Origin of the sequence: Microbacterium sp. NPDC055988 (assembly GCF_042269505.1) — a bacterium.
Classification (GTDB): domain Bacteria; phylum Actinomycetota; class Actinomycetes; order Actinomycetales; family Microbacteriaceae; genus Microbacterium.
Map to the genome: position 1 here is coordinate 2663280 of NZ_JBHJXY010000001.1, position 57304 is coordinate 2720583.

Genomic DNA, 57304 nt, shown 5'->3' on the forward strand with positions numbered 1-57304 from the left:
GTCGAGAGGGCCGAGCAGACGCGCCGCGGAGAGCAGCCCGATCGTCGTGCTCGACAGTGCCAGAGCGAGCGTGCGCGGATCGACATCAGCGACGATCAGGCCGCGCTCCTGCAGCTCGCGGAACCACTCGACGACCCGCAGATGGCGCTCGCGGTAGCGTCCGTCGGTCTCCTCCACCACGTGGGAGCCGAGGATGCCCCGATCGTCGAGGAAGGCAGCGGTCATCAGGGGGTCGTCGAGCAGCGCGCGTGCCGTCGCGCGACAGGCGTCGCTGAGACGAGGATGCTCACCGAGTTCGGCTCGGACCCGGTCGGCCATGCGCAGGTTGCCCTGCAGCAGCAGGGCGTCGAGGATGTCGCGTTTGCCGGCGAACTCCAGGTACACGGCACCCTTGGCGATGCCGGCGCTCTCGGCGATCGCGGCGACGTTCATGGCGTCGAACCCGTGCGCGAGCACGAGCGTTCGGGCCGCATCGAGGATGCGCTTGCGTCGGTCAGGTATTCGTGGTCGGGGCACCGGCACTCCTCAGCTGCTCGAGCATCGCGGGGATGACGAGGTCGGGGCGGTCGCGTTGCACCCAGTGTCCGGCGCCGGGGACGAGCCGGAGTGAGCCGGACGGCAGCAGTGCGGCCGCCGTCTCGATGCGAGCGAGAGGAACTCCGGCGTCGCGATCGCCGTGCACCAGCAGCGTGGGGGTGCGTATGCTCGCGAGCTGTCCCGTGTAGACCGTTCGCAGCCGGTTCCAGAGAACCTGATCGCGCTGCCACTGTCCGAACGACTCGAGACTCGTTCCTCCGACGGCTTCGGCGATGACAGCATCGACGAGCTCGGGGGTGCGCGCCTCGGGATTGCGCACGAGGTCGCGGAGACCGCGCTCCATCGCGGGGCGGTTCCGTGCGTAGGAGCGGGTCATCGCGGCCAACAGCCCGGAGCGCAGCAGGAGGAATGAGGTCAGATGAGTGATCCGTCCGCGGAATTCGTCGGCGAGACGGGGCATCAGGCCGTAACAACCCAGCAGGATGGCGGTCCGAGCCCGGCCGGGTTGATCGAGCAAGTGCCCGACGCTCATCCCGCCGCCGAGGGAGAGTCCCGCGATCGCATACTCGCCCAGATCGAGCGCGTCGACCAGTTCGCCGACGTGTCGGACGAGTCTCTCCTGGCTGAGGGGCCAGTCGGCCCGGGGGCTGTGCCCGAATCCGGGATGATCCGGCGCGATGACTCGGTGCCCCGCGTCCGCGAGTGCGGGCCCGACCTCGCCCCACGAGAGCTCGGCGCTGTCGGCGCCGCCGCCGTGCAGGAGCAGGACGGGAAGCCCGGTCTCAGCAGTCGGCCGCCACTCCAGGGCGGAGACCGTGGCATGCGGAAGGTCGATGACCGTGCGTCGGGCGTCCATGGCGTCCTCTCGTTGTGACCAGCATAGCCGATGTGGTCACAACGAGGCGTGATGCGGCTACGCGGACTTCTCGGCGGACGCCGCCTCCTGTGCGGCGCGCAGCTCCGCGGTGGCGACCTTGACGTCGACCTCGGCCCGCTGCAGACGCCGCTGGACGAACGTCGTCGCCGCGAAGCGGGCGTGCACCCGATCGGACTTCTCCTCCTCGGCCGTCACGATGTAGGCGCACGCGAACAGCATCACCTGCGCCGAGAAGTTCAACCAGATCAGCAGCGCGAGCAGCGAGGCGAAGGAGGCGAGAAGCGGGTTGCTCGTCGCTCCGCCCACGAACAGTCCGGACAGCTCCTGCAGGATCAGCAGACCCAGTGCACCCAGCAGTGCTCCCGGCCAGAGCGAACGTGCCGACGGCCGAACCCCGGAGAGCAGGAGGAACACGCCGATGATGATCGCCGTGTCCAGAGCGAAGACGACGACGAGGGAGAGCAGGCGCACGGTCCAGGCCACGACCGGTGCGTCGGCGGGCAGGCCCAGCAGATCCGCGATCCACGAGACGCCCAGCTGCCCGGCGAAGGTGACGGCGGCGGAGAGCACGAACGCCAGGCCGATGCCGATGGCCAGCGCGAGGTTGCGGAGGATCACCCAGATCCACAGGATGTCGGCCTGCACCGTGCCCGCGAGCACTCGCACGGCCGTGCGGAGCGATCCGATGGCGCCGAGTGCGGCGCCGACGAGAGCGACGAGCGAGATGATCCCTGCGAGCGACAGGGACGCCGGCGCCTGGAGGTCCGTCGTCTTGATCACGCCGTCCTCGCCGATGAGCCCGGGCACGGCAGACTGCACGGCGTCGATGATCGCCTGCCACGCCACCGGGTTTCCGGCGAGCCACAGAGCCGCGATCGAGAAGCCCAGCAGCACCCCCGCGAACACGCTGAAGAGGGCACGGTAGGTGACGCTGTCGGCGAGCATCGGCCCGCGGCGCTCGGTGTACAGCAGTGCCGCGCGCACCGGCCGGCGCGCGAGAGCCCACGCGATGATCGGTCCTGTGATGCGCGGGATCAGCCCAGGACGCGTGGGGGAGTCGTTCGTCGTTTCAGAGTTCGCCACGCCCCCACCCTAGGAGGCTGAGACAGGCTGCTGCAGGGGCTTGACGCGGCGCGTCACCATGACCAGCGACACGCGTCCGGTGCCCTAGAATCGGGTCAACCTCGATGTGCGCGACCCCGCCCGAGATCCTTCCCACGATTGGTGATCAGTGCTTCTCCCTGCCGATTCGCTCGCTCCGGAATGGCTCGCTGTGCCCGATGACGCGAATGACCTCGCCGACGGCGTCTGGCCGGCATCCGCGACACGTGATGGAGACGGTGTGCTCGACATCGCCGGTGTCAGCGTCACCACCCTGGCCCGCACCTACGGCACGCCGTTGCTCGTGCTCGATGAAGAAGAGGTGCGTGGGCGAGCGCGGCGGTTCCGTCTCGCCTTCGACCTGGCCGCTGCGGAGAACGGCACCACGGCCCAGGTGTACTACGCGGGCAAGGCGTTCCTGTGCACGACGGTCGCGCGCTGGGTGGTCGACGAAGGTCTGCGCGTCGATGTCTGCACGGGGGGAGAGCTGGCCGTGGCCCTCGCGGCCGGTGTCGCACCCGGATCGCTGGGCTTCCACGGCAACAACAAGTCCGTCGCCGAGCTCGAGCGTGCCGTCGAGGTGGGCGTCGGGACGATCATCGTCGACAGTGCCATCGAGATCGAACGGCTCGCGGCGATCACGGCTCGCACCGGCGCGACGCAGCGGGTGCTGGTCCGCGTCATCAGCGGCGTGCACGCCGAGACCCACGACTTTCTCGCCACAGCTCATGAGGACCAGAAGTTCGGCTTCCCGCTCCCGGAGGCCGAGACCGCCGTCGCCCGCATCCGCGAGATCCCCGGCCTGGTCTTCGCCGGACTGCACTGCCACATCGGTTCGCAGATCTTCGGCGTCGCCGGCTTCCGCGAGTCCGCATCCCGCGTGCTCGACCTGCACGCCACCCTCCTCGAAGGCGGTCCGGTGCCGCAGCTCAACCTCGGCGGCGGATTCGGCATCGCCTACACGCGCGTCGACGACCCGACTCCGATCGAAGGACTCGCCGACGCGATCGTCACCTCGGTCGCGGAGGGCTGCGCCGCACGCGGCATTCCCGTTCCCGCCCTGTCGTTCGAGCCGGGTCGTGCCATCGTCGGCACCGCGGGCGTCACCCTCTACGAGGTCGGCACCACCAAGGACGTGACTGTGGCGACCGGTGCCGTGCGCCGATACGTGAGCGTCGATGGCGGCATGAGCGACAACGCGCGTCCCGCGCTGTACGGCGCTCAGTACTCGGCGCGCCTCGCCTCTCGCATCGGGACCGGAGAGCCTCGACTCAGCCGGGTCGTCGGCAAGCACTGCGAATCCGGCGACATCGTGGTCGACCACGAGTACCTGCCCGACGACCTGGTACCCGGCGACCTGCTCGCCGTGCCGACCACCGGCGCGTACTGCGTCCCGTTGGCGAGCAACTACAACCATGTACCGCGTCCGCCCGTGGTCGCCGTGCGCGATGGACGCTCGACCGTCATCGTCCGGGGCGAGACCGTCGACGACGTGCTGGCTCGTGACGCGGGCATCGACGGGGCGAAGGCCCCCGAGGGAGAACAATGACCCACCTCCGAAGGAGCAACCATGACTGAATACCGACGACTTCGTGTGGCACTTCTGGGTGCCGGAGCGGTCGGCTCGCAGGTCGCGGCGCTCCTGCTGCGCCACGGCGACGAGCTGGCCGACCGTGCCGGTGCGGAGCTGGAGCTCGCCGGCATCGCGGTGCGCGACGTGGATGCGCCGCGTGACGTCGACCTCCCCAAGGAGCTCTTCACCACCGACGCGGAGTCGCTGATCCTGGGCGCCGACATCGTGATCGAGCTGATCGGCGGCATCGAGCCGGCCCGCACCAGCATCTTGCAGGCGATCGGCTCCGGCGCCGATGTCGTCACGGCCAACAAGGCCCTGCTCGCCACGCACGGCCCCGAGCTGTTCGAGGCCGCCGACCGCGTGGGCGCATCCGTCTACTACGAGGCTGCGGCCGCCGGCGCGATCCCGATCATCCGCCCGCTGCGCGACTCGCTCGCAGGCGACCGGGTCGTTCGCATCATGGGCATCGTGAACGGCACGACGAACTACATCCTGGACCGGATGGACTCCGAGGGCGCCGACTTCGCCGACGTGCTCGCCGATGCGCAGCGTCTGGGATACGCCGAGGCCGACCCGACAGCCGACGTGGAGGGCTACGACGCCGCGCAGAAGGCCGCCATCCTCGCGAGCCTCGCTTTCCACACCGCCGTGCCGCTCGAAGCCGTGTACCGCGAGGGCATCACCTCGATCACGCCGTCCATGATCGAGGAGGCTCGCGCTGCGGGCTTCGTCATCAAGCTGCTCGCGGTGTGCGAACGCATCGAGGCCAACGGTGCAGAGTCGATCTCGGTGCGCGTCTACCCGGCCCTCGTGCCGAATTCGCACCCCCTCGCATCCGTGCACGGCGCCAACAACGCCGTCTTCGTCGAGGCGGAGGCCGCCGGATCCCTGATGTTCTACGGCGCGGGGGCGGGTGGCGTCCAGACCGCCTCCGCCGTGCTGGGTGACGTCGTCTCCGCTGCCCGCCGTCACATCGCCGGGGGCGTCGGAGTGGGCGAGTCGACCAGGGCCAACCTTCCGGTCGTTCCGATCGGACACGTCACCACCCGCTACCAGATCACCCTCGAGGTCGCGGATGCGCCGGGCGTGCTCGCCACGGTCGCCGGAATCCTCAGCGACGGCGGAGTCTCCGTCGCGACGGTCGTGCAGACCGTCGAGGGCGAAGACGAGCCGACCGCCCGTCTGATCATCGGTACGCACCGCGCGACCGAGCAGGCGCTCAGTGCCACCGTCGATGCTCTCGCCGACAGCACCGTCGTCGCCCGGGTCGTCTCGGTGCTCCGGGTGGAAGGCGAGTGACGATGGCGTCAGCCCTCGCCCCCGTCGAGGGCAACCCGGTGGAAGGTCGCACCGTCGAGGTGCGGGTGCCGGCCACGAGCGCGAACCTCGGCCCCGGCTTCGACACGCTCGGCTTGGCGCTCAGCATCTACGACACCCTCCAGGTCACGGCGCTGCCCCCCGGCGAGCTCGAGATCGAGGTGACCGGTTCCGGTGCGGCCGAGATTCCGCGCGATGCGTCGAACCTCATCGTCCGCACGATCGCGTATGTGTTCGCCGACGCGGGCCGTTCGGCGCCCGGCCTGCGGATCGTCGCAGAGAACGGCGTGCCGCACGGCCGCGGACTGGGGTCGTCGGGCGCCGCCGTCGCTGCCGGAGTGCTCGCCGCCAAGGGGCTGCTCGACGGTGACGTCGAGATCGGCGACGCCGACCTCCTTCGTCTCGCCACCGAGCTGGAGGGCCACCCCGACAACGTGGCTCCGGCGCTTTTCGGCGGGCTGACGATCGCCTGGATGGGGGAGCGCGGGCCCCAGCACAAGAAGCTGCTCGTGCACCGCGGCGTCTCGCCCCTCGTGCTCGTCCCCGCGTACACGATGTCGACCTCGCAGGCGCGTTCGCTGCAGCCGCCGCACGTCTCGACTGCGGATGCGGTGTTCAACGTCTCGCGCTCCGCGCTGCTGATCGCGGCCCTGATGCAGAGTCCGGAACTGCTCCTCGACGCGACCGCCGACCGCCTCCATCAGGACTATCGCGCCGAGGCGATGCCCGAGACACAGCGGCTCGTGCAGGCGTTGCGCAAGGCGGGTTTCGCAGCTGTCGTCTCCGGTGCCGGGCCCAGTGTGCTCGTGCTGGCCGACGGGCCGGGCAGCCGTCAGGACGCGGTGGAACTGGCCGAACGTGTCACCGACACCCCGTGGGAGGCGCTTCTGCTCGCAGTCGACGTGCGTGGTGGTACAGTGGGGACTCGAGCGGAGGGCTCCACGTAACTACGTGAATCTGGCCCCATTGCAACTCTTGCAAGACCCGCACGCAAATCCCTGTGGCACAAGTGCCGAGGCTGGCTGGCGCCGAGCGTCAGCCCGTGCGATCGCGCGCAGCACCCGTTGTGTGCGTTCAACGCTCATTCCCCATGACATATAAGGGAGTACTCGTGGAGAACCTCTCCGAGACCCAGAACGACCAGTCCGCTTCGGTTTCCGAAGCACCTGCGACCGAGGCCCCACCGGCGCGCAAGCGCGCACCGCGTCGTGCCAGCACCGCCACGGCGGCGGCGAAGGCCGAGAAGGCCGAGGCGGCGAAGGCCGAGAAGGCGGAAGCCGCGCCGAAGGCAGAGTCCGAGCCGAAGACCGCATCGGCGCCCGCTGAGGCATCGGCGGAGCCCGCGGAGGCCGCGCCCAAGGCGAAGGCACCGCGTCGCAGCCGTGCGAAGAAGGCGGATGCCGAGGCCCCGACCGCGGAAGCCGCTCCGGCAGAGGCACCCGCCGCAGATGCCGCTCCGGCAGAAGCTCCGGCGGAGTCGGCGCCCAAGTCGACCGGCCGCGGACGCCGTGGCGCCCAGAAGACGGCAGCCCCCGAGGCCGACGCTGCAGAGGCGGCGCCCGCGGCGGATGCCGCTTCCGAGACGGCTCCCGCCGAGCCGGCCCAGAACGGCAACGCTCGGGGCCGCAACGCGCAGAACAACAACGCGCAGAACAACGACAACGACGACGACTCCGAGGGCGGCGAGGAGCAGGGCGGCCGAGGTCGCAACCGCAACCGCAGCCGCAACCGTGGCCGTGGCCAGAACGGTGCCGCGCAGGAGCAGCAGGCTCAGCCCACCGACGATGACCAGTCCGGTGGCAACAACCGCAACCGTCAGCGCAACAAGCGTCGCAGCGGTGTCCCGACCGACGAGTTCGACACCGAGATCGGCGAGGATGACGTCCTCATCCCGATCGCCGGCATCCTCGACGTCCTCGACAACTACGCATTCGTGCGCACCACCGGCTACCTCGCCGGTCCCAGCGACGTGTACGTCTCGCTCGGCCAGGTCAAGAAGTACAACCTTCGCAAGGGCGACGCGGTCGTCGGCTCGATCAAGCAGCCTCGCGAGGGCGAGCAGCAGGGCCGCCAGAAGTACAACGCGCTCGTCAAGGTCGACTCGATCAACGGCCTGTCGGTGGACGACGCGGCCACCCGCGTGGAGTTCGGCAAGCTCACCCCGCTGTACCCGCAGGAGCGTCTGCGCCTGGAGACGGCCCCCGAGAAGCTGACCCAGCGCATCATCGACCTGGTCGCCCCGGTCGGCAAGGGCCAGCGCGGCCTCATCGTCGCGCCGCCCAAGGCCGGCAAGACGATCGTCCTGCAGCAGATCGCGAACGCGATCGCGCAGAACAACCCCGAGGTCCACCTCATGGTCGTTCTCGTCGACGAGCGCCCCGAAGAGGTCACCGACATGGAGCGCTCGGTCAAGGGCGAGGTCATCGCCTCGACGTTCGACCGTCCCGCCGAAGACCACACCACGGTCGCCGAGCTCGCCATCGAGCGTGCGAAGCGCCTGGTCGAGCTCGGACGCGACGTCGTCGTGCTGCTCGACTCGATCACCCGCCTCGGCCGCGCGTACAACCTGGCTGCTCCGGCGTCCGGTCGCGTGCTCACCGGTGGCGTCGACGCGTCGGCGCTGTACCCGCCCAAGCGGTTCTTCGGTGCGGCGCGCAACATCGAGAACGGCGGATCCCTCACGATCCTCGCCACGGCGCTGGTGGAGACCGGCTCCAAGATGGACGAGGTCATCTTCGAGGAGTTCAAGGGCACCGGCAACAGCGAGCTGCGCCTGTCCCGCGCCCTCGCCGACAAGCGCATCTTCCCGGCGGTCGACGTGAACGCGTCGAGCACCCGTCGCGAAGAGATGCTGCTCTCGGCCGACGAGGTCAAGATCACGTGGAAGCTGCGTCGCGCTCTCGCGGGCCTCGACCAGCAGCAGGCTCTCGAGGTCGTCCTCGGCAAGCTCAAGGAGACCAACTCGAACGTCGAGTTCCTCGTGCAGATGCAGAAGTCGATCCCGACGCTTCCCTCGGGCGCGCACGGGCACGACAACAACATCCGCTGAGCGGCTGAGCCGTGTTCGAGTCCGTCCAGACTCTGATCGACGAGCATCGCCGGGTGCAGGAGGAGCTCTCCGACCCGGCGGTGCACGCCGACGCCGCCCGCGCGAAGCGTGTCAACCGCCGCTACGCCGAGCTGTCCCGCATCGTCGCCGCGTACGAGGCTTGGATCGCCGCGACCGATGACCTGGAGACCGCGCGCGAGTTCGCTCGCGAGGACGAGTCGATCGCGGCCGAGATCCCGGCGATGGAAGAGGAGCTGCAGGCCGCACAGGAACGGCTGCGGCGTCTGCTCATCCCGCGCGATCCGGACGACGCTCGCGACGTGATCATGGAGATCAAGGCGGGGGAGGGTGGTGCGGAATCTGCGCTGTTCGCCGCCGACCTGCTGCGCATGTACATCCAGTACGCGGCGTCCAAGGGATGGAAGACCGAGCTTCTCGAGCGGAACGAGTCCGACCTCGGCGGCTACAAAGACGTCCAGGTGGCGATCAAGGGATCCTCCTCCGACCCCGCCCAGGGCGTGTGGGCCCACCTGAAGTACGAGGGCGGCGTGCACCGCGTGCAGCGCGTTCCGGCGACCGAGTCGCAGGGGCGCATCCACACGTCGACCACCGGGGTGCTGGTCTTCCCCGAGGTCGACGAGCCCGAAGAGATCCACATCGACCAGAACGACCTCAAGATCGACGTGTTCCGCTCATCCGGTCCCGGTGGTCAGTCCGTGAACACGACGGACTCCGCGGTGCGCATCACCCATGTGCCGACCGGCATCGTCGTGTCGATGCAGAACGAGAAGTCCCAGCTGCAGAACCGTGAGGCCGGCATGCGCGTGCTGCGCGCCCGTCTGCTCGCGCGACAGCAGGAGGAGCTGGATGCCGCGGCTTCCGATGCCCGTCGGTCGCAGATCCGCGGCATGGACCGCTCGGAGCGCATCCGCACCTACAACTTCCCCGAGAACCGCATCGCGGATCACCGCACCGGCTTCAAGGCGTACAACCTCGATCAGGTCATGGATGGAGCACTCGACCCGTTGATCGAGAGCGCGATCACGGCGGACGAGGAAGCGCGGCTCGCCGCGGTCGGCTCCGACTCCTGACGCGCCACGCGAACGCTATGATCGGGCCGTGATCACACTTCTGTTCCGCGGTCTGATGTACGTCGTGTCGGCCGGTCTCGGCCTGATCGCCGCCGACCTCGCCCTCGACGGTTTCCAGATCGAGTGGGACAAGTGGTGGGGCTTCGTCGTCTGCATCCTGATCTTCGCGATTCTGCAGAGCGTGCTCGCGCCGTGGGTGGGCAAGATGGCCACGCGATATGCCCCCGTGCTCATGGGTGGCATCGGCATCTTCTCGACGCTGATCTCGCTCATCATCGTGGTGCTGCTGCCCATCGGCGGACTGCGCATCACCGACCTCACCGGCTGGCTTCTCGGCTCGGTGATCGTCTGGCTCATCACCGCACTCGGCAGCGTGCTGCTTCCTCTGATCTTCCTCCGTAAGAAGGTCGAGGCGGTCAAGACCAAGCGGCGCTAGGCGCGTCGGTCTGGCCGACGCTCAGATCGCGTAGTCCGGTGCGGTGAGCAGCGCTCTGGTGTCTTCGTCGGTGCTGCGCTGGCGCGGCTTCGCGGGAACCCCGACGAGGATGCTGCCGGCCGGCGCGTCGCGGGTGACCACCGCGTTCGCGCCGACGACGGAGCGAGCACCGATTGTCACGGGGCCGAGGATCTTCGCACCGGCACCGACCGCGACCCCGTCGCCGAGCGTCGGGTGGCGTTTGCCGGAGGTGCGCGTCCGTCCGCCGAGAGTCACACCGTGGTAGAGCATCACGTCGTCGCCGATCACGCTGGTCTCGCCGATCACCACTCCCATCCCGTGATCGATGAAGAAGCGGCGACCGATCCGCGCGCCGGGATGGATCTCGATCCCGGTCAGCCAGCGCGACAGCTGCGAGCCGGCGCGTGCGAGCAGCCGCAGACGGCGTCGCCAGAGCGCGTGCGACACGCGGTGCGCCCAGATGGCGTGGAGCCCCGGATACAGCAGAGCGACCTCGGCGGTGCTGCGTGCGGCGGGGTCGCGAAGGCGAGCCGCCGCGACGTCCTCGCGCATCCGCCCGATCATGCCCATCGAGAGACCCTCAGTCTTCGCGCAGGTCCTCGAACAGCGCGGTGGAGAGGTAGCGCTCACCGGTGTCCGGGATCACGACGACGATCGTCTTTCCGTCGTTCTCCGGGCGCGCGGCCACCTTGAGCGCCGCAGCGACAGCCGCGCCGGATGACATGCCGACGAGCAGACCCTCCTTGGCGGCGAGGTCGCGGGCGACCCGCAGCGACTCCTCGAACTCGGCGGTCATGATCTCGTCGAGCACATCGCGGTCGAGCACGTCGGGGACGAAGTTCGGACCGATGCCCTGGATCTTGTGCGGGCCGGGGTGGCCCTCGGTGAGCACGGGCGAGTCCTTGGGTTCGACGGCGATGACCTGCACCCCGGGCTTCGCGGCCTTGAGGGCCTGTCCGGTCCCCGTCACCGTTCCGCCGGTGCCGACGCCCGCGATGAAGATGTCGACCGCGCCATCGGTGTCGCGGAGGATCTCCTGCGCCGTGGTCTCGCGGTGGATCTGGGGGTTGGCCGCGTTCTCGAACTGCCGGATCCAGATCGCGCCGGGCGTCTCCGAGACGATGCGCTTGGTCTCCTCGATCGCCCCGCTCATGCCCTTGGTGGGATCGGTGAGCACGATCTCCGCGCCGAACGCCTTGAGCAGCACTCGACGCTCCTTCGACATGGAGGCCGGCATCGTCAGGATGACCCGGTAGCCGCGGGCGGCGCCGACCATGGCGAGAGCGATGCCGGTGTTGCCGCTCGTCGACTCCACGATCGTGCCGCCGGGCTTCAGCTCGCCCGACGCCTCCGCGGCGTTGATCATGGCGATGCCGATGCGGTCCTTCACGCTCGATGCCGGGTTGTAGTACTCGAGCTTGGCGAGCACGGTGGCCCCGAGGCCCTCGGTCACGCGGTTCAGACGCACGAGCGGCGTGTTGCCGAACGCGGTCGTGATGTCGGAGTGGATGCCGGCCATGAGGAGCCTTCCTGTGCGGGGACGCTGCCGGTCCAGCCTAGGGGAGGGGCCTTGTCGCAGCGGCATTGTGACAGCCCAGCGCGCTCTACGCTGGAAGCCATGTCCGACACCTCTCTTGCGGCGCTCGTCCGCGCCGCCGCTCAGCGCCTCGCCGACGTCGGCGTCCCGGATCCTCTGGTCGACGCGGAGCTGCTCGCCGGGCATGTGCTGGGTCGGCGACGCGGCGAGGTGCAGGCCGCGATCATCCGCGGAGACGAAGTCGATGACGAGTCGGCGGGTGCCCTGGAAGCCCTGGTGACGCGCCGTGCCGCGCGCGAACCCTTGCAGCACATCACCGGCACAGCCCCGTTCCGTCATCTCGAGCTGGCCGTCGGACCTGGTGTCTTCGTGCCCCGGCCGGAGACCGAGACGGTGGTGCAGTATGCGATCGATGCACTGCTGAACTCCGCGGACCCCGCACCGATCGGGGTCGACCTCGGCACCGGCAGCGGTGCGATCGCCCTCGCGATGGCGACGGAGGTTCCGCACGCCCGCGTCTTCGCCGCCGAGCTCTCCGAGGACGCGCACGCATGGGCGAGCCGGAACGTCGCCGGCGTCGACAATCTGACGCTCGCGCTGTCCGACCTGGGCGAGGCCTTCCCCGAGCTCGACGGCACGGCATCGGTCGTCATCTCGAATCCGCCGTACGTGCCAGACGCCGCGATTCCGCGCGACCCGGAGGTGCGGCTCTTCGACCCCGCGATGGCGCTGTACGGGGGAGAGGACGGCCTCGACATCGTGCGGGTGCTCAGCTCCCGGGCGCTCGCGCTCCTGCATCCCGGCGGCCTGCTCGTGATCGAGCACGGCGAACTGCAGGGCGAATCGATCAGGGACATCCTCGCCGCGGACGGATGGCGCGCGCCGGCGACGCATCGCGATCTCACCCTGCGGGATCGCACCACCACCGCACTCCGGCCCTGATCAGCCGGCTCGGAGCATCTGCAGCACTCGCGCAACGTAGAATCGAACCGTCATGTCAACCATCTTCGACTGCCGCGATGACTCGCAGCTGCTCGCCGGCATGCGCCATGCGCGCCAGGCGATCGGCCGTGGCGAACTCATCGTGATGCCCACAGACACCGTGTACGGCGTCGCCGCCGACGCCTTCTCCCCGGCCGCCGTCCAGCGGCTGCTCGATGCGAAAGGACGAGGTCGCGATCAGCCGCCGCCCGTCCTGATCGGGACGAAGGAGACGCTCGCGGCCCTCGCCGAGTCCGTCCCGGAGCCGGTCGGACGCCTCGTCGATGCGTTCTGGCCCGGCGGTCTCACGATCGTGCTCCCCGCCCAGCCCTCGCTGGTGTGGGACCTCGGTGAGACACTCGGCACCGTCGCCGTGCGGATGCCGGAGGGACGCGTGGCCCTCGAGCTGCTGGCCGAGACCGGTCCGCTCGCCGTTTCCAGCGCCAATCTCACGGGCCAGCCCGCGGCGATCTCGGCGTCGGACGCGGAGGAGATGCTGGGCGACAGCGTCGCCGTGTACCTCGCCGACGGTCTGAGCAAGGACGGCATCGCCTCGACCATCGTCGACGCCACATCTCTGATCCGTCGCGGAACGGACGCCGAGCCCGGCACCGTCCGCATCCTCCGAGACGGAGCGGTCACGCGGGAGCAGCTGCAGGAGGTGCTCGGCGACCTGCTCGAACCCGAGGAGCCCCAGGGCGCGGAGCATGTGCATGCGGAGGAGCCGCAGGACGCGGATTCGTGAAGCAGTATCTCGCCACGGTCATCCTCACGGCAGCGATCACCTTCGCGCTGACCTGGGCGGTCTGGCGACTCAGCCTCCGATTCAAGCTGTACCCCGGCATCCGCGAGCGCGACGTCCACACGACGCCGACACCGCGTCTCGGCGGTGTCGCGATCTTCCTCGGGATCGCCGCCGCCTTCGGGTTCTCGGCCGTCAACCCGTTCTTCCAGAGCATCTGGATCCCGCCGCAGACGATGTGGTCGATCCTGGGAGCCTCTCTGCTGATCGCGATCATCGGTGTGGTGGACGATCTGTGGGACATCGACTGGATGATCAAGCTGGGCGCCCAGTTCCTGGCCGCCGGGCTCATCACCGTCGGCGGCGGACTTCAGATCCTCTCGCTGCCGTTCGGCGACCTCATCGTGGTGTCCAGCTGGCTGAGCATCACCATCACCATGTTCGCGATCGTCATCGTGATGAACGCGGTGAACTTCATCGACGGGCTCGACGGACTGGTCGCCGGGGTCTGTCTCATCTCGAACGGCGTCTTCTTCGCCTACTCGTACATCTTCACGCGCGACTCCGGCGCCTCGAGCTACTTCAACCTCTCCACGTTCCTCGCCGCGGTCCTGATCGGCGCCTGCCTCGGCTTCCTGCCGCTGAACTGGAGCCCGGCGAAGCTGTTCATGGGGGATTCGGGCGCTCTGGTGATCGGTCTGCTGATGGCGACGTCGGCGATCTCCATCACCGGGCAGATGGATCCGTCCGCTCTGGATCCTGAGCGACTCGGTCGCTCGCAGTTGATCGGCGCCTTCCTGCCGATCCTCCTGCCGCTGCTGGTCGTGCTGCTGCCGCTGCTCGACTTCGGTCTGGCCGTGCTGCGACGCATGAGCGCCGGTCGCTCGCCGTTCTCGCCCGATCGCAAGCACCTCCATCACCGCATGCTGGACCTCGGCCACCGCGACCGCGACGCGGTCCTCATCTTCTATGCATGGACGGCCGTCATCTCACTCGCCGTCCTGCTGATGTACGTCGGTGCGCGGGAGGACTGGCCCGGCCAGTACCTTCCCGGCGTCGGCTTCGGCGTCGTGGGCATAGCCGCGTGCCTCGTCGTCACCCTGAGCCCCACCCGCCGCAGGAAAAGCGCAGCGGCCGCCGAAACCGACCCGACACCCGTGGAGTCATGATGAGCCCGAGCCCCGTTTCCAGCACGCCGATCCTGCGTCGCACCCTCATCTGGTCGGCTGTCGCGACCGCCGTGCTGGCCGTCGTCGCCGGCGGTGTCGGCTACGCCGTCGCCGGGGGAGAAGGGCTCATCAGTGGGCTGTTGGGCGTGCTGCTCGCAGCCGTGTTCCTGGCGATCACCGGCATCAGCATCCTCATCGCGAACCGCTGGTACGGCGACCCGATCTACGTGCAGCTGTTCTTCGCGATCGTCCTCGGGGGCTGGCTGCTCAAGCTCGGACTGTTCGTCGTCGCGATGATCCTGCTCGCCGGCCAGCCGTGGCTGGAGCCGATGGTGTTCTTCCTCTCGATCGTGGCCGGCGTCCTGATGTCGCTCGCCATCGATGTGATCGTGCTCACCCGCATGCGCCTGCCCAACGTGAGCGACACCACGCTGCCGACCGAGGTGCCCGAGGACCGTGCGCCCGGAAACGCGAATCGCGTCGACGAGGGACCTGTCGCCGAGGGACCCGTCGACGGGGGCCCGCGGTCTTAGGGGACCCTCAGATTCTGATACTGTTGAAACGTGCCCGCCGCTCGCCCGCGAGCGCTTGCGCTGATTGCACACCGACCATCGTCGCCCCGGTTTAGACCGGTGCCCCGAAGCTGGAGCCCGCGCTGTTTAATCTTGCTGCGACCCTGACCCCCCGACTTGCCTCCGACGGCGAGTTCCACGGCCCTTCGATCGACGATTTCTTCCCGGAGATCCTCTTCTACGTAGGCCCGATCCCCGTCAACCGGATCCACCTGGTCCAGTTGCTCGCGGTGATCGCCGTGGTGCTGATCCTCTGGCTCGGCACCCGACGCATGAAGGTCGTACCCGGACGCTTCCAGAGCCTGGTGGAGATGGGGCTCGGCTTCGTCCGCACCAACGTCGCCCACGACATGCTCGGGCGCAAGGACGGCGATCGCTTCCTGCCGATCCTCACCACGATCTTCTTCATGGTGCTGTTCATGAACATCACGGGAATCATCCCGTTCCTGAACATGCCGGGAACCGCGATCGTCGCGGTGCCGCTGACGCTCGCCGTGGTCAGCTACGTGACCTTCATCTACGCGGGTATCAAGCGCCACGGACTCAAGTTCTTCAAGAACTCCCTGTTCCCGCAGGGTGTGCCGGTCGCCGCGATGCCGATCGTCGCGATCATCGAGCTCATCTCGACGTTCATCCTGCGCCCCGTCACGTTGACGCTGCGTCTTCTCATGAACCTCGTCGTGGGGCACATGATCCTGGTGCTCGCGTTCTCCGCGACCCAGTTCTTCTTCTTCACCGCAGGCGGCGGCTGGGCCGCGCTCGGTGTCGGAACCCTCGCCTTCGGCGGCGCCTTCACGATCTTCGAGATCCTGGTCGCCGTCCTCCAGGCATACGTCTTCACCGTCCTCACCGCGGTCTACATCCAGCTCGCGGTCGCAGAAGAGCACTGAGCGGGCAGGCATCAGCCTTCCCACCCAACGAAAGGAAAAACCCGTGGACGCTACTACGGTTCTCGCTGAAATCAACGGTCACCTCGGAGCGGTCGGCTACGGCCTCGCTGCCATCGGCCCGGCCATCGGCGTCGGCATCGTCGTCGGCAAGACCATCGAGGGTGTCGCCCGTCAGCCCGAGCTGGCCGGCCGTCTCCAGGTCCTCATGTGGATCGGTATCGCCTTCACCGAGGCGCTTGCGTTCGTCGGCATCGCCGTCGCATTCATCCCCTTCCCGTAATCCTCACCGACTTCTGAAGGAGACAGGATGCTGAACGCTCTTGTCACGAACCTCGCAGCAGAGGGTGAGCCGAACAACCCGCTCATCCCTGCGTGGTACGACATCATCTGGTCGGGCCTCTGGTTCATCGTCATCCTCGTCGTGGTCTGGAAGGTCGCCCTTCCTCGACTGACGAAGATGCTCGACGAGCGGTCCGCCGCCATCGAGGGCAACATCGCCAAGGCTGACGAAGCGCAGAAGCAGGCGGAGGCGGCGCTCGAGGAGTACACGCGTCAGCTCGCTGAGGCGCGTACCGAGGCCGGCGAGATCCGTGAGGCCGCCCGCGAGGACGGCAAGAAGATCGTCGCCGAGGCGAAGGACGCCGCGACCACTGAGGCCGCACGCATCACCGCCACCGCGCACACGCAGATCGAGGCCGAGCGTCAGACCGCTCTCGTCTCGCTGCGCAGCGAGGTCGGAACGCTCGCGATCGACCTCGCCGGTGGCGTCGTCGGCGAGACGCTCTCCGACGACGCACGTGCGACGGCTGTCGTCGACCGCTTCCTCGCCGACCTCGAGGCATCCGAGAAGGCGGCTCAGTAATGGGCAGCGCGACCACTCAGGCACTCGCGGCATCCATCCAGACGCTTGCCGCAGCGAAGGGCGTCACTCTCGACACCGCACGGGAGCTTCTCGCTGCCGCACGTGCCGTGAGCGAATCGTCTCAGCTGAGCGGCGCGCTTGCTGACCCCTCCGCTCCCGCAGCAGCACGACAGAACGTCGTCGCCGCGGTGTTCGGCGGGTTCTCCGCAGACGCTCAGAGCGTTCTGAAGACGGTCGTGGCGGAGCGCTGGTCCAACGCGGGTGAGCTCGTCGACGGTGTCGAGGAGCTCGCGATCCGCGCTGCGGCGATCGCCGAGCCGGATGCGGACATCGAGGGGGAGCTGTTCAGCTTCTCCCGCGTGGTCGCCGCCAACCCGGAACTCGAACTCGCCCTGGGCGGACGTCTCGGCGGAGAAGACGCCAAGGGAGCGCTCGTCGAGCGCCTCCTGGCCGACGGCTCGACGAGCGCTGCTTCGACGCTGATCATCACGTCGCTCGTGCGTCAGCCGCGCGAACGACGCGTTCGTCGACTGCTCAACCGCGCGATGAGCATCGTCTCGAGCCAGCGCGGTCGTGTGGTCGCCACGGTGCACACCGCGTCCCCGCTGACCGACGCGCAGCGCGCCCGCCTCAGCGACTCGCTGTCGCGACGCTATGACGGTCAGGTGTCCCTCAACGTCGTCATCGACCCTGCCGTGGTCGGAGGTCTGCGCGTGCAGATCGCCGACGACGTCATCGACGGCAGCATCTCCGCACGACTCGCAGACCTTCGCCAGAAGCTCGCGGGCTAACACGACTTCGCGCGGGGAACCGCGCACCCAGATACAAAGGGAAGACAATGGCAGAACTATCGATCAGCCCCGACGTCATCCGTGACGCGCTGAAGGACTTCGCCGCAGCATACGAGCCCTCCGGGGCCGGGGCGACCGAGGTCGGCACCGTCATCGACGCCGCAGACGGCATCGCGCACGTCGAGGGACTTCCCGGCGTCATGGCGAACGAGCTCGTCATCTTCGCCGACGGCACGAAGGGCCTCGCACAGAGCCTGAACGAGCACGAGATCGGTGTCGTCGTCCTCGGCGAGTTCACCGGCGTCGAGGCCGGTCAGGAAGTCACCCGCACGGGTGAGGTCCTCTCCGTTCCGGTCGGCGACGGCTACCTCGGCCGCGTGGTCGACCCGCTCGGCAACCCGATCGACGGCCTCGGTGCCATCGAGACCGAGAGCGTCCGCGCCCTCGAGCTGCAGGCGCCCGGCGTCATGCAGCGCAAGTCGGTCCACGAGCCGATGCAGACCGGCATCAAGGCCATCGACGCGATGATCCCCGTCGGCCGCGGCCAGCGTCAGCTGATCATCGGTGACCGCCAGACCGGTAAGACGGCCATCGCGATCGACACGATCATCAACCAGAAGGCCAACTGGGAGTCGGGCGACGTCAACAAGCAGGTCCGCTGCATCTACGTCGCCATCGGCCAGAAGGGCTCGACCATCGCTTCGGTGAAGGGCGCGCTCGAAGAGGCCGGCGCTCTGGAATACACCACGATCGTGGCTGCTCCCGCTTCCGACCCCGCCGGTTTCAAGTACCTGGCTCCCTACACGGGCTCCGCCATCGGGCAGCACTGGATGTACGGCGGCAAGCACGTCCTCATCATCTTCGATGACCTGTCCAAGCAGGCCGAGGCCTACCGTGCCGTGTCCCTTCTCCTCCGCCGCCCGCCGGGCCGCGAGGCTTACCCGGGTGACGTCTTCTACCTGCACTCTCGTCTGCTCGAGCGTTGCGCGAAGCTGTCCGACGAGCTCGGCGCCGGTTCCATGACGGGTCTCCCGATCATCGAGACCAAGGCGAACGACGTCTCGGCGTACATCCCGACCAACGTGATCTCGATCACCGACGGCCAGATCTTCCTGCAGTCCGACCTCTTCAACGCCAACCAGCGTCCGGCGGTCGACGTGGGTATCTCGGTCTCGCGCGTCGGTGGTGACGCGCAGGTCAAGTCGATCAAGAAGGTCTCCGGAACGTTGAAGCTGGAGCTCGCGCAGTACCGCTCGCTCGAGGCGTTCGCCATGTTCGCGTCCGACCTCGATGCGGCTTCGCGTCGCCAGCTCTCCCGTGGTGCGCGTCTGACCGAGCTGCTCAAGCAGCCGCAGTACTCGCCGTACCCCGTCGAGGAGCAGGTCGTCTCCATCTGGGCCGGCACCAACGGCAAGCTCGACACGATCGAGGTCGAGGATGTGCTCCGCTTCGAGCGCGAGCTCCTGGACTACCTGCGTCGCAACACTCAGGTTCTCGAGACTCTCCGCGACACCAACGTCCTTGATGACGCCACGGTCGAAGAGCTCGGGAAGCAGACGGATGCCTTCATCCTGGAGTTCCAGGGCGGCAAGGGTCACGCCATCGGCGCCCCGGGCCACGAGGAGCACGCTGCAGCCGAGGCGGAGGACGTCAACCAGGAGAAGATCGTCAAGGGTCGTCGCGCGTAACCGCGTGAGGTACTGACATATGGGCGCTCAACTCCGGGTCTACAAGCAGAAGATCTCTTCTGCTCAGACGACCAAGAAGATCACGAAGGCGATGGAACTCATCGCGGCTTCGCGCATCCAGAAGGCGATGGCACGCGTCAAGGCGTCCACCCCCTTCGCGCGTGCCGTGACGAGGGCCGTGTCGGCCGTCGCGACGCACTCGAACGTGGATCACCCGCTGACCCGCGAGTCCGAGAACATCACCCGCTCCGCGGTCGTGATCTTCTCGTCGGACCGCGGTCTCGCCGGAGCCTTCAACTCGCAGATCCTCCGTGAGGGTCTCGAGGTGGCGGAGCTCCTGCGCGAGCAGGGCAAGGAGCCCGTCTTCTACCTCATCGGTCGCAAGGCCGTCGGATACTTCCAGTTCCGACGTCTTCCGGCCGCTGCGGAGTGGACGGGCGACACGGACACGCCGTCGTTCCACACCGCGGAGGAGATCTCCGCGACGCTGCTCGAAGCTTTCTCCCGTGGGGGAGAGGGCGGCGGCGTCGATGAGATCCACCTCGTGTACAACCGTTTCGTCAGCATGATGACGCAGTCGCCGGAGAACGTGCGGCTGCTTCCGCTGGAGATCACGGAAGCCGATGAGTCGGAAGCCGGGAGCACCGTCTACCCGCTGTACGAGTTCGAGCCGGACGCCGAGACCGTTCTCGATGCGATCCTGCCGGTGTACATCCAGAGCCGCGTCTTCAACGCTCTTCTGCAGTCTTCCGCCGCGAAGCAGGCGGCGACGCAGAAGGCGATGAAGTCGGCCAGCGACAACGCCGACAAGCTCATCACCGACTACACCCGTCTGCGCAACAACGCGCGCCAGGCGGAGATCACGCAGCAGATCGCCGAGATCGTCGGCGGCGCCGACGCCCTCTCGAGCAAATAGACCATCAGGAAAGAGACGAAAATGACCCTCACCGCTCCGGCTGACCAGCCGGCGACCGCGGTCGTCGGGCGCGTCGCACGCGTCAACGGTCCGGTTGTCGACATCGAGTTCCCTCACGACTCGATCCCCGACATCTACAACGCGCTGAAGACCACGATCGCGATGGACGAAGAGTCCACCGAGATCACGCTCGAGGTCGCACAGCACCTCGGCGACGACCTCGTCCGCGCCATCGCCCTGAACCCGACCGACGGCATCGTCCGCGGTCAGGAGGTCCGCGACACCGGTGAGGCCATCTCGGTCCCCGTCGGCGACGTGACCAAGGGCAAGGTGTTCAACGTCATCGGCGAGGTGCTCAACCTCGAGCCCGGCGAGACCATCGAGGTCACCGAGCGCTGGCCGATCCACCGCAAGGCGCCGAACTTCGACCAGCTCGAGTCCAAGACTCAGATGTTCGAGACCGGCATCAAGTCGATCGACCTCCTCACCCCGTACGTGCTGGGTGGAAAGATCGGTCTGTTCGGTGGTGCCGGTGTCGGCAAGACCGTCCTCATCCAGGAGATGATCCAGCGCGTCGCGCAGGACCACGGTGGTGTGTCGGTGTTCGCCGGTGTCGGTGAGCGCACCCGTGAGGGCAACGACCTCATCCACGAGATGGAAGAGGCGGGTGTCTTCGACAAGACGGCCCTCGTGTTCGGCCAGATGGACGAGCCGCCGGGAACGCGTCTGCGCGTCGCCCTGTCGGCGCTGACGATGGCGGAGTACTTCCGTGACGTGCAGAAGCAGGACGTGCTGCTCTTCATCGACAACATCTTCCGCTTCACGCAGGCGGGTTCCGAGGTCTCCACGCTGCTGGGCCGTATGCCCTCCGCCGTGGGCTACCAGCCGAACCTCGCCGACGAGATGGGCGTTCTCCAGGAGCGCATCACCTCGACGCGTGGTCACTCGATCACCTCGCTGCAGGCGATCTACGTGCCGGCCGATGACTACACCGACCCGGCTCCGGCGACCACGTTCGCCCACCTCGACGCGACGACCGAGCTCTCTCGTGAGATCGCCTCGAAGGGTCTGTACCCGGCCATCGACCCGCTGACCTCCACGTCGCGCATCATGGACCCCCGCTACTTGGGCGAGGACCACTACCGAGTCGCCACGACGGTCAAGCAGATCCTCCAGAAGAACAAGGAACTGCAGGAGATCATCGCGATCCTCGGTGTCGACGAGCTCTCCGAGGAAGACAAGATCGTCGTGTCGCGTGCACGTCGCATCCAGCAGTTCCTCTCGCAGAACACCTACATGGCGAAGAAGTTCACCGGTGTCGAGGGTTCGACGGTTCCGCTCAAGGAGACCATCGAGTCGTTCGACGCGATCACCCGCGGTGACTTCGACCACGTGGCCGAGCAGGCCTTCTTCAACGTCGGTGGCATCTCCGACGTCGAAGAGCAGTGGGCGAAGATCCAGAAGGAGAACGGCTGACCATGGCGTTGAATGTCAGCCTCGTCTCCGCGGATGCGGAGGTCTGGACGGGAGAGGCGAGCCTCGTGGTCGCCAAGACCGTCGAGGGTGAGATCGGCTTCATGACCGGCCACGAGCCGGTGCTGGCGATCCTCGCTGAGGGCCAGGTCCGCATCACGCAGTCGGATGGCACCAAAGTGCTGGCCAACGCCCAGGACGGGTTCCTCTCCATGGAGGGGAACACCCTGACGATCGTTGCCGGCAACGCGGCTCTCATCGCCTAGCAGTACTCGTTTCGACACGTCCGCCTCGGTACCCGTTCGGGTCCCGGGGCGGACGCGTCTGCTTCCACCGAGGTTCCATGAAGATCCTGCTTCCGCCGTCGGAGACGAAACGTGAGGGCGGTCACGACGCCCCGCTCGACATCACCTCTCTCACGCTGCCATCGCTGAGCGCGCATCGATCCGCGGTGCTGGACGCTCTCGTCGACCTCGCGGCCGACGAGGAGGCGTCGCGCCGCGTGCTCAAGCTGAGTGAACGCCAGATGGGCGAGATCGCGCACAACCGCGACCTGCGGACGGCGCCCACGATGCCGGCGGTCGATCGCTACACGGGCGTGCTCTTCGATGCCCTGGATGCGGCCAGCCTCTCCGCGGCATCGCGCCGATGGCTGGGGGAGCACGTCTGGATCCACAGCGCTCCTCTCGGGCCCATCGGTGCTCTGGACGCGGTGCCGACCTATCGGCTTGCCGCGGGGACCTCCCTCCCGGGTGTCCCGGCGTTGCGCAAGCACTGGGCGGACCCCACTTCAGCAGCGATCGCGGAGGCGTCAACCTCGTTCGTGCTCGATCTGCGCAGCGAGGCGTACGTGGCGCTGGGTCCTGTTCCGGACACTGTGCCGTCCGCGTATGTGAGGGTCGTCACAGAGCATGGGCGGGCGCTGAACCACTTCAACAAGAGGTCCAAGGGGCTGCTCGTGCGTGCTCTCGCGGAGGAACGGCCGCGCGTCGGATCGCTGCGTTCCCTTCGCCGCTGGGCCGACGGCCGCGGCATTGTGCTGCGCGACGCTCAGCAAGCAGGAGTCCTGGAGATGGTCGTCCACGAGTGACGGCACAAGTCCGCGTATGAACGGACCCGCGTGGGTCTTTGCTCGCCTATGGTGTCCCCGCTATGGTTGTCACGCGGCGCGACCTGCGCCGAATACTGGATCCGGAGGGGACCATGTACGACTATTACGACACAGGCTCGTTGGCCGTTTTCGGCATCCTGATCGTCTTCGGCTTCATCTTCGCGATCGCGGGATACGTACTCTCGTCGCTGTTCCTGATGAAGATCTTCGAGAAGGCCGGCGTCGAAGGCAAGTGGCGGGCGTGGGTTCCCGTGTACAACGCCATGATCCTTGCGAAGCTCGGCGACGTGTCGCCGTGGGTGATGCTCGGCGCCATCGTGATCAACGTCATCCCGATCCTCAACTACATCTCCTGGATCGCCTACGTCGCTGTCATCGTGATCGTCGCCTGGCGCGTGGGTCTCAAGCTGCAGAAGGATGCCGTCTGGATCCTCCTCGGGCTGATCCCCGGCATCGGTGCGCTGATCTGGCTCGGCATCAACGCTTTCGACAAGTCGCGCTGGAACCCGAACATCGTCCCCGCACCGTGGGCGAACAACGGATTCCTCGGCGACAACACGGTCTGGCAGGGCATCCCGGTCCAGCCCCGGCCTGCCGCCGCCGCTCCTGGTTACGGTGCGCCGCAGGGCTACGCGCCTCCGGCGCCGCAGGGCTACGCACCGCCCGCCCAGCCCGGCTACGCACCGCCTGCGGGGCCCGCCGCCCCGGCCACGGGTGCGCCGGTCCCGCCCGTTCCGCCGACCACTCCGCCGGCACCGCCGGCACCGCCGGCAGCTCCGCCGACCGCTCCGCCTGCACCGCCCACGGCACCGCCCGCTGCCCCGCCGGCACCGCCCGCCGCTCCGCCGGCACCGCCGAGCGATCCCACTCAGCCCCCGGCGTGATCTTCTGACACAGAGCCCTCGATTTCGATCGGGGGCTCTGTGCTGTTCTGGCTGGTCGTCACTCCGACGTGCCCGCTAACGTGGAGGACATGGTCTTGTCTCAGCGCCGAGTGGGCGCGTCCGGTCTTCTCGTGTCCTCCACCGGCCTCGGCTGCAACAACTTCGGGCGCGCGGGGACGGTGACAGAGACTCTCTCCGGAACCCGCGAGGTGATCGATGCGGCACTCGCCAACGGGATCACGTTCCTCGATACCGCTGACATGTACGGTGCAGTCGCGGGGGCCAGCGAGACCCTGATGGGCGAGGCTCTCGAGGGGCGACGAGACCGCGTGGTCCTCGCCACGAAGTTCGGGCAGGAACGGGACATGGGCTACGAGTTCCCTGCGGCTCGTGGTTCTCGCCGCTACGTGCGGCGGGCGGTCGAGGAGTCGCTTCGGCGGCTCCGCACCGACTGGATCGACCTCTACCAGCTGCATCTGCCAGACCCGGAGACGCCGATCGCCGAGACGACGGATGCGCTCGATGAGCTCGTGCGTGAAGGCAAGATCCGCTACTACGGGCACTCGAACTTCACCGGATGGCAGATCGCCGAGGCGGAGTTCACATCCCGCGCGCGATCTTCCGGCAGGTTCGTCTCCGCGCAGAACCACTATTCGCTGCTCGCGCGCGCAGCCGAACGCGAGGTGCTGCCGGCCGTGGAGAGGTATGAACTGGGCTTTTTTCCGTACTTCCCGCTGCACAACGGACTCCTCACAGGCAAGTTCACCCGCGAGGGCGGGCCGGCGTCCAGCCCGATCATGTCCGCGCGTCGCCATGTGTGGGAGAACGCGCCATGGGCGGCCATCGACGCGTTCCGCGCCTTCTGCGACGAGCGTGGCATCACGATGTTGGAAGCGTCGTTCGGCTGGCTTCTCGCCCGGCCGGCGGTCTCCAGCGTGATCGCCGGCGCGACGACGCCGGAGCAGGTCGAGGCGAACGCGGCGGCGGGAGATTCGTGGCGTCCGAGCGCCGCGGACGAGAAGATCATCGACGAACTGTTCCCTCTGCCGGCCGACCCGGGTGCCCGAGTGTGATCGCAGTGCGGGGGAGTTCTACTACGATGTGTGAGTATCCTGCGGACGCCCGACCCGTCGCAGATCCATCGGAGGCAGCACGTGGCTGAGACGAAGACGCATCGCGTCACGGTTGCGCAGCGCCCGCTGCTGCTCTCCTGGGCGGGGGTCACCGATCTCGGTCGTCGCCGGGAGACCAACCAGGATGCGTTCCTGGCCGAGTTCCCGCTGTTCGTCGTCGCAGACGGCATGGGCGGTCACGCCGGTGGAGAGATCGCGAGTCGCAGCACGGTGGAGCGACTCCAGGCCGTGGTCTCCGCGGGGGACGTCAACGCTCCGGCCATCGAGCAGGCGCTCGAACGTGCGGTGAGTGACATCGCCGATCACCCCGACACGACCGACGAGGGCACCGGAACCACGCTCACCGGTGTCTTCTTCGTCGTCGACGGTGACGAAGCCCGGTGGGTGGCTCTGAACATCGGAGACTCCCGCGTCTACCTTCTTCGCGATGACCGACTCGTCCAGGTCACGACGGATCATTCCGTGGTGCAGGAGCTGATCACCGCGGGCAAGCTCAGCCCGGAAGAGGCGGAGGGGCACCCGTACAGCAACGTGATCACGAGGGCCGTGGGAGCGAGCGAGCTCACGGCGCCGGACTACGTCACGATCGATGTGCGTGCGGGCGACCGGTTCGTCATCTGCTCCGACGGGCTCACCAAAGAGCTCACAGACTATGGGATCCAGCACTTCCTCCGGGAGCACCACGATCCGAGCCGCAGCGTGGAGGCGATGCTCGCCGCCGCGCTCGAGAACGGCGGGCGTGACAACGTGACGCTCATCATCGTGCAGGTCGAAGACGAGGACGACTCGTCCTCCCCAATCGAGGACACCGCAGAGTAGCCGCTCGGCGCTGTGGACAGCGCCGTCACGTCGAGGGGAATGCGATCCACTGGACGCATGGAACCCCATTCGATCGTGCTCCCGACGGCTTCCGCACCCTCTCGTCGTGCCCCCGTACCGTTCATGGCGGCGATCGTCCCGGTGGCCGGAGGTGTGGTGCTGTCGCTGATCACCGGTTCGGTGTTCGCGCTGTGCTTCGCGGCCCTGGGGCCCTTGATGATCGTGGCATCGCTCGTCGACGCTGCTCGAAACCGGCGACGCGAACGTCGGCGTGACGCCGCACGGTCCGAGCAGGACTGGGCGACCGCCGAGGCCGAGCTCGAGCTCCGTCACCAGGAAGAGCGCGAGGACAGGTGGCTGCGGCACCCTGACACGGCTGCGAGCCTCGCGCAGCCTCCTCTGCGTGGTGCACAGCCGCCGGACTCCCTGACATCGCTCGTGGTCGGCACCGGGAGCTCGCCGAGCGGAATACGATGCAGCGGAGGCGAAGACGGTCGCGGTCGGGACTTCCGCGAGCGATGCGGAGTCCTCGAGGGCGCCCCGATCGTGGTGCCGTTGGGCGGAGGGGTGTGTCTTCGAGGTGCGCGGCCGATGATCATGGCCGCGGCACGCGCGCTCGTGCTGCAGCTGAGCCTTCGGTTCAGCGCAGCGCAGCTCTCCCTCGTCGGCACAGAGGTCCGAGATTGCGGGCTCGACGCCCTCCCGCACGCGCGGCGCGCACGCAGGGGCGGTTTCAGGGTCGGCATCGGCTCGGGCGCAGCGATCCGGATCGACGCAGATGCCCTGATCTGGCTGGCTCCAGCCGACGCCGAAGTTCCGGAGGGGATCACCACGGTGATCGACGTGGTGGAACCGGGACGGTCCCGCCTGCGCACTCCGCAGGGCACCGCTGTCATCGCGGTGGAGTGCGTCTCGCTCGAGCAGGCGTCCCTCATCGCCCGTGAGCACGCAGCGGCGGGCGTCGAGCTCGACGTGCTTCCGGACTTCGTCGCTCTGCACGAACTCGAGCAACCGACGCCCGACCCGCAGCGCATCGATGGTCTGGCCGCGGCGATCGGCCGGACCGAGCGGGGGCAGATGGTGGTCGACATCGTCGAGGACGGGCCGCATGCCATCGTCACCGGAACGACAGGCACGGGCAAGAGCGAGCTTCTGGTCAGTTGGGTCACGGCCATCGCCGCTGCCAACGGGCCGGACCGAGTGACATTCGTGCTCGCCGACTTCAAAGGGGGGACCGCGTTCGAGCCGTTGCGCGAACTGCGGCAGGTCGCAGCAGTCATCACGGATCTCGATGAGGACGGTGCCCGACGCGGAGTCTCGAGCCTCACCGCCGAGCTGCGGCGAAGGGAGGGTGTTCTCGCCGACGCAGGCGCGCGGGATGTACGAGAGGTCGGGATGCCGCGGTTGGTCATCGTCGTGGACGAGTTCGCGGCACTGCTGGCGGAGCATCCCGACCTGGGGGCCGTCTTCACCGACGTCGCCGCCCGGGGCCGCGCGCTGGGCATGCACCTGATCCTCGGCACGCAGCGCGCGGCCGGGGTCGTACGGGATGCGCTGGCGGCCAACTGTCCGCTCCGCGTCAGCCTGCGCGTCGGTGACGCCGCAGACAGCAGGCTCATGATCGGGACGGACGCCGCGGCCGAGCTTCCCGGCGGCGCGCATTCGCGGGGCCTCGCACTCGTCCGTCGTCCGGCCGATTCCGAGCCGTCGGCGATGCGCATCGCTCTGACGGGGCCGGCCGATCTGCGAGCGGTCGGGCAACGCTGGGCGGCAGCGGACGGGCCCCGCAGCCCCTGGCTCCCCGCGCTTCCCCGACGGATCGCCCTCGCCGACCTCGTCACGTCCACCAGCCTGGCTCCGGATGTGATCGTGCTCGGTCGTGCCGACGATCCGGAGCGCCAAGCCCAACCGCTCGAACTCTTGCACTGCGGGCAGGATCGAGGAATCGTGCTGCTGGGCGCGCCGGGGTCGGGCCGCTCCACCGCATTACGAGCACTGGCTGCGCAACGCCCGGATGCGGTGTGGATGCCACACGACGCAGAGGCGGCGTGGGACCTCCTCGAGGGGTGGGCGATCGAGACAGGACGGATGCCTTCCCTCGTCCTCGGCGACGACATCGACGGGCTGCTCTCTACTCTGCCGCCCGAGTACGGTCAGCAGTGGGCGCAATGGTGGGAGATGCTCGTCCGCGCCCGCGCTGACACGACCTTCGTGCTCACGGCGACCAGGGCAGCGGGACCCCTGGGACGGATGCTCGACGCCCTGCCGCGACGAGCACTGCTCCGCCTGTCGAGCAGAGTGGAGCATCTCGCGGCAGGGGGAGAGGCATCGTCGTTCATCCGCGACCGATCTCCCGGACGCGCCCGCATCGGCGATCGCGAGGTGCAGTTGGCATGGGTCCCCGAAGACGCGGGGATCACACCTGTGGCCGGCGCGCATGCTGTCTGGGTGCCGTCGTGCGCCATTACCGCCGTCGTGAGTACGGGAGCCGCTTCGGTGGCATCGACCCTGCGGGAGGCGCATCAGGAGTCCGAGGTGATCGTCGCCGGAGCGGAGCCGACACAACCGGGCCGTTCGTGCATCGTCGTGGGAGAAGCGGAGGCGTGGCAGCGTAATTGGTCTTTGTGGCAGCGCATCCGCGCGGAGGGTGAGGTGCTGATCCGAGTAGAGCAGCACGCCGATCTCCGCCAGCTCGCCGGCGTGCGGGAGCTCCCGCCCTACGCTCGCCCCCATGCGGGACGTGCCTGGTCGTTGCGCGGTGCCGGAGCGCCGAGGCGCGTCATCCTTCGCGGGTTGTCTCCGTGTTGAGCAGCGCGATCGGCGCAGCGGGAAAGAACCGGTGCGTCAGATTCCGGCGCCGGGCCGGATCGCACCGACGATCGAGCCGCCTCCCGAAATCGTGAGAGGGAGTGCGTCCGCCAGCGTCGCGACCTCCGCGCCGGTCAGGCCCCCTGCGCGCTCGAGGAGCGTCGCCGCCACGATCGTCGAAGCGCGCGTCGCACCGTCCAGCATCTTCAACGCGACGGTCGTGCCGTTCGGGGCGACCATCACCATGACGCCCTCGGCGCCGTGCTTTGTGAAGACCCCGAGCTTCTCGATCGCGATCGTGTCGGGGCGGCCGGGGCCCTCGATCGTCCAGGGGCTCTCCCGCACTGCCCGCACCAGCGAACCGGCGACGCGATGAAGGGCGAAAGGCGAGCGGTCCGATGCCGTGCCGATGCGGTGGATGCCCCGCGCGAGGGCGGTGAGGGTCATGGCGTGGACCGGCGCTCCGCACCCGTCGACAGCCGTGTGGGCGACCTTCTCGCCCGTGAGGCGCTCGACGACATCGCGGATGTGCACCTGAAGCGGATGCGACGGGTCGAGGTAGCCGTCGGTCGGCCAACCGGTCGCCACGCACGCGCGCAGCATCGCGGCGTGCTTTCCGGAGCAGTTCATGCGCACGCGCGCCGGCTCGCCGTGCTCACGGACGAGTTCATCGCGCGTCGCCGAGTCACTCGGCCACGACGCCGGGCACGCCAGGTCGTCCTCGGTCAGCCCGCCCTCGGTGAGGATGTCGCGAACCACGGATGCGTGCCGGTCGGTACCGATATGGCTCGCCGTGGAGATCGCGAGCTGTTCGCCTTCGAGCACCGCACCCGCGGTGATGCATGCCACCGCCTGCAGGGGCTTGAGGCTCGAGCGGGGCAGGATCAGCGCGTCGGCGTTGCCGTGGCGGGCGACGATGTCGCCGTCGGATGAGAGTACGATCGCTGCGCCCGCATGACGGGATTCGACGAATCCGCTCCGTTCGACGACGGCGAGTTCCACGGAATCCTGAACGGTGAGAGTCTCCAGCACCCGTCAACTCTAGCGCCGGGCACGCGATCGCTCACCTCGGGTCGGCGGCCCCTGGCAGACTTGAGGACATGGCAGAGTCGACCCCCCGCGCCCTCGGCGAACATCACTATGCGCTCACCTCGGTCTGGACCGGAAACACCGGTACGGGCACCTCGGGCTACCGGGACTACCGCCGCGAGGTGACCATCGAAGTCGACGGCAAGCCGGAGCTGCTCGCCTCGGCCGACAAGCCCTTCCGCGGCGATCCCTCGCGTTGGAATCCGGAAGACCTCCTGCTCGCGTCGCTCTCCGAGTGCCATCTGCTCTCGTACCTGCATGCCTGCGTGACAGCCGGTGTGGTCGTCGTCTCCTACCGCGACGAGGCGAGCGGGATGATGCGCGAAGACGGCAAGGGCGGTGGTTCGTTCGTCGAGGTGATGCTGCGCCCCGAGGTCGTCGTCGCGGATGCATCGATGATCGAGGCGGCCGAGCGCGCCCACGCGCAGGCGAACGGATGGTGCTTCATCGCGAACTCGATGAACTTCCCCGTGCGCCACGAGGCGACCGTCCGCGCGGTCGACTGATTCGGAGCGGCGCAGGCGTCAGCGGCGCTCGTGGGGCAGGGCCTGCTTGATCTTCTCGATCGTGCCCTGCGCGGGAGCCTCGTTGTACGCCCCTGCGAGCTCCTGACCGGAGAGGCCGTGGATCGCGGCCATGATCTCGTCGGTCGCGAGGCGACGCGCGCGCCCGCTGGTCGCTGGTCCGTGCGGTGACAGGTCCAGCGGTTCGCCGAACCGGACGGTGATGCGCTCCTTGAGCGTCGGCATCTTCGCGCCGACGGGCATCACCTTATCTGTTCCGATCAGCCCGACCGGCACGACGGGGGCGCCGGTCTGGAGCGCGAGGAACGCGACCCCGGTACGCCCCTTGTACAGGCGACCGTCCGTGGATCGTGTGCCCTCGGGGTAGAGCGCGACGGCGAGTCCCTCGTCGAGGAGCTGCCGCTGCAGGTCGAGAGCATCCAGGGCTGCTTGGCCCGCTCCCCGGCGAACGGGGATGGCGCCGATCGACTCGAAGAAGGTCTTGCTCATCCAGCCCTGGAACCCGGTGCCTTCGAAATACGTCGATTTGGCGAGGAAGTGCACGGGTCGAGGAGCAGCGACGGGGATCGCGATCGAGTCGATGAAGGACAGATGGTTGCTGGCGAAGATGACGGGCCCGGTCAGCGGAACGTTCTCGCGGCCCTCGATCTTCGGCCGGTACACGAGCCGGGCGAGCGGGGTGATGAGGCTGCGGCCGAGCGTGTAGGCGAACCCGGCGTGACGTGGCTTGGCAGTCTCATCTGACGACGAGGATTCCTCTTCTGACGAGGATTCGGGCTCGACGGACTGCTCAGAGGTCATCAGAGCAGGTTACTCCCGGATCCATGCCTGCGTGGGAATGAAGGGTTGCGCCGCGCCTCCCAGCGGGGGCAAAGGGGTATGCGGCAGGATGGAGGTTCCCACCCGCGATCCCGAGGTCTCACTGTGCGCAAGCGTCCGCTCATCGTTCTGTCCACCGTCGCCGCGGCGACCCTGCTGCTGGCGGGCTGCTCCGGCAGCTCCGCGCCGTCGAGCTCCGGCACGCCGAGCCCGACCGCTTCGAGTGAGTGCTTGCTGGACGCGAAGCCGGGTGAGACGTCCGACGCGGTCGTCGTCGAAGGAGAAGGCGTCGACGCGAAGGTCACCGTGCCCGCAGACGCGCCGTTCGCCGACGTCGAGCGAACGATCATCTCCGAGGGAGATGGTGACGAGGTCGTCGCGAACGACCTCGTGGGTGTGAAGTTCCAGATCGTCGACGCGGCGACGGGTGAGGTCGTCGACTCTTCTGCTCGCAGCGAGGGAGGAGAAGCCTCCGTCCTGCTCGACCAGAACAGTGCGTCGCTGTTCATCGCCGCCCTCGAGTGCCAGCCTCTCGGCACGCAGGTGGTTCTCGCGCTCCCCGGAAAGGTCTTCGGCGAGGGTGGTACCGCCAAGGTCGTGTACGCCGAGGCTGTCGAGCAGCTCCCCGAGGTGGCGACCGGCAAGGACGTCGACCCGACCCCGGGCATGCCGACCGTCAAGCTCGATGACAACGGCAAGCCCTCCGTCAAGATCCCGGACGGGGATGCGCCGACCGAGACGAAGGTCGCCGTCCTCAAGCAGGGTGATGGGGCCACAGTCGGCTCCGGTGACCTCGTTGTCGTCCAGTACCTCGGCGTCAAATGGTCTGACGGCGAGGAGTTCGACTCCAGCTGGAGCCGCGACGCCGCGCCCACCCAATTCCAGACCACGGGTGTGGTCGCCGGTTTCCAGAAGGCGCTCGAAGGACAGAAGGTCGGCTCTCAGGTCGTCGTCGTCATGCCGCCGTCGGACGGCTACGGTGCCAGCGAAGGACACGAACTCCAGAAGGAGAGCCTCGTCTTCGTCGTCGACATCCTCGCCACCACGCCCGTCCAGCAGTAGCCGCAGCAGGGTCGAGGACGTGTCCTAGGCTGGCGTCATGCGTCGCATCATCGTCCTCGGCTCCACCGGCTCCATCGGCACCCAGGCGCTGGATGTCATCCGTGCGAATCCTCGTCGGTTCGAACTGGTCGGTCTCGCCGCCGGTTCCAACGCCGAGATGCTGGGAGAGCAGGCTGCGCAGTTCCAGGTCGAGGACACCGCGCTCGGCGCCGACCAGGCCGAGCAACTCGTCCGAGACGTCGAAGCCGATGTCGTGCTCAACGCGATCACCGGCTCGATCGGACTCGGATCGACCCTCGCGGCACTGAAGGCGGGACGCACGCTCGCCCTGGCCAACAAGGAATCTTTGATCGTCGGTGGGGATCTGGTGCTCGCCGCCGCCGCCCCCGGACAGATCGTCCCGGTGGACTCCGAGCACTCCGCGCTGGCGCAGGCCCTGCTCGCCGGCACCCACGCGGAGGTGCGTCGGCTCGTCGTGACAGCATCCGGCGGCCCGTTCCGAGGCCGTACCCGCGCAGAACTGAACGACGTCACCCCTGCGGAGGCCCTTGCGCACCCGACGTGGGACATGGGGCGCATGGTCACCACGAACTCGGCCACGCTCGTGAACAAGGGGCTCGAGGTCATCGAGGCGCACCTGCTGTTCGACGTCGCCTACGACGACATCGAGGTCGTCGTGCATCCGCAGTCCATCGTGCATTCGATGGTCGAGTTCATCGACGGGTCCACCATCGCCCAGGCATCTCCGCCCGACATGCGACTTCCGATCTCACTCGGACTGGACTGGCCGCACCGCGTCGGGGGCGTCGGACGACCGCTCGACTGGACCACGGCGTCGTCGTGGACCTTCGAACCGCTCGACGGCGAGGCCTTTCCATCGGTCGCGCTGGCGAAGGCCGTCGGTCGGGCCGGTGGCACCTTCCCCGCCGTCTACAACGCGGCGAACGAGCAGGCTGTCGATGCCTTCCACGAGGGCCGGCTGTCGTTCCTCGGCATCGTCGACACGATCGCGCGTGTCGTCGATGCTCATGACGCGCCCGACGCGCTGACCGTCGAGACTCTCGCCGCGGCCGAATCCTGGGCGCGCACGACCGCAGATCGGATGATCGCGGTGAGCTGAGCGGAACCCGGAGCAGCTTCTGCCGCCCCGGCCGACCGGATCAGTCCTCGTCGGGGTATGGGACGGGCCAGCGGGGTTCGGGAACCGGCCAGCCTGCGGCGAGGAGAGCCCTGCGGGCCAGCTCGCGCGCCGAATAGGGCGTACGCACCCCGCGGATGTCGCGGTAGTCCTGGTGGCCGGGCCCCGCCCAGAGGATCGCGTCGCCGTCGCCCACGAGTCCGACCGCGGTGACGATCGCGTTCTCGGGCGGAGAGGCCTCGTGGATCTCGGCATCCGGTCTTGCCGTGCGCGCGCCCTCGATGAGGGTCGCGCGAATGGAGGCCGGATCTTCGAACCGGGGGTGATGGTCGGTGACGACGAGGATGTCGCTTCCCTCGACGGCAGTGCGCGCCATGTCGAACCGCTTGCTCGCGTCACGGTCGCCGTCGGCGCCGAAGAGCATCAGTACCTTGCCCGGCGTCACGCGGCGCACCGCGGCGAGAGTCTTCTCGAAGGCGTCGGGGGAGTGGCCGAAGTCGACGAACACCGCCGGGCCGCGTTCACCGGACACGAGCTGCGTGCGACCGGGGAGGTAGGCGCGGATGCCCTCGTCGCGGGCGAGAGCGTCGACGATGCGCTGCCAGTCGTAGCCGCCCTCGAGCAGCATCACGATCGCGAGCGCGGCGTTCGCGGCCATGTGCGGACCGATCACCGGGACGGTGGTCGTGAGTGAGCCGGCGGGGCCGGTCATCGTGAAGGTCGTGCCCGCCGCACGTTCGTCGTCGATGACGACGACCCAGTCCGCGGCGCCCGCGGCCTCCGGGTCTGCGGCGATGGAGGGCGTTCCCACCGTGACGACGGGGATCTCAGAGCGGTCGACCACGACCGTGCCGGACGGCGAGTCGAGGCAGATGACGCCGCGCTTGGCGCGGTCCGGCCGGAAGAGCGGGAGCTTCGCCTCGAAGTACTCCTCCATGTCGGCGTAGTCGTCGAGGTGGTCGTGGCTGAGGTTGGTGAAGCCGGCGACGTCGAATCGGATGCCGTCGACACGGTGACGCGACAGGGCCTGTGCGCTGACCTCGACGGCGACGGCTTCGACCTCGCGCTCTCGCATCAGCGCCAGCAGCGCGTGCATCTCGGAAGCCTCGGGCGTCGTCAGCCGCGAGACGATGACCTCGCCGGCGATGTGACGTTCAGCGGTCGAGGAGAGTCCGGTGACGACGCCGATCTGGTCGAGGATGCCCTCGAGCAGGTGCGAGACGCTGGTCTTCCCGTTCGTCCCCGTCGTCGCGAAGAGCAGCGGAAGCGGGTCATCCGCGCCAGTGCCGTACACCCAGGCGCTCAGGTCGCCGAGCACCGCGCGAGGATCGTCGACCACGAGGATCGGCAGTCCCGCCGCCTCGGCGATCGCGGCGCCGGGCTCGTCGGTGATGACGGCGACGGCGCCCTTCTCGGCAGCGGCGACGGCGAAGTCCGCCCCGTGCCGATTGACGCCCTGGATCGCGACGAACGCCTCACCCGGGCGGAGATCCGCCGTGGCGAGGGTGATGCCGGAGAGGGCGACCCCGTCGGTGTCGCCGCGCACACTGCGGGCGAAACGGGAAGCGAGTTCGGACAGCTCACGCCGGGGCGGGTTCGCGGGGCGGAGCACGGGAGGCAGGCTCGGTTGTTGTTCAATCGACATGTCGGATCCATGATCTCACGGCGGCACGGTGAACACCTCTGCGGCACGACTCCTCGCGCGCCGCGAGTGCGGCGCACGAGGAGTCGTGGCCCGGCGTCAGGCGCGGCGACGGTATGCGAGGATCGCGACGATCAGCGCCGCGATGCCGGCGACGAGTCCGCCGGCTCCGAGCGCGATCCCCAGCGGATCGGTCGAGGTCGGCGTCGCCGCGGTCGCCTCGGAGGAGTCGGCGGCGTCATGATCGCCGTGGCCATCGGCCGCGGCAGCGGTGACGGAGACCACCGGCGCCGGCGCGTCCAGGCTGTGCGGGTCCTCACCGTTCTCGGCGAGCTGTGTCCATTCGGTCTTGCCGTCGACGCACTCCTGCACGACAGGGAACGCCAGCGTTTCGGGCGTGCTCTCGTCGAGGCCGACCGACATGCTCACCGCTCCGCGGAGGTCGTTCGGCACGGGGGTGAGTGCCGTGTAGGTCACGGCGCTCACGAGACCGTCATCGCCGCGCTCGACCGCGATGTTCCAGTCGCCGTCCATCGTCGGCGCCACGGATGCGAGACCCTCCGGCATCGTGATGCGGAGGGCGGTGGTGGGGGAGTTCTCGCATCCGTGCGAGAACGAGAAGGTGAGCACGCCATGGTCGCCGGCGGTGAGTTCGTCGGGGCTGACCCCGACGTGTGCGCCTGCCATGGACGGGACGGCCAGGGCGAGGACGACGCCGCCGAGGACGCCGGCGGTGGCGAGGGCGGGGCGTCGGGCACGGGTGGTACGGGACATGAAAAACTCCTGAGGCTCGAAAAGCGGGCGCGCGACGGCGCACCCGGCGAAGGGATGGTGCCGCGAGGAATGCGGCGAACTCCGGTGCGACGGACCGCTGATCGATCAGTCGCGGATGAGCGCAGGTGGCCCGCGTCGGGGCACGGCGGCCAAGACCGCGGCATCGAACGATGGCAGGAGAGTGGAACGCAGACGCGGTGGCCGGGGGTGCTCTGCCGGGGCGACCGTAGCGGCTCGCTGCAACATCGCCTCGACCCATCGCACGACGCTTCTCAGGAGCGCCTCGCCGTGCCAGACGAGCACAGTCGTGAGCAGGGCGGCGGCGATGTGCGCGAGCAGCATCATCGTGGTGAGGGAGGTCTCGGCGGTCGCCGGACCGAGAAGATCGAGATCCAGGTGGTGGTCGTGGCCGACGACACCGACCGTGTCGGCCCCGGTCGGCGATCCCAGTGCCTGGAACAGCAGGTGGAACGCGCCCTGTGCGACGAAGACGGCGGCCGCGACGCGACCGCGTGACTGCCTGCTGCCCACGAGCAGTGCCGAAAACGGTGTGAGCAGGGTTGCGACCGCGAGGATCAGCAGCGGATGCGGGGCGGCGCCGCCTCCGAACGTGTGAGAGAGCGCCGCGAGCAGAGTCGCGACGGAGGATACGGCGGCGGCGCGGAGGAGTCGCAGCTGCCGGGCATTCACGCTTCCACCCTAGCCGCGCCCGCGTCGTCGGGCGGATTCCTAGCTGGGGGCAGTACCGTTGGCACGTGGAATTCCTGCTCTATCTGGGCGGCATCCTCTTCATGCTGATCGGCCTCGGCCTCTCGATCGGTCTGCACGAGGTCGGCCATCTCGTCCCCGCGAAGCTCTTCGGCGTGCGCGTCGGCCAATACATGATCGGTTTCGGGCCGCGGCTGTGGTCGAAGCGGATCGGCGAGACCGAGTACGGATTCAAGATGCTTCCGCTGGGTGGCTTCATCTCGATGTCCGGGATGTATCCGCCCTCGAAGAGCACCGGCCCCGCCTCCGGGATGTTCCGGTCGCTCATCCAGGATGCCCGGTCCGCGAACGACGAGACCATCGCCGAAGGTGCGGAGGATCGTGTCTTCTACCGCCTGCCGGTGTGGAAGCGCGTGATCGTGATGCTCGGTGGGCCGGTGATGAACCTGATCCTGGCGACCGTGATCTTCACCGTGCTCGTGTCCGGCATCGGCGTGCAGCAGGGGACCACGACCATCGCGTCGGTGACGGAGTGCGTGGTGCCGGCCGGCTCGACCCAGACCGAGTGCACTCCGGACGATCCGGAGTCGCCGGCGGCCGAGGCCGGCATCGAGCCGGGCGACGTGATCGTGTCGGTCGACGGCCAGCCCGTATCGAACTTCGCCGAGGCGACGGCGATCGTCCAGGCGGCTCCCGGCGAGACGCTCGACATGGTGGTGCTCCGTGACGGCGTCGAGGAGACCCTGAGCATCACGCCGATCGCTGCGGAGCGCACGATCACGGATGCGGCCGGCCAGCCAGTCCTCGACGACTCCGGCGAACCCGTGGTCAAGGAGGTCGGCTACGTCGGCATGGGCTCGCAGATGGGCTATGTGCAGCAGCCCCTGAGCGCGGGACCGCAGATGGCCGCCGAGAACGTCGCCAGGGTCGGCTCGCTGATCGTCACGCTGCCCGTGCGGCTCTGGGACATCGGCGTCTCCCTGGTCACGGGTGGCGAGCGCGACCCGAACGGACCGCTGAGCGTGGTCGGTGTCGGTCGGCTCGCCGGCGAGGTGGCGGCGACGGATGCGCCCATCCTCAACAGGTTCGCGATCCTGCTCGGGCTGCTGGGATCGCTGAACATCGCCCTCTTCGTGTTCAACCTGATCCCGCTGCTGCCGCTCGACGGCGGTCACATCGTCGTCGCCCTGTGGGACGGCATCAAGCGAGCCTGGGCGAAGCTATTCCGTCGACCGCCGCCGGCACCCGTCGATGCCACGAAACTCGTGCCGCTGACAGTCGTGGTCGCCGTGTTGCTGATAGCGATGGGCGCGCTGCTCCTGATCGCCGATCTCTTCAATCCCGTCGATCTCCTCGGCTGACCCACCCGGGTCACGCTGTGCTGTCGAGCGCGCTCAGGCGAGAGCGTGCGACACGAGGCGCTCGAGCGTCCGGATGCCGTCGCGCGACAGGATGGACTCGAGATGCCCCTGCACGGAAGCGAAGTGCGGGCCACGAAGGGCGTACACGTCGCCCGAGGACGCGTCCGCCGAGATCTCGGCCGCTTCGACCGTCGTCGTCTCGGGGTCGACGCGTGCGGTGAAGGTGTTGTAGAAGCCGATCGAGGCGTCTTCCCCGAACACCGGGACCGACTTCTGCAGGCCCTGGTGCGGGGCGTCGAGCGGAGTCAGCGCGATCCCGAGTCGATGGGCGAGGATCTGGTGGCTGAGGCACACGGCCAGCAGCGGTGAGCCCGCTTCGAGGCGGCGGCCGACCACGTCGCGCATCCGAGCGATCCGGCCGTTCTCCTCGTCCCGGGGGTCGCCCGGGCCGGGACCCGCGACGACGAGGTCGGCGGCATCGAGGTCCGCATCCTGCACGTCGCTCCAGCCGGCGATCGTGACGGTCAGGCCGAGGTGACGGAGCTGATGGGCGAGCATGGTCGTGAACCGATCCTCCGCATCCACCACCAGGGCGGTGCGTCCGACGAACGGGCCGGTGAAATCCTCGCCCTGCGGGTTCAGCCAGAACTCGGCGAGACGGGCATTGCGCGACGAGAGCAGGGCAGCGACCTGCGGATCGTCACCGAGGGCGCGCTTCTCTGCCGGGGCGTCGGCATCGCTGCGTGCCTCAGCCACGCGGTCTCGCTCGATCGCACCGATGGCGCCCAGCACGCCGGCCGCCTTTCCGTGGGTCTCGGATACCTCGCCCTGGGGATCGGAATGACGCACCAGGGTGGCGCCGACGGGCACGCTGAGCTGCCCGTCCTGCAGATACACGGTGCGGATCAAGATCGGGGCATCGAGGTCGTGGCCGCCATCGGCGTTCGGGGTGAACAGTGCCGCGACTCCCGAGTAGTATCCGCGCGGCTTTCGCTCGTGGCGCCGGATCACGGCGCAGGCGTTCTGCATCGGGGATCCGGTCACGGTCGGTGCGAACATCGTCTCGCGCAGGATGTCGCGCGGGTCGAGGGCGCTGCGTCCGCGCAGCATGTACTCGGTGTGTGTGAGTCGGGACATCTCCTTCAGGTGCGGACCGGTGATGCGTCCCCCGTCGGAGCAGACCGCGCTCATCATCTTGAGCTCTTCGTCCACGACCATGAACAGCTCCTCGGTCTCCTTGGTGGAGGCGAGGAAATCGATCAGCGTTTCTTTGGTGGCGCCGCCGGCCGGGTGACGGAACGTCCCGGAGATCGGGTTCATCGTGACGATCCCCTCGCGAGCGACGACGTGCGCCTCGGGGCTCGCGCCGACCGCGATGTGGCCGGGGGTGAAGACCGCGAACGTCCAGTATGCGCCGCGCTCGTGCGTGAGCAGGGCACGGAACCAGGTCAGCGCGGCTGTCCGGTCGTCCACGTCGATGTTCGCGGCGAAGTCGCGCCGGATGACGAAGTTCGCGCCCTCGCCTCGACCGATCTCGTCGGCGATGACCTTCTCGACGATCGCCGCATACTCCGCATCCGCGATGTCGAATCCGTCGTCGTGCAGTGGCACCGGATCCGACGGGAGCGCGGCGAGGAGCTCCGTGGTCGGCAGGTGGAGGTGTTCGTCGACGATCACGCATCGGAGCGGGGCGCCGTCGTCCTGGGCGACGAATCCGCGTTCGCGAACCTGACGATAGGGGACCAGCGCGAAGATCTCGCGCGGGGTGCCGTCGATGGCGAGCGGGATGTCGGCGAGCAGCTCGACATCCCTCACGTCGCCGCTGAGGAGCTCGACGGTGTCTGCGCCGTCGCGGGCGATCAGCACGAAGGATGCCGCCGGGTCGGCGCTGAGCTCTGCGAGTCGTGAGAGGGTCATCGATGTCTCCTGTGCAAGGCTCCGGCTCGGCGCAACGAAAAAACCGCCCGGGAGGCGGTCTGGATTCGTGGGAACGCGAACACACCGCCTAGAAGGCGGGCCACCAGGTGAAGTTCGCGAGCATGGGGCCGAAACTACCACATCGCCGGTGGCGGGTCTCGCGCGGTGACGTCACCAGATGCTTCCGCCGGGCACCTCGACCTCGGCATCGAGCGCGTGGTCGACGACGACGCGCACCGCACGCGCCAAGTCCTCGTCGGGGAGGTGCGGGGCGTCCGCCGGTGCGGCGCTGGTCGACCACGGAAGGTGGACGAACCCCGCGACCGTCTTCGCCGAGACAGCCCCCAGTGCGGTGTAGAGGACGTGATTGCACACGTAGGAACCCGCGGAGAGCGAGAGCTGCGCCGGCAGACCGTGCGAGGAGAGGATCTGGACCAGGCGTTTGACCGGAAGCGTCGCGAAGCGGGCGGCGGGACCATCGGGTTCGCAGGGTGCATCGAGCGGCTGCGCGCCGTCGTTGTCGGGGATGCGTGCGTCCATCAGGTTCACACCGATGCGCTCCATCGCGATCTGTCGACTCCCTCCGGCGAGCCCGGTGGCGATGACGGCGTCGGGGGAGTGCCGCGCGATCAGGGCCCGGAGGCGGCGCGCGGAGGATGCGAACGCGACGGGCAGCGTCTCGGCGATGAGCTCGTGCGGACCGTCGTAGTCGCCTGCGACGGCGTTCACGGCATCGGCCGATGGGTTGTGGTCCGCGCCGCCGAAGGGCTCGAACCCGGTGAGGAGAAGGACCGCCATGAGTTCAGCGTACGGGCCGACTTCCAGCCCTCATGCATCCTGGCGGCGTAGGCTTGGGGCGTGCCAGCAGTGAACCTCGGAATGCCGAAGATCCCCGAAGTCCTCGCCCCGCGTCGCAAGTCCCGCCAGATCAAGGTGGGCAAGGTGCTCGTGGGCGGCGACGCTCCCGTCAGCGTGCAGTCGATGACGACCACCAAGACGACAGACATCAACGGGACGCTGCAGCAGATCGCCGAGCTCACGGCGTCCGGCTGCGAGATCGTGCGTGTCGCCGTTCCTCACCAGGATGATGCCGACGCGCTGAAGATCATCGCGATGAAGAGTCAGATCCCGGTGATCGCCGACATCCACTTCCAGCCGCGCTACATCTACACGGCGATCGACGCCGGGTGCGGTGCGGTTCGCGTCAACCCGGGGAACATCCGCGAGTTCGATGGGAACGTCGGGAAGATCGCCGAGGCCGCGAAGGCCGCCGGCGTCTCGCTCCGCATCGGTGTGAACGCCGGATCGCTGGATCGTCGCATCCTCGCGAAGCACGGTAAGGCGACTGCGGAAGCGCTCGTGGAGAGCGCCGTCTGGGAGGCGTCGCTGTTCGAGGAGCACGATTTCCACGACTTCAAGATCTCGGTCAAGCACAACGACCCGATCGTCATGGTGAAGGCCTATCGCCAGCTCGCAGAGCGCGGCGACTGGCCCCTGCATCTGGGCGTGACCGAGGCCGGTCCCGCCTTCCAGGGCACGATCAAGAGTGCGACGGCCTTCGGCATCCTTCTCGGCGAAGGAATCGGGGACACCATCCGCGTGTCCCTCTCGGCTCCCCCCGCCGAGGAGGTCAAGGTCGGCCACCAGATCCTGCAGTCGCTCAACCTGCGTGAGCGCAAGCTCGAGATCGTGTCGTGCCCGTCGTGCGGTCGCGCCCAGGTCGACGTGTACACGCTGGCGGAAGACGTCACGGAGGGGCTCAAAGACATGACCGTGCCGTTGCGCGTCGCCGTCATGGGGTGCGTCGTCAACGGTCCCGGCGAGGCGCGCGAGGCGGACCTCGGCGTGGCGTCCGGCAACGGCAAGGGGCAGATCTTCGTCAAGGGCGAGGTCATCAAGACCGTGCCGGAAGCCGAGATCGTCGCGACCCTGATCGAAGAGGCGAACCGGATCGCCGCCGAGATGGGGCCCGAAGCGCCGCTCGGCACCGCTCAGGTCGTCGCGGTCTGACCACAGCGGATTCCGCGCCGCGCCGATCGCACCGTCGCGTGGAGGAGTCCGAGCTTTCTCCGCCTCCACGGGCGGACGCACCATCGTCGAATTCGAGGAGAGCCATGTCGACGCCCACCATCGTGTCCTTCGCAGGCGGCACCACCACCGGGGACGGCACGGTCACCCGGGTGGAGAGCGGGCCCGACGGGACGGTCGTGGTCGTCGACGCGACGCCGTTCCACCCGGTCGACCACACCTGGCCCGACCAGCCGGGTGATGCCGGCACGATCGCCGCGGGAGACGAGTCGGTGACGGTCAGCGAGGCGCTGATGGCTGCGGCCTCCGATGAGGGCGAGTTCGCCGTCGGGCGCGACATCCCCGCCAAGCGCGGTGCCGAGGGGTGGACCTGGCTCGTCGCACACCGCATCGACGGCGCGGCTCCCGCGTGGCTGGCCGAAGGTGCTCGCGTACGGCTGACCGTCGACGGCGCGCGGCGCGAAGGACTCAGCCGCGGCCACACCGCCTGCCACCTCGCCTCGCTCGCTCTGGACCTCGCCGTCGCGGACCTGTGGCGGAAGGATCCGGGCGAGGATGCGCTCGGGAATCCCGACTTCGAGGGGCGCGCCAATCAGTCCAGCCGTATCCACGAAGACGGCGCGGTCGATGAGTACCGTCTGGGCAAGAGCCTTCGCCGTGCGGGCTTCGACACCGAGACCTTCGCGGCGACCGTCGCCGACCGGGAGCAGCGGATCAACGCCCAGCTCGCCGCGTGGATCGCCGCCGGCGCCACCAGCCGGATCGAGACGGAGGGGCCGACGATCGTTGACCGGCGACGTTGGCGCTGTGCGCTCCCCGAAGGTGAGGCCGTGATCCTGTGCGGCGGCACCCACGTCGAATCGCTGACCGAGTTCGCGGCCGTCTCCGTGTCTCTCGACCTGAGCGACCCGCAGCTCCTCGTGATGACGACGAGTGCAGCCCCGGCAGTGCCCTAGGCCCACCATCGAGCCGCCTCCGCGAGCGTGAGCGGTGACGGACCTCGACCTCCGCCGCAGGTCAAAACCACTTCTCAGACCGCGAACTCCACCTCGCCCGCGGCGATGTCAGCGCGCACGATGCTCAATCGCACGACACTTCCCGGCTCCGCGCCCGTCGGCAACGGTGCTGTGGCGGTGACGGCCGGGTCCGCGATCTGGACGAGCGCACGCTCGCCGCGCAGCTCGATCACGGTCGCGTCGATGGCTGTCCCCACCAACGGGGTGAGCAGGGCGGCCTCGACGCTGTTGATCGTCGCCGTGTTCAGGCGGGATGCGCGCTGAGCAGACTCCTGCATGAGGGCCGGGAGCTCCGACAGCGATTCCCGCGCCCACTCCGGGATCGCCTCGCCGTTCGATACCGCGAGGCAGATCGTGAGCACCCAACGGTCGACGAGCCGGCGCAGGGGAGCCGTCGCGTGAGCATAGGGGGAGGCGATGGCCGCCTGTACGGCGTTCGACGGCGATTCGCCGTCGAACACCAGATACCCCGCACCGCGGAACAGCGACGCCGCGGCCTCGAGCACCGGAAGCGTCATGGGGTCCGTGCGGTCGAGGGCGCGAAGGTACTCACCGTACGTGCCCGACGCCCAGGGGCGCCCGAGCGCCTCGGTCTGAAGGCGGAACGCCGTGAAGGCGGCATCGTCCGGCTCGGGCATCGTGCGCAGGATGCCGACGCCGGCTCCGAGCATCAGGGACGCCGCGGCCATCCCCGTCATGAGGGAGAGTTGGGCGTTCCACTCCTCGACGGGGAAAGGGCTGCGGCGCTCGATCGCGTAGGTCCCGTCCGCGTCGCGGACGACCTCCTCGTCGGGGAGGTTGAGGCTCGCCCCGCCTCGCAGGCGCTCCTGTTCGAGGCGCAGCGACCCGATCTCCGGAAGCAGTGCCGCGGGGCCGTCTTCGCCGAGATCGAGTGATCGTTGTGTCGTCACGTAGTCGAGTTGCGCGCGCGAGCGGATGAGCGCACGTTCCAGCCGGAACTCCGTGACCACGCCGGCGGCGTCCAGGGAGAAGGTCCACACGAGTGCCGGTCTGTCGACGTCGGCGAGCAGGGAAGCCCGATCTTCGCTCAGCGTGGTCGGATGCAACGGGATCCTGCCGTCGGCCGCGTACAGCGTCTGGCCGCGTCGACGGGACTCGGCATCCACCGCTCCTCCCGGTCTGACGAACGCGGGGACGTCCGCGATCGCGTAGCGGACGGTGTAGCCCGAGCCGTCCCGCTCCAGATGGAAGGCCTGATCGAGGTCACGCGAGCCCTCAGGGTCGAGAGTCGCGAACGGCATGTGCCGCAGGTCGAGCGCCGGTTCGGACGCTGTGGCGTCCTCGGCCTCGGCGAGCACCGCGGGAGGAAAATCTCCCGGCGTCTCCGCGTTCTCGCGCAGAATGGCGAGCGCGGCAGCGAGTTCGGTCTGGACGGCGGAGGGGGCGACGTGTGATCTGCGCTGCGGCATGGCTCCCACCCTAGGTGCGCCGGCAGAGCTCTTCACGGTGAAGGTAGTGGCGCGTAACATGTTACCGAGCCACGATCCCGGGCGTGCCCGGGGAAGGAGGAGTCATGAAGGCGCTCGTTTTCCACGGTCCCGGCCGCAAGCGTTGGGAAGATGTCCCGGATCCGAAGATCCTGGCTGCGACCGACGCGATCGTCCGCATCGAGAGCACGACGATCTGCGGCACCGATCTCCACATCCTCAAAGGCGACGTTCCCGCTGTGGCTGAAGGCCGCATCCTCGGGCACGAGGGAGTGGGCGTCGTCACAGAGGTCGGCGACGCCGTGACCGGCCTCGCGGCCGGGGACCGCGTGATCATCTCCTGCATCAGCGCGTGCGGCAAATGCGAGTTCTGCGTGGCAGGTCTGCAGTCGCACTGCCTCGCGGCGGAGGGCGCGTCGGGCATCGGATGGATCCTCGGACACCTGATCGACGGAACCCAGGCCGAGTTCGTGCGCGTTCCTTTCGCGGAGACCTCTCTGCAAAGGCTCCCCGACGCGATCCCGCCCGAGACGGCGGTGCTCCTGAGCGACATCCTCCCCACCGGACACGAGATCGGCGTGCAGTACGGCGGAGTCAAGGCGGGAGACGTCGTCGCGGTCGTCGGTGCCGGACCGGTCGGTCTCGCCGCGATCATGACGGCTCAGCTCTACGGCCCCAGCAAGGTCATCGCCATCGATCTCGACGCCAATCGCGCCGAGCTCGCGCAGCAATTCGGCGCCACCCACTCGGTCGTCTCCTCGGACACCGACTGGCGCGACCAGGTGCTGGCCCTCACGGATGGGCTCGGGGTGGATGTCGCGATCGAGGCGGTGGGCATCTCGCAGACGTGGGGCATGGTGCTGGAAATCGTCCGGCCCGGCGGTCACGCGGCGAACGTGGGGGTTCACGGTTCACCGGTGGACTTCCCGCTGGACAGGCTGTGGATTCAGAACCTCACGATCACGACGGGGCTCGTCAACACGAATACCGCGCGGATGCTGACGAAGCTCGTCGCGGAGCAGCGCATCGACCCGAGCGGGTTCGTCAGCCATCTGTTCGCTCTCGACGACATCGAGAGTGCGTACGACACGTTCGGCCGTGCGGCGGAGACCAAGGCTCTCAAGGTGGTGCTCAACGCCTGATGCGCCGAACTCGGCCCGGCCGTGCGCATCCCGCGTTAGCGTGTAGTCATGACGACTGCAGCCAAGGCCCAGACCCTTGTCGGACTCTATGACGCTCCGGAGATCCTCCGGGTCGTGAACGTGTGGGATGTCGTGTCCGCGCGGGCGGTCGCCGCCCTCCCGGAGACGAAGGCGCTCGCCACCGCGGGCCACGGCATCGCCGCGTCCTTCGGCTACGAAGATGGTGCGACTCCCCGCGAGGTCATGATCGACATGGTGGGGCGGATCGCCGCCGCCGTCCAGGTTCCCGTCACGGCCGACCTCGACGACGGCTACGGCGACGCGGGGGAGACCACGCGCCTCGCCATCGCGGCCGGAGTCGTAGGCGCGAACGTCGAAGATCGGCTCAAGCCGCTGGGCGAATCCATCGCCGCGGTCGAGGCGATCGTCAAGGCGGCGGAGGCCGAGGGCGTGCCCTTCGCGCTCAATGCCCGCACCGATGCCTTCGTCCGCGCCGGCGCACGCCCGGTGCCGCAGAGCATCGCCGACGCGATTCAGCGCGGGCGCGCCTACCTCGACGCCGGAGCGACGGCCGTGTTCGTCCCCGGCATCCTCGACATGAACGTCACCCGTCAGCTCGTCGAGGGCATCGGAGAGCGCAAGGTCAGCGTGATCGGCATTCCCGGCGCTCTCGCTGCGTCGGAGTACGAGAAGCTCGGGGTCGCCCGCATCTCGTACGGTCCGCTCCCGCAGCGGGTCGCGCTCACCGCACTCCAGGAGCTCGCGGCTGACCTGTACGCCGGCGGCGTCGTCCCGGCGAACCTCCCTGCCCTCAACTGACGGCGTCGAAGACGAGTGACCGCGGCTCACTAGACTTGCTCCGTGGTCACTCGTCTTTCGAACTTCTTCCTCCGCACGCTCCGTGAAGACCCTGCAGGCGCAGAGGTCGCCAGCCACCGGCTGCTGATCCGGGCGGGATACATCCGCCCGCAGGCCGCCGGAATCTTCGCGTGGCTGCCACTGGGGCTTCGCGTCAAGTCGAAGATCGAGACCGTCGTCCGCGAGGAGATGGCCGCGGCTGGCGCGCAGGAGGTCCATTTCCCCGCACTGATGCCTCGTGAGGCCTATGAGGCGAGCGGTCGTTGGGACGAGTACGGAGACCTGCTCTTCCGTCTGCAGGACCGCAAGGGGGGCGACTACCTCCTCGCCCCCACGCATGAAGAGGCCTTCACGCTGCTGGTGAAAGACCTGTACTCGTCGTACAAGGATCTGCCGCTCTCGATCTACCAGATCCAGGACAAGTACCGCGACGAGGCTCGTCCTCGCGCCGGCCTCCTCCGCGGGCGCGAATTCACGATGAAGGACGCGTACTCGTTCGATTCGTCGGATGAGGGCTTGGACGTCAGCTATCAGGCACAGCGTGACGCATACGAGCGCATCTTCCAGCGACTCGGACTCGAGTACGTCATCGTTCAGGCGGATGCCGGTGCGATGGGCGGGTCCCGCAGCGAGGAGTTCCTGCACCCGACCCCCGTCGGCGAGGACACCTTCGTGCGCAGCGAGGGCGGGTATGCGGCGAACGTCGAGGCATTCACCACCGCGGTGCCCGATGCCATCCCGTTCGACGAGGATGCTGCTCCGGTGATCTTCGATTCCCCGGACACCCCCACGATCGAGACGCTGGTCGCGCACAGCAACCGCGAGCTCGAGGGGGAGTACACGGCAGCCGACACGCTCAAGAACGTGGTTCTCGCCCTGACCCACCTGGACGGCACGCGCGAGCTCGTCATCGTCGGCATCCCCGGCGACCGCGACGTCGACGAGAAGCGGGCCGAGGTCGCCTTCGCACCCGCTGCGGTCGAGACGGCCACGGCCGATGACTTCGAGAACAACCCGCTTCTGGTGAAGGGGTACATCGGGCCCTGGTCACCGACCGGCGCCGTGCTCGGCGAGGAGTCGGCCACCGGCATCCGCTATCTGGTCGACCCCCGCGTGAGCGAGGGCACGAGCTGGATCACCGGGGCGAACATCGATCAGAAGCATGCACACTCGGTGGTCGCCGGACGCGACTTCGCTGCCGACGGGATCGTGGAGATCGCGAACGTGCGCGCCGGCGACCCCGCCCCCGACGGCTCCGGCCCGGTCGAGCTCGCACGGGGCATGGAGATCGGTCACGTGTTCCAGCTCGGCCGCAAGTACGCCGAGGCGCTCGGGCTGAAGGTGCTGAACGAGAACGGCAAGCTCGTCACGGTGACGATGGGCTCCTACGGCATCGGCATCACCCGCATCCTGGCGATCATCGCCGAACTCAACAACGACGACAAGGGCCTCATCTGGCCGGCATCGGTCGCGCCGTTCGATGTGCAGGTGGTCGCGGCAGGTCGCGATCAGGTCGCGTTCGATGTGGCCGAGGGGCTCTCGGCGCAGCTGGAAGCCGCGAGTCTCGATGTGCTGTACGACGACCGCCCGAAGGTGTCACCGGGCGTGAAGTTCGGCGATGCCGAGCTCGTCGGCGTGCCCAAGATCGTGATCGTCGGCCGCGGCGCCGCCGAGGGACAGGTCGAACTCTGGGACCGCGCCACGGGCGAGCGCGATGCGGTCTCCGTAGATGAGGTCGTCGCCCGACTCACCTCTGCCGGCTGAGACCCGAGGCCGCGTCGTCAGCAGACGATGCGGCCGTGGTTCATGATGTCGTCATCCGGAGTGTCGCGGGTGACGAGGGACTTGAGGGCGCCGGCCGCGGTCGCGAGTCTGCCCTTCGCCGGTTCCCAGAACTCCGTCACCTTTGGCGTGACCCGGAGCAGAGCGATGCCCGGCGTCTCCAATCCGTCCGCGAACCAGATCTCCAGCGACGGCGAGTAGAGCTCCTCCATCCTGGCTCGGTCGTGGACGATCTCTGCGGTGCCGGCGACGGACACGTACCGCATGCCCTTGGCGTCGCAGTAGGCGAGCCCCACATCGTGGTGTCGGCGAGCTTCGGCGACCTTCTCGGTGTCCTCGGCGGTGAAGAACCAGATGTCTCCGGCGTCGTCCATCTGCCGGGTCGACATCGGTCGGCTGACGAGGTTGCCTTCCTCGTCGATCGTGGTCAGCATCGTGAAGTCGATGTCCTCGACGAGTTCGGCGACGCGGGCGAGAGCTTCGGGTCCGGTGATCTCGGTCATGATTCCACAGTGCCGCGTGTGCCCGCCGGCGGCACGGGCATTGACATCCGGGCCTGGCGGTGATCAGGCCGGGACGTCGACGCGATGCCCGGCGTTGCGGCCCACGGGGATCCGGCCGCGTGCCACGCTGGTGTCATGATCGACGAACCGCTGCCGGACGCCCTCAACTCCGAGATCGACGCCATCCTCGACGGCGCGGATGCACACGCCGACCGTCGGCTGGTGAGGAGGATGGTGCGGACGGCGATCCTGCTGGGAGAGGACGACGCCGACCGGCTCGACCTCAAGATCGCCTCTGCCGCGCTGGCGGAGATGCGCGACGCCTTCCGGCTCTTCGCACCGTTCCGCGGTGTTCCCAAGGTGACCGTCTTCGGCTCCGCGAGAACCCGGCAGGACGACCCGCTCTACCTCACTGCTCGCGACGTCGCCGCCGCGCTGGCGAGTGACGGATGGATGGTGGTCACGGGGGCGGGCCCCGGCATCATGCAGGCGGCCTCCGAAGGTGCCGGTCCCGCGCTCTCTCTCGGCGTATCGATCCGTCTCCCGTTCGAGGAGAAGGCGCAGGGTCTCATCACGGACAACGACCAGGTCGTCGCGATGAAGTACTTCTTCACCCGCAAGCTGATGCTCATCAAGGAATCGCTCGGGTTCATCTGCCTTCCCGGCGGATTCGGCACCCTGGACGAGATGTTCGAGCTGCTCACGCTTCAGCAGACGGGGAAAGCGGAGCCCACGCCGATCGTGCTCCTGGATCAGCCGGGAGGCACGTTCTGGCAGGGTCTTCGGAGCTTCATCGACGACCACCTCGCTCCCACGGGAGTGATTTCGGAAGGCGACTTCGATCGGGTGGTCATCACCGATTCCGTCGACGCGGCTCGTGCGGAGATCACCGGTTTCTGGCACAACTACGATTCGCTCCGATGGGTCGGTGGCGCGCTCGTGCTGCGCCTGCGCGCGGAGCCGACGGACGCCGAGATCGAGGCGCTGAACGAACAGTTCGCCTCGATGCTCTCCTCCGGGCGGATCGAGAGGACCGCACCGCGGCAACCGGAGGTCGCCGACGACGACCTGCTGGAACTCCCGCGGCTGATGCTCCACCTCGATCAGCGTCAGGTCGGGAATCTGTTCCGACTGATCGGTGCGATCAACGCGCTTCCCTCTGCTCCCGCTCGATGATGCGAGCCGCGAAGTCGTCGAGGTCGATCGCGCGGCCCAGGATCCGTTCCGCGGCACGGTGCCCCGAGTAGTAGGCCGCCCCGACGGTGGCAGGCTCATCGCCCCAGGTGGCCTCACCCGCGAAGTGCAGGACTCCGTCGACGGGGCCGGCCAGGTCGTCGTGGTCGTGGTGACTCGACCCCAGGGCCAGATGTGAGTATGAGCCGTTCGAGAACTCGTCCTGACCCCAGTGCGTGACCCAATGAGCCCGGGGCTCGCCGACCGCATCCCCATAGAGCGCTCGCAGGGCACGCACGGCATCGGCGACGACGTCTTCGTCGGGGAGCTCCTGCATACGTCTTCCGAAGGGGCCGGCGGCGAAGGTCAACAGCGTGGGGAGGCCGCTGACCGCGGAGACGTCGTACCAGGAATGCCAGTGCTCCCCGGCCTCGCCGAGCGCACGCAGCACATAGCTGTCCTCGTTCCAGAACCGCTCGTCGAACTGGATGAAGACCTTGTTGAAGACTCCCATCCCGAGTCGTGCGAGAGGACCGAGCACGGCCTCCGGCAGCGCAGGATCGAAGGCGATCGTGCCGGCCTTGAGCACACCCAGGGGGACGGTGACGACGACCTGATCCGCGGCGAAGGCTGTGTCGCCGGCGTGCACCACCACGCCGCTGCTCGAGTGAGCCACCCTCGTCACCTTCGTCTCGAGGCGGATGTCGAGACCCGCGCCGATGCGCCGGGGAACCTCGTCGTATCCACGCGGGAAGATCACCTCGTCACCGTCGATCGCGTCCTCGTCGAGGCCGTGTGCGTCGAGGTCTCCGATCCAGGCTCCGCATTGCTCCTCGACCCGGTGACGGAAGAACTCGCGGATGTCGTCGATGCGCTCGGGCGCGAGGCCGGACCGGTCGAGAGCTCGTTCTGTCACGTCGAGATACGTGTCGCCGGGGGAGGAGGCGCCGATCTCCTCGACGAGGAGTCGATCGACCGCATCGACATCGTCGATCCACTCAGCGGTGGCGTCGGCACCCATGGGTCGTCCGTCCCCGTCGAAGTTCTCGATGGGCCGCCCGCCGACCTGGAAGCTGCCCACCGTGTACTCGATCGTCGGAATCCGCAGTGCCTGGACGAGATCCCACAGTGGCGATCCGTCGATTCCATGAATCCAGGAGGCGCCACGGTCCACGGAGAACCCCGCCTCCCGATCGGTGTGCATCCGCCCGCCGACGCGGTCACGACCTTCCAGGACCACGACTCGATGCCCCGCATCGGCGAGCATGCGCGCGGCCGTGACACCCGACATCCCTGCACCGATCACGATCGTGTCGAACGATCCCATGCGTCCTCCTCGACTTCCGGCGCGGAAAACTGCCGCCGTCGTGGCAGGGGCCGGTTGGCACAGGGTATCGTGGTACGGATGTCGCGCGTGCGAACAGGCGCGACGAGAGCTGAATAGAGAGGCCGTCATGGACATCGAACTGAGTCTTCTGCGAGGGATCGAGAAGGAGAAGGCGATCCCCTTCGACGAACTCGTCGCGATCATCGAGCAGGCGATCCTGACCGCGTACTCCAAGCATGTCTCCGAGGACGGTGTGACGCCCGAGGGTGTCCGCGTGCACCTCGACCGCAAGACCGGGCATGTCGCCATCCTGCAGGTCGTCCGCGACGAGGAAGACGCCATCATCGGCGAAGAGGATGCGACCCCCGACGACTTCGGTCGGATCGCGGCCTTCGCCGCGAAGCAGGTCATCAGCCAGCGACTGCGTGACATCGCCGACGACGTCGTGCTCGGCGACTTCAAGGACAAAGAGGGTGACATCGTCGCCGGCGTGATCCAGCAGGGTCCGAACCCGCGCATGATCCACGTCGACCTCGGTGCCGTCGAGGCGATCCTGCCCCCTGAGGAGCAGGTGCCCGGCGAGGAGTACACCCACGGATCGCGTGTGCGCGTGTACGTCACCAGCGTCGCCAAGGGGCTCAAGGGACCGCAGATCACTGTTTCCCGTACGCACCCGGGGCTCGTCCGCAAGCTCTTCGCGCTCGAGGTGCCGGAGATCGCCGCCGGTCTCGTCGAGATCGTGGCACTGGCCCGCGAGGCCGGTCACCGGACGAAGATCGCCGTCAAGGCGAACGACCCGTCGATCAACGCGAAGGGCGCCTGCATCGGGGAGCTCGGACGCCGCGTGCGCGCCGTGACCGAGGAACTTGCGGGGGAGAAGATCGACATCGTCGACTACGACGCCGATCTCCCCACGTTCGTGGCGCACGCGCTGTCGCCCGCCAAGGTCACGAGCGCTTTCGTGCTCGACGCGAGCACCAAGGCCGTTCGGGCCCTGGTGCCCGACTACCAGCTGTCGCTCGCGATCGGCAAGGAGGGCCAGAACGCGCGTCTGGCCGCCAAGCTCACCGGCGCGAAGATCGACATCCAGCCGGACAGCGTCCTCGACTGACCGGCTCCGGCCTTCCGCCTCGCCCGGCGCGCGGGCGAGGCGGGGTGAAACGCAGGTGTAAGATGGAACCCGTACGAACGTGCGTCGGTTGTCGCACGCGTGCTCCCCGCTCCGCCCTTCTCAGGGTGGTGTCCCAGAACGACACTCTCATCATCGATGAGGGTGCTGTGCTGCCGGGGCGAGGCGCGTGGGTCCATCCGACTCGGGAATGCATGGATGTCGCTCTGCGGCGCCGCGCATTCGGACGAGCACTGCGCGTGACCACTGAGCTGGACACGCGGACCTTCGAACAGCACCCACCAAGAAACAAAGGCTGAACAGCTATGGAAACAAAGTGAACGGCTCGAAATGAGACCCGTCCGCGACTAGTGGTCTGCCCTGTCTGGGTGGACCGACTCAGACAGGAGAATTGTGGCTGGTAAACCACGCGTACATGAGATCGCCGCCGAACTCGGCGTCGACAGCAAGGTCGCTCTTGCAAAGCTCAAGGAACTCGGCGAGTTCGTGAAGAGCCCCTCTTCGACCATCGAACCGCCGGTGGCGCGCAAGCTGCGCGCGGCGATCGAGGCCGACGGGTCGCTCAAGGGTGCGGCCGAGGCCGCTCCCGCGGCCAAGCCCGCTGCCGCCAAGTCGGCTGCGAAGCCGGGCGCCAAGCCCGCGCCGACCCCGGGCCCGAAGCCCGGCCCCAAGCCCGCTCCGGAGGCTCCGGCCCCCGAGGCGCCCGCGCCCGCTGCACCGACTCCTGCCCCCGCGGCAGCGGCCCCCGCAGCACCGGCAGCGGAAGCATCCAAGCCCGCAGAGGGCAATGCACCGACGCCTGGCGCCCCGCGTCCCGGCAACAACCCGTTCTCCTCCGCGCAGGGGATGGGTCAGCGCCCGGCCGGACCCCGTCCGGGCAACAACCCCTTCGCATCCGCGCAGGGCATGGGTCAGCGCCCGACGCCGGGCAACATCCCGCGTCCGCAGGCTCCGCGCCCCGGCGCACCGCGTCCGGGCGCCCCGCGCCCCGGTTCGCCCCGTCCGGGTGCACCCCGTAGCGGCGGTGGCGGTCGTCCCGGCGCTCCGTTCCAGCAGCGTCCCGGCGGTCCGGGTCGTCCCGGCGGTGCCGGTGGCCCCGGCGGTGCCGGTGGTCCTGGTGCACGTCCCGGCGGTGGCGGCGGCTTCGCCGGTCGTCCCGGTGGCGGCGGTGGTCGTGGTCGTGGTCCCGGCGGTGGTACCGCAGGTGCCTTCGGTAAGGGCGGCGGCAAGAGCAAGCAGCGCAAGTCGCGGCGGGCGAAGCGGCAAGAGTTCGAGATGCGGAGTGCTCCGGTCGTCGGTGGCGTCAACGTCACCCGCGGCAACGGAGAGATCATCCGCATGCGCCGTGGCGCGTCCATCGCGGACTTCGCCGACAAGATCGAGACGCTGACCGGCTACACGGTCCAGCCCGGAACCCTCGTCACCATCCTCTTCAACCTGGGCGAGATGGCCACGGCCACGGAGTCCCTCGACGAGGCGACGTTCGAGGTCCTGGGTGCGGAGCTCGGATACAAGATCCAGATGGTCTCGCCCGAGGACGAGGACAAGGAGCTCCTCGAGGGCTTCGGTCTCGACCTCGAGGCCGAACTGGAAGCCGAGAGCGAAGACGACCTCGAGATCCGTCCTCCGGTCGTGACCGTCATGGGTCACGTCGACCACGGTAAGACGCGACTTCTCGACGCGATCCGTCAGACCAACGTCATCGAGGGTGAAGCCGGCGGCATCACCCAGCACATCGGTGCCTATCAGGTCTGGACCGAGCACGAGGGCATCGAGCGGGCCATCACGTTCATCGACACCCCGGGTCACGAGGCGTTCACCGCCATGCGTGCCCGTGGTGCGCAGGTCACCGACCTCGCGATCCTCGTGGTCGCAGCCGACGACGGCATCATGCCGCAGACGGTCGAGGCGCTGAACCACGCCCAGGCGGCCAATGTGCCGATCGTGGTCGCTGTGAACAAGGTGGACAAGCCCGACGCCAACCCGTCGAAGGTGCGCCAGCAGCTCACCGAGTACGGTCTGGTCGCCGAGGAATTCGGTGGCGACGTCATGTTCGTCGACGTGTCCGCCCGGGCCAACACGGGTATCCAGGAACTCCTGGACGCCGTGCTGCTCACGGCCGATGCCGGTCTCGACCTGACCGCCAACCCGAACAAGGCCGCTCGCGGTGTCGCCATCGAGGCGAAGCTCGACAAGGGTCGCGGTTCGGTCGCCACGGTGCTCATCCAGTCCGGAACGCTTCGGATCGGTGACGCGATCGTCGCGGGTACGGCATACGGCCGTGTGCGTGCGATGGCGGATGAGAACGGCGAGCAGGTCCTCGAGGCCTACCCGTCGCGTCCGGTGCAGGTGCAGGGTCTGAACTCCGTGCCGCGTGCCGGCGACGTCTTCATCGTCACCGAGGAAGACCGCATGGCCCGCCAGATCGCGGAGAAGCGCGAAGCAGTCGAGCGCAACGCCCAGCTGGCCAAGGCCCGCAAGCGCATCTCGCTCGAGGACTTCACCCGCGCTCTCGAAGAGGGCAAGGTCGAGTCGCTCAACCTCATCATCAAGGGTGACGTCTCCGGTGCCGTCGAGGCGCTGGAGGAGTCGCTCCTCAAGATCGAGGTCGACGATTCGGTCCAGCTGCGCATCATCCACCGCGGCGTCGGCGCCATCACCGAGTCCGACGTGAACCTCGCGACGATCGACAACGCGATCATCGTGGGCTTCAACGTCCGTCCTGACACGAAGGCGCGCGAGCGTGCTTCCCGTGAGGGCGTGGACATCCGGTTCTACTCCGTCATCTATAACGCGATCGACGAGATCGAGAGCTCGCTCAAGGGCATGCTCAAGCCGGAGTACGAAGAGGTCCAGTCGGGTGTCGCCGAGATCCGCGAGGTGTTCCGCTCCTCGAAGTTCGGCAACATCGCCGGTGTCATCGTGCGATCGGGAACGATCACTCGAAACGCCAAGGCTCGTGTCATCCGCGACGGTGTCGTTCTGGCCGATGGTCTCGCCATCGAGTCGCTGCGTCGCTTCAAGGACGACGTCACCGAGGTCCGTACCGATTACGAGGCCGGTATCGGTCTCGGCAAGTACAACGACATCCAGATCGGCGATGAGATCGAGACGACCGAGCTTATCGAGAAGCCTCGCGGCTGATCTAATTCGAACACCTTCGGGCGTCCTCCCCTCCCGCTCCTCCGGAGCGCGGAGAGGAAGGGCGCCCTGAGGGTTCCTGGACAGGGAGAGAACAATGGCAGGCGAACGACAGGCCCGACTCGCGGATCGTATCCGCGTGATCATCGCCGAGCGGCTGGAGAAGGGGCTGCGCGATCCGCGCCTCGGCTTCGTCACCATCACCGACGTCCGTGTCAGCGGAGATCTGCAGCATGCATCGGTGTTCTACACGGTGCTGGGCACGGAGGAGGAGCGCATCTCCAGCGGTGCGGCCCTCACTTCCGCCACCGGCATGCTGCGCAGCGAGGTCGGACGGCAGCTGAGCACCCGTCTGGTGCCCACGCTGGAGTTCATCCCGGATGCTCTCCCCGAGAACGCGGACCACATCGGTGCGCTGCTCCGCGAGGCGCAGCAGCGCGATGCCGACGTCGCGAAGCTCGCGTCATCCGCATCACACGCCGGCGACGCTGATCCGTACCGCGCGGAGGACGAGCCGGAGTGATCACCGTTTGATACGCTCGGCTTCGCGGGATTGCTTCCGTGAAGCTGGGGGAACGGCATCGAGGATACGGGTACGCAGGGGGCTCTCTTCGTCGCGCCTGCCGCGTTGGGCCTGTTGCTCGACGAGCTCCTGGATGTCGATCTCGGCTGTGTGCCCCATGTGCTCGCCCGCCTCGCCGCCGAGCTGGATGCGGACTCCCGGGCGATCCTCGAAGTCGCCGAGCGGTTGTCGGCGGACCAACGCCATGGCTTGCGCCCGCTGCCCAGCCCGCTGCCGCTCGTACAGTCCATCGCACGCAGATTCGAGGCGACGGAGCTCGACGCGAGGGACCGCGAGTTGCTCACGGCGCTCGCGCTCTCGCTGGACGGTGGACTCGACGCCCTCCTGGAGTTCGACGGCAGGTCCGCGGCCGTGATCGCCGCGGGCCCGTTGGGGGAGCACGTGCGGCTCCATGCCGGCCACGTGCGCTTCGCCGATCCCCGCCTCTCCATCTGGATCAGGGCAACGACCGGCACCGCAGCCGTCGCCGGCGTCCATGCGCGGCTCAGCGTGATCTTCCGCCGTCGGGGAGACCGGGTGAGTGAGGATTGGCATCGCGCTCGCGCCTCCCTCGAGGGGGCTCCCGAGAGCGCAGTCGAGTTGACGGCGATCGCGCGACAGCTCAGCGAGGCGGGTCACCCGGAGCGGGCACTGCTGCTCGCGAGGGAGGCGGCGGAGCATGCCGTCGGCGAAGCCCGGGATGAAGCGCATCTCGTCGCGGGGGCTTCGGCCGTCGGCGCCGGCTTCGCGACGGAGGCGATCGCGTGGTTCAGCGGGCTGTATCCGCACTCCGCGGAGCGCTGGCGACTCATGGGCCTCGGCGGCCTGCTCGTCGCCCAGGCGTTCGAGCAGGGCGCAGTGCCGGAGGTCGAACCGAGTGCCTTGCGCCCGCGCACGGATGACGCCGCGGACTGGTGCCATTGGACGAGGGCTGCGGCGCTGGCCGCGGTGATGTGCGCGGAGCGGGGCGAGCGTCGCGCGATGCGGGTGTGGCTCGACGCCGTGCGGGAGGGCACCGCACGAATCGGTGCAGAACGCGAGCTCGGAGACCCCGTCATCGCGCTGAGCTGGCTCATCTCCGGTGAGCGCGACATCGACGCGACCGTGGGCTCGGGGCCGGTGGCCGGCGGTATGCTGCGCGCGCTGCAGGCTGCGATGGACGGCGACGTCGATCTTGGACTGCGCGTGCTGGCACGGGGTGGATCCGGAATGTCCGCCGATGCGGACCCGTTCGTCCCCGGATTCGAGCACAGTCCCGTCGTCCAGGCATATCGCGCTGTCATAGAGGTGCTGCTCCTGGTGTGGCGTGGTGACATCGGTCTTGCACGCGACCGGCTGACCCGGGCCGCACTCGTGCTGCCGGTCTCGTTGCCCCTCGCCGGACTGGGCGTGGTGCTCGCCAGACGTCTCGATCTCGCCGTGCTCGGCGAACTGGGACCGTACGCACGAGCGCTCACCGCCGCGCTGCCGGCCGGTGCGAGGATCGACCGTCTCGTGGATCGCGGCATCCAGTCGTTTCTCGCGGGTTCGTTCGACGATGCTGCAGCGACGATCCGCCTCTGGGCCGATCTCGGGTCGGCGCGGACCACCATGACGGTTCCGGCGCTCGATGAACTCGCACTAGACCCGGACGGTGGCTCGACCCCCGCGCCATCGATCGAACCGCCGGAGATCGCTCTCGCGCAGCGGCTGCGGGTCCGGCTCGCGACGGCTGGAGACGGTCGCTGGCGGTCCGAGTGCATCGAGGTGCGAGAGGCGGCTCGGACGCTTCGTTCGCCGT

General features: G+C 68.4%; 53 protein-coding genes (2 of these 53 only partly in view). 38 read left to right on the top strand and 15 right to left on the bottom strand.

Translation table 11 applies throughout. The features are described from left to right. The 3 genes in view from ACFC14_RS12710 to ACFC14_RS12720 are tightly spaced (at most 57 nt apart) and all read right to left on the bottom strand, a layout consistent with a single transcriptional unit that may run on beyond the window. Window positions 1-516, bottom strand: the 5' portion of a protein-coding gene (locus ACFC14_RS12710) for a TetR/AcrR family transcriptional regulator (RefSeq protein WP_376104968.1). 69 nt of this gene lie to the left of the window's left edge; the window shows 516 of its 585 coding nt (coding positions 1-516); the start codon lies at window positions 514-516; the stop codon falls past the left edge of the window. Then, a complete protein-coding gene (locus ACFC14_RS12715) occupies window positions 494-1393 on the bottom strand; it encodes an alpha/beta fold hydrolase (protein WP_376104971.1) in 900 nt (299 codons plus the stop codon). Before ACFC14_RS12715 ends, ACFC14_RS12710 begins: the two co-directional genes overlap by 23 nt. 57 nt (window positions 1394-1450) lie before the next feature. After that, the gene (locus ACFC14_RS12720; protein WP_376104974.1) at window positions 1451-2497 is read right to left on the bottom strand and encodes a YihY/virulence factor BrkB family protein; all 1047 of its coding nucleotides are present in this window, start codon (window positions 2495-2497) and stop codon (window positions 1451-1453) included. Between the two features lie 148 nt (window positions 2498-2645). Between ACFC14_RS12720 and lysA the strand changes: the two genes are divergently transcribed. From lysA to ACFC14_RS12750, 6 genes are all read left to right on the top strand, one after another. Further along, window positions 2646-4064, top strand: coding sequence for a diaminopimelate decarboxylase (gene lysA, locus ACFC14_RS12725; RefSeq protein ID WP_376104977.1), 1419 nt, complete (start codon window positions 2646-2648; stop codon window positions 4062-4064). A 21-nt stretch (window positions 4065-4085) separates the two neighbouring features. Next, complete coding sequence (locus ACFC14_RS12730) at window positions 4086-5390, top strand: homoserine dehydrogenase (protein ID WP_136043233.1); 1305 nt, start codon at window positions 4086-4088, stop codon at window positions 5388-5390. Between the two features lie 2 nt (window positions 5391-5392). Beyond that, entirely contained in the window at window positions 5393-6355 is a 963-nt protein-coding gene (gene thrB / locus ACFC14_RS12735; protein ID WP_376104980.1) for a homoserine kinase, read from the top strand. Between the two features lie 164 nt (window positions 6356-6519). Then, the gene (rho, locus tag ACFC14_RS12740) at window positions 6520-8457 is read left to right on the top strand and encodes a transcription termination factor Rho (RefSeq protein ID WP_376104981.1); all 1938 of its coding nucleotides are present in this window, start codon (window positions 6520-6522) and stop codon (window positions 8455-8457) included. Between the two features lie 11 nt (window positions 8458-8468). Continuing rightward, window positions 8469-9548 (top strand): peptide chain release factor 1, encoded by a 1080-nt coding sequence (prfA, locus tag ACFC14_RS12745; RefSeq protein WP_376104984.1) that lies wholly within the window; start codon window positions 8469-8471, stop codon window positions 9546-9548. A gap of 28 nt (window positions 9549-9576) precedes the next feature. Continuing rightward, the gene (locus ACFC14_RS12750) at window positions 9577-9984 is read left to right on the top strand and encodes a phage holin family protein (protein WP_168429492.1); all 408 of its coding nucleotides are present in this window, start codon (window positions 9577-9579) and stop codon (window positions 9982-9984) included. Window positions 9985-10005: 21 nt separating this feature from the next. On the opposite strand, the gene epsC is transcribed toward ACFC14_RS12750, so the two are convergent. After that, window positions 10006-10575, bottom strand: a complete 570-nt coding sequence (gene epsC / locus ACFC14_RS12755; protein ID WP_376104987.1) for a serine O-acetyltransferase EpsC — start codon at window positions 10573-10575, stop codon at window positions 10006-10008. 10 nt (window positions 10576-10585) lie between these two features. Then, a complete protein-coding gene (cysK, locus tag ACFC14_RS12760; protein ID WP_376104990.1) occupies window positions 10586-11524 on the bottom strand; it encodes a cysteine synthase A in 939 nt (312 codons plus the stop codon). Window positions 11525-11623: 99 nt separating this feature from the next. Here cysK and prmC point away from each other — a divergent pair, with 99 nt between their 5' ends. The 17 genes from prmC (at window position 11624) to ACFC14_RS12845 (ending at window position 28381) form a co-directional block, all read left to right on the top strand. Beyond that, window positions 11624-12484, top strand: coding sequence for a peptide chain release factor N(5)-glutamine methyltransferase (gene prmC / locus ACFC14_RS12765; RefSeq protein ID WP_376104993.1), 861 nt, complete (start codon window positions 11624-11626; stop codon window positions 12482-12484). 52 nt (window positions 12485-12536) lie between these two features. Beyond that, on the top strand, window positions 12537-13268 hold the full coding sequence (locus ACFC14_RS12770; RefSeq protein ID WP_376104996.1) for an L-threonylcarbamoyladenylate synthase: 732 nt from the start codon (window positions 12537-12539) through the stop codon (window positions 13266-13268). Continuing rightward, a complete protein-coding gene (locus tag ACFC14_RS12775; RefSeq protein ID WP_376104999.1) occupies window positions 13265-14434 on the top strand; it encodes an MraY family glycosyltransferase in 1170 nt (389 codons plus the stop codon). The genes ACFC14_RS12770 and ACFC14_RS12775 overlap by 4 nt, the downstream gene beginning before the upstream one ends. Continuing rightward, complete coding sequence (locus ACFC14_RS12780; protein ID WP_376105002.1) at window positions 14434-14967, top strand: hypothetical protein; 534 nt, start codon at window positions 14434-14436, stop codon at window positions 14965-14967. The genes ACFC14_RS12775 and ACFC14_RS12780 overlap by 1 nt, the downstream gene beginning before the upstream one ends. A 260-nt stretch (window positions 14968-15227) precedes the next feature. Further along, window positions 15228-15896 (top strand): F0F1 ATP synthase subunit A, encoded by a 669-nt coding sequence (atpB, locus tag ACFC14_RS12785; protein ID WP_376105004.1) that lies wholly within the window; start codon window positions 15228-15230, stop codon window positions 15894-15896. A 43-nt stretch (window positions 15897-15939) separates the two neighbouring features. After that, the gene (atpE, locus tag ACFC14_RS12790; RefSeq protein ID WP_017830994.1) at window positions 15940-16176 is read left to right on the top strand and encodes an ATP synthase F0 subunit C; all 237 of its coding nucleotides are present in this window, start codon (window positions 15940-15942) and stop codon (window positions 16174-16176) included. A 27-nt stretch (window positions 16177-16203) separates the two neighbouring features. Further along, window positions 16204-16758, top strand: a complete 555-nt coding sequence (locus ACFC14_RS12795) for a F0F1 ATP synthase subunit B (RefSeq protein ID WP_136043244.1) — start codon at window positions 16204-16206, stop codon at window positions 16756-16758. Then, window positions 16758-17549 carry a F0F1 ATP synthase subunit delta gene (locus tag ACFC14_RS12800; protein ID WP_376105008.1) on the top strand — a complete coding sequence of 264 codons (792 nt, stop codon included), beginning with the start codon at window positions 16758-16760 and terminating at the stop codon, window positions 17547-17549. Before ACFC14_RS12795 ends, ACFC14_RS12800 begins: the two co-directional genes overlap by 1 nt. Before the next feature lie 47 nt (window positions 17550-17596). Next, window positions 17597-19237 carry a F0F1 ATP synthase subunit alpha gene (atpA, locus tag ACFC14_RS12805; RefSeq protein ID WP_376105011.1) on the top strand — a complete coding sequence of 547 codons (1641 nt, stop codon included), beginning with the start codon at window positions 17597-17599 and terminating at the stop codon, window positions 19235-19237. Between the two features lie 19 nt (window positions 19238-19256). Continuing rightward, window positions 19257-20153 (top strand): F0F1 ATP synthase subunit gamma, encoded by an 897-nt coding sequence (locus ACFC14_RS12810; RefSeq protein ID WP_376105014.1) that lies wholly within the window; start codon window positions 19257-19259, stop codon window positions 20151-20153. Window positions 20154-20174: 21 nt separating this feature from the next. Beyond that, window positions 20175-21629 carry a F0F1 ATP synthase subunit beta gene (gene atpD / locus ACFC14_RS12815; RefSeq protein WP_376105017.1) on the top strand — a complete coding sequence of 485 codons (1455 nt, stop codon included), beginning with the start codon at window positions 20175-20177 and terminating at the stop codon, window positions 21627-21629. Window positions 21630-21631: 2 nt separating this feature from the next. Continuing rightward, window positions 21632-21892: a F0F1 ATP synthase subunit epsilon gene (locus ACFC14_RS12820; protein WP_136043248.1), complete on the top strand. Its 261-nt coding sequence runs from the start codon at window positions 21632-21634 to the stop codon at window positions 21890-21892. Window positions 21893-21969: 77 nt separating this feature from the next. Further along, window positions 21970-22716, top strand: a complete 747-nt coding sequence (locus tag ACFC14_RS12825; RefSeq protein ID WP_376105020.1) for a YaaA family protein — start codon at window positions 21970-21972, stop codon at window positions 22714-22716. Between the two features lie 62 nt (window positions 22717-22778). Then, on the top strand, window positions 22779-23621 hold the full coding sequence (locus ACFC14_RS12830) for a large exoprotein (protein WP_376105023.1): 843 nt from the start codon (window positions 22779-22781) through the stop codon (window positions 23619-23621). 89 nt (window positions 23622-23710) lie between these two features. Next, a complete protein-coding gene (locus tag ACFC14_RS12835) occupies window positions 23711-24694 on the top strand; it encodes an aldo/keto reductase (protein WP_376105026.1) in 984 nt (327 codons plus the stop codon). An 81-nt stretch (window positions 24695-24775) separates the two neighbouring features. Next, a complete protein-coding gene (locus ACFC14_RS12840; protein WP_376105029.1) occupies window positions 24776-25573 on the top strand; it encodes a PP2C family protein-serine/threonine phosphatase in 798 nt (265 codons plus the stop codon). A 57-nt stretch (window positions 25574-25630) separates the two neighbouring features. Continuing rightward, window positions 25631-28381, top strand: coding sequence for an FtsK/SpoIIIE domain-containing protein (locus ACFC14_RS12845; RefSeq protein WP_376105032.1), 2751 nt, complete (start codon window positions 25631-25633; stop codon window positions 28379-28381). Window positions 28382-28417: 36 nt separating this feature from the next. On the opposite strand, the gene ACFC14_RS12850 is transcribed toward ACFC14_RS12845, so the two are convergent. Then, window positions 28418-29413, bottom strand: a complete 996-nt coding sequence (locus ACFC14_RS12850; RefSeq protein ID WP_376105035.1) for an asparaginase — start codon at window positions 29411-29413, stop codon at window positions 28418-28420. Window positions 29414-29481: 68 nt separating this feature from the next. On the opposite strand from ACFC14_RS12850, the gene ACFC14_RS12855 reads away from it, so the two are divergent. Next, window positions 29482-29976 (top strand): OsmC family protein, encoded by a 495-nt coding sequence (locus ACFC14_RS12855; RefSeq protein ID WP_376105037.1) that lies wholly within the window; start codon window positions 29482-29484, stop codon window positions 29974-29976. A gap of 18 nt (window positions 29977-29994) precedes the next feature. Here ACFC14_RS12855 and ACFC14_RS12860 read toward each other — a convergent pair whose 3' ends face one another. Further along, window positions 29995-30795, bottom strand: coding sequence for a lysophospholipid acyltransferase family protein (locus ACFC14_RS12860; protein WP_376105040.1), 801 nt, complete (start codon window positions 30793-30795; stop codon window positions 29995-29997). A 123-nt stretch (window positions 30796-30918) separates the two neighbouring features. Between ACFC14_RS12860 and ACFC14_RS12865 the strand changes: the two genes are divergently transcribed. Then, on the top strand, window positions 30919-31875 hold the full coding sequence (locus tag ACFC14_RS12865) for an FKBP-type peptidyl-prolyl cis-trans isomerase (RefSeq protein WP_376105043.1): 957 nt from the start codon (window positions 30919-30921) through the stop codon (window positions 31873-31875). Between the two features lie 37 nt (window positions 31876-31912). Next, window positions 31913-32995 carry a 1-deoxy-D-xylulose-5-phosphate reductoisomerase gene (gene dxr / locus ACFC14_RS12870; RefSeq protein WP_376105046.1) on the top strand — a complete coding sequence of 361 codons (1083 nt, stop codon included), beginning with the start codon at window positions 31913-31915 and terminating at the stop codon, window positions 32993-32995. A gap of 40 nt (window positions 32996-33035) precedes the next feature. Here the strand turns inward: dxr and ACFC14_RS12875 are convergent, their stop codons facing one another. The 3 genes from ACFC14_RS12875 to ACFC14_RS12885 all read right to left on the bottom strand — a co-directional run bounded on the left by ACFC14_RS12875 (window position 33036) and on the right by ACFC14_RS12885 (window position 36119). After that, a complete protein-coding gene (locus tag ACFC14_RS12875; protein WP_376105049.1) occupies window positions 33036-34658 on the bottom strand; it encodes a Mur ligase family protein in 1623 nt (540 codons plus the stop codon). A 96-nt stretch (window positions 34659-34754) separates the two neighbouring features. Beyond that, window positions 34755-35429, bottom strand: coding sequence for a YcnI family protein (locus ACFC14_RS12880; RefSeq protein WP_376105052.1), 675 nt, complete (start codon window positions 35427-35429; stop codon window positions 34755-34757). Window positions 35430-35534: 105 nt separating this feature from the next. Continuing rightward, window positions 35535-36119, bottom strand: a complete 585-nt coding sequence (locus ACFC14_RS12885; RefSeq protein ID WP_376105055.1) for a hypothetical protein — start codon at window positions 36117-36119, stop codon at window positions 35535-35537. 65 nt (window positions 36120-36184) lie between these two features. Between ACFC14_RS12885 and ACFC14_RS12890 the strand changes: the two genes are divergently transcribed. Continuing rightward, window positions 36185-37498, top strand: a complete 1314-nt coding sequence (locus ACFC14_RS12890) for an RIP metalloprotease (protein WP_376105057.1) — start codon at window positions 36185-36187, stop codon at window positions 37496-37498. A gap of 33 nt (window positions 37499-37531) precedes the next feature. Here ACFC14_RS12890 and ACFC14_RS12895 read toward each other — a convergent pair whose 3' ends face one another. Both ACFC14_RS12895 and ACFC14_RS12900 read right to left on the bottom strand, forming a co-directional pair. Continuing rightward, window positions 37532-39415 carry an anthranilate synthase family protein gene (locus tag ACFC14_RS12895; protein WP_376105060.1) on the bottom strand — a complete coding sequence of 628 codons (1884 nt, stop codon included), beginning with the start codon at window positions 39413-39415 and terminating at the stop codon, window positions 37532-37534. Window positions 39416-39586: 171 nt separating this feature from the next. Next, entirely contained in the window at window positions 39587-40213 is a 627-nt protein-coding gene (locus ACFC14_RS12900; protein WP_376105062.1) for a pyroglutamyl-peptidase I, read from the bottom strand. An 81-nt stretch (window positions 40214-40294) separates the two neighbouring features. Between ACFC14_RS12900 and ispG the strand changes: the two genes are divergently transcribed. Both ispG and ACFC14_RS12910 read left to right on the top strand, forming a co-directional pair. Continuing rightward, window positions 40295-41425, top strand: a complete 1131-nt coding sequence (gene ispG / locus ACFC14_RS12905; RefSeq protein ID WP_376107198.1) for a flavodoxin-dependent (E)-4-hydroxy-3-methylbut-2-enyl-diphosphate synthase — start codon at window positions 40295-40297, stop codon at window positions 41423-41425. 104 nt (window positions 41426-41529) lie between these two features. After that, window positions 41530-42399, top strand: coding sequence for a hypothetical protein (locus ACFC14_RS12910; protein WP_376105065.1), 870 nt, complete (start codon window positions 41530-41532; stop codon window positions 42397-42399). Window positions 42400-42473: 74 nt separating this feature from the next. On the opposite strand, the gene ACFC14_RS12915 is transcribed toward ACFC14_RS12910, so the two are convergent. Next, window positions 42474-43889, bottom strand: coding sequence for an RNB domain-containing ribonuclease (locus ACFC14_RS12915; RefSeq protein ID WP_376105068.1), 1416 nt, complete (start codon window positions 43887-43889; stop codon window positions 42474-42476). A gap of 104 nt (window positions 43890-43993) precedes the next feature. On the opposite strand from ACFC14_RS12915, the gene ACFC14_RS12920 reads away from it, so the two are divergent. Genes ACFC14_RS12920 through ACFC14_RS12930 form a run of 3 tightly spaced genes read left to right on the top strand, consistent with a single transcriptional unit; the run spans window position 43994 to window position 47671 of the window. Next, window positions 43994-45049 carry a zinc-dependent alcohol dehydrogenase family protein gene (locus ACFC14_RS12920; protein WP_376105071.1) on the top strand — a complete coding sequence of 352 codons (1056 nt, stop codon included), beginning with the start codon at window positions 43994-43996 and terminating at the stop codon, window positions 45047-45049. Between the two features lie 48 nt (window positions 45050-45097). Further along, on the top strand, window positions 45098-45868 hold the full coding sequence (locus tag ACFC14_RS12925) for an isocitrate lyase/phosphoenolpyruvate mutase family protein (RefSeq protein WP_376105074.1): 771 nt from the start codon (window positions 45098-45100) through the stop codon (window positions 45866-45868). A gap of 42 nt (window positions 45869-45910) precedes the next feature. Continuing rightward, window positions 45911-47671, top strand: a complete 1761-nt coding sequence (locus tag ACFC14_RS12930; RefSeq protein ID WP_376105077.1) for a proline--tRNA ligase — start codon at window positions 45911-45913, stop codon at window positions 47669-47671. Between the two features lie 17 nt (window positions 47672-47688). On the opposite strand, the gene ACFC14_RS12935 is transcribed toward ACFC14_RS12930, so the two are convergent. Beyond that, the gene (locus tag ACFC14_RS12935) at window positions 47689-48192 is read right to left on the bottom strand and encodes a pyridoxamine 5'-phosphate oxidase family protein (RefSeq protein WP_376105080.1); all 504 of its coding nucleotides are present in this window, start codon (window positions 48190-48192) and stop codon (window positions 47689-47691) included. 135 nt (window positions 48193-48327) lie between these two features. On the opposite strand from ACFC14_RS12935, the gene ACFC14_RS12940 reads away from it, so the two are divergent. Beyond that, entirely contained in the window at window positions 48328-49368 is a 1041-nt protein-coding gene (locus ACFC14_RS12940) for a TIGR00730 family Rossman fold protein (protein WP_376105083.1), read from the top strand. On the opposite strand, the gene ACFC14_RS12945 is transcribed toward ACFC14_RS12940, so the two are convergent. Beyond that, window positions 49337-50692 carry a flavin monoamine oxidase family protein gene (locus ACFC14_RS12945; RefSeq protein ID WP_376105086.1) on the bottom strand — a complete coding sequence of 452 codons (1356 nt, stop codon included), beginning with the start codon at window positions 50690-50692 and terminating at the stop codon, window positions 49337-49339. The two genes, ACFC14_RS12940 and ACFC14_RS12945, sit on opposite strands and share 32 nt — an antisense overlap. Window positions 50693-50819: 127 nt before the next feature. On the opposite strand from ACFC14_RS12945, the gene nusA reads away from it, so the two are divergent. From nusA to ACFC14_RS12970, 5 genes are all read left to right on the top strand, one after another. Beyond that, entirely contained in the window at window positions 50820-51803 is a 984-nt protein-coding gene (gene nusA, locus ACFC14_RS12950; RefSeq protein WP_136041205.1) for a transcription termination factor NusA, read from the top strand. Window positions 51804-51865: 62 nt separating this feature from the next. Next, window positions 51866-52120 (top strand): YlxR family protein, encoded by a 255-nt coding sequence (locus ACFC14_RS12955; protein ID WP_376105089.1) that lies wholly within the window; start codon window positions 51866-51868, stop codon window positions 52118-52120. 94 nt (window positions 52121-52214) lie between these two features. After that, window positions 52215-54965, top strand: a complete 2751-nt coding sequence (infB, locus tag ACFC14_RS12960) for a translation initiation factor IF-2 (RefSeq protein ID WP_376105091.1) — start codon at window positions 52215-52217, stop codon at window positions 54963-54965. 94 nt (window positions 54966-55059) lie between these two features. Next, window positions 55060-55485, top strand: coding sequence for a 30S ribosome-binding factor RbfA (gene rbfA, locus ACFC14_RS12965; RefSeq protein ID WP_376105094.1), 426 nt, complete (start codon window positions 55060-55062; stop codon window positions 55483-55485). 105 nt (window positions 55486-55590) lie between these two features. Beyond that, window positions 55591-57304, top strand: the 5' portion of a protein-coding gene (locus tag ACFC14_RS12970) for a response regulator transcription factor (RefSeq protein WP_376105097.1). Its footprint extends 419 nt past the window's final position; 1714 of the gene's 2133 nt are visible here — the first part of the coding sequence; the start codon lies at window positions 55591-55593; the stop codon falls past the right edge of the window.

Excerpts from the sequence above, each read along its gene's own strand:
- ACFC14_RS12730 (WP_136043233.1), top strand. The coding sequence starts at position 4,086 with ATGACTGAATACCGACGACTTCGTGTGGCACTTCTGGGTGCCGGAGCG.
- atpD (WP_376105017.1), top strand. The coding sequence starts at position 20,175 with ATGACCCTCACCGCTCCGGCTGACCAGCCGGCGACCGCGGTCGTCGGG.
- ACFC14_RS12810 (WP_376105014.1), top strand. The coding sequence starts at position 19,257 with ATGGGCGCTCAACTCCGGGTCTACAAGCAGAAGATCTCTTCTGCTCAG.
- ACFC14_RS12820 (WP_136043248.1), top strand. The coding sequence starts at position 21,632 with ATGGCGTTGAATGTCAGCCTCGTCTCCGCGGATGCGGAGGTCTGGACG.
- cysK (WP_376104990.1), bottom strand. The coding sequence starts at position 11,524 with ATGGCCGGCATCCACTCCGACATCACGACCGCGTTCGGCAACACGCCG.
- ACFC14_RS12800 (WP_376105008.1), top strand. The coding sequence starts at position 16,758 with ATGGGCAGCGCGACCACTCAGGCACTCGCGGCATCCATCCAGACGCTT.
- epsC (WP_376104987.1), bottom strand. The coding sequence starts at position 10,575 with ATGGGCATGATCGGGCGGATGCGCGAGGACGTCGCGGCGGCTCGCCTT.
- ACFC14_RS12910 (WP_376105065.1), top strand. The coding sequence starts at position 41,530 with ATGTCGACGCCCACCATCGTGTCCTTCGCAGGCGGCACCACCACCGGG.
- ACFC14_RS12895 (WP_376105060.1), bottom strand. The coding sequence starts at position 39,415 with ATGACCCTCTCACGACTCGCAGAGCTCAGCGCCGACCCGGCGGCATCC.
- ACFC14_RS12945 (WP_376105086.1), bottom strand. The coding sequence starts at position 50,692 with ATGGGATCGTTCGACACGATCGTGATCGGTGCAGGGATGTCGGGTGTC.
- ACFC14_RS12825 (WP_376105020.1), top strand. The coding sequence starts at position 21,970 with ATGAAGATCCTGCTTCCGCCGTCGGAGACGAAACGTGAGGGCGGTCAC.
- prmC (WP_376104993.1), top strand. The coding sequence starts at position 11,624 with ATGTCCGACACCTCTCTTGCGGCGCTCGTCCGCGCCGCCGCTCAGCGC.
- ACFC14_RS12920 (WP_376105071.1), top strand. The coding sequence starts at position 43,994 with ATGAAGGCGCTCGTTTTCCACGGTCCCGGCCGCAAGCGTTGGGAAGAT.
- ACFC14_RS12935 (WP_376105080.1), bottom strand. The coding sequence starts at position 48,192 with ATGACCGAGATCACCGGACCCGAAGCTCTCGCCCGCGTCGCCGAACTC.
- ACFC14_RS12860 (WP_376105040.1), bottom strand. The coding sequence starts at position 30,795 with ATGACCTCTGAGCAGTCCGTCGAGCCCGAATCCTCGTCAGAAGAGGAA.
- ACFC14_RS12875 (WP_376105049.1), bottom strand. The coding sequence starts at position 34,658 with ATGTCGATTGAACAACAACCGAGCCTGCCTCCCGTGCTCCGCCCCGCG.
- ACFC14_RS12855 (WP_376105037.1), top strand. The coding sequence starts at position 29,482 with ATGGCAGAGTCGACCCCCCGCGCCCTCGGCGAACATCACTATGCGCTC.
- dxr (WP_376105046.1), top strand. The coding sequence starts at position 31,913 with ATGCGTCGCATCATCGTCCTCGGCTCCACCGGCTCCATCGGCACCCAG.
- ACFC14_RS12880 (WP_376105052.1), bottom strand. The coding sequence starts at position 35,429 with ATGTCCCGTACCACCCGTGCCCGACGCCCCGCCCTCGCCACCGCCGGC.
- ACFC14_RS12715 (WP_376104971.1), bottom strand. The coding sequence starts at position 1,393 with ATGGACGCCCGACGCACGGTCATCGACCTTCCGCATGCCACGGTCTCC.
- ACFC14_RS12925 (WP_376105074.1), top strand. The coding sequence starts at position 45,098 with ATGACGACTGCAGCCAAGGCCCAGACCCTTGTCGGACTCTATGACGCT.
- ACFC14_RS12835 (WP_376105026.1), top strand. The coding sequence starts at position 23,711 with ATGGTCTTGTCTCAGCGCCGAGTGGGCGCGTCCGGTCTTCTCGTGTCC.
- ACFC14_RS12830 (WP_376105023.1), top strand. The coding sequence starts at position 22,779 with ATGGTTGTCACGCGGCGCGACCTGCGCCGAATACTGGATCCGGAGGGG.
- ACFC14_RS12940 (WP_376105083.1), top strand. The coding sequence starts at position 48,328 with ATGATCGACGAACCGCTGCCGGACGCCCTCAACTCCGAGATCGACGCC.
- ACFC14_RS12900 (WP_376105062.1), bottom strand. The coding sequence starts at position 40,213 with ATGGCGGTCCTTCTCCTCACCGGGTTCGAGCCCTTCGGCGGCGCGGAC.
- rbfA (WP_376105094.1), top strand. The coding sequence starts at position 55,060 with ATGGCAGGCGAACGACAGGCCCGACTCGCGGATCGTATCCGCGTGATC.
- ACFC14_RS12780 (WP_376105002.1), top strand. The coding sequence starts at position 14,434 with ATGAGCCCGAGCCCCGTTTCCAGCACGCCGATCCTGCGTCGCACCCTC.
- atpA (WP_376105011.1), top strand. The coding sequence starts at position 17,597 with ATGGCAGAACTATCGATCAGCCCCGACGTCATCCGTGACGCGCTGAAG.
- nusA (WP_136041205.1), top strand. The coding sequence starts at position 50,820 with ATGGACATCGAACTGAGTCTTCTGCGAGGGATCGAGAAGGAGAAGGCG.
- ACFC14_RS12845 (WP_376105032.1), top strand. The coding sequence starts at position 25,631 with ATGGAACCCCATTCGATCGTGCTCCCGACGGCTTCCGCACCCTCTCGT.
- ACFC14_RS12770 (WP_376104996.1), top strand. The coding sequence starts at position 12,537 with ATGTCAACCATCTTCGACTGCCGCGATGACTCGCAGCTGCTCGCCGGC.
- ispG (WP_376107198.1), top strand. The coding sequence starts at position 40,295 with ATGCCGAAGATCCCCGAAGTCCTCGCCCCGCGTCGCAAGTCCCGCCAG.
- ACFC14_RS12795 (WP_136043244.1), top strand. The coding sequence starts at position 16,204 with ATGCTGAACGCTCTTGTCACGAACCTCGCAGCAGAGGGTGAGCCGAAC.
- ACFC14_RS12915 (WP_376105068.1), bottom strand. The coding sequence starts at position 43,889 with ATGCCGCAGCGCAGATCACACGTCGCCCCCTCCGCCGTCCAGACCGAA.
- ACFC14_RS12955 (WP_376105089.1), top strand. The coding sequence starts at position 51,866 with ATGGAACCCGTACGAACGTGCGTCGGTTGTCGCACGCGTGCTCCCCGC.
- thrB (WP_376104980.1), top strand. The coding sequence starts at position 5,393 with ATGGCGTCAGCCCTCGCCCCCGTCGAGGGCAACCCGGTGGAAGGTCGC.